The organism is Sphingomicrobium sp. XHP0239, from assembly GCF_039555325.1.
Lineage (GTDB): Bacteria > Pseudomonadota > Alphaproteobacteria > Sphingomonadales > Sphingomonadaceae > Sphingomicrobium > Sphingomicrobium maritimum.
In genome coordinates, this window is record NZ_CP154608.1 from 1,510,585 (window position 1) to 1,566,451 (window position 55,867).

55 protein-coding genes, 1 tRNA gene, 1 pseudogene and 1 other annotated feature (2 of these 58 running past the window's edge) are annotated in these 55,867 nt (G+C 62.2%); of the genes and pseudogenes, 22 read left to right on the forward strand and 35 right to left on the reverse strand.

Translation table 11 applies throughout. The annotated features are described in order from the left end of the window. The 7 genes from WJT74_RS07670 to WJT74_RS07700 form a co-directional block, all read right to left on the reverse strand. A protein-coding gene (locus tag WJT74_RS07670; RefSeq protein WP_343343374.1) for a hypothetical protein crosses the window boundary here: on the reverse strand, window positions 1-195 show its 5' portion. 3 nt of this gene lie to the left of the window's left edge; the window shows 195 of its 198 coding nt (coding positions 1-195); its start codon is at window positions 193-195; its stop codon lies off the left edge, out of view. A 4-nt stretch (window positions 196-199) separates the two neighbouring features. Further along, window positions 200-1,372 carry a phage portal protein gene (locus WJT74_RS07675; protein ID WP_343343375.1) on the reverse strand — a complete coding sequence of 391 codons (1,173 nt, stop codon included), beginning with the start codon at window positions 1,370-1,372 and terminating at the stop codon, window positions 200-202. Further along, window positions 1,369-1,911 carry an HK97 family phage prohead protease gene (locus WJT74_RS07680; protein WP_343343377.1) on the reverse strand — a complete coding sequence of 181 codons (543 nt, stop codon included), beginning with the start codon at window positions 1,909-1,911 and terminating at the stop codon, window positions 1,369-1,371. The genes WJT74_RS07675 and WJT74_RS07680 overlap by 4 nt, the downstream gene beginning before the upstream one ends. After that, entirely contained in the window at window positions 1,908-2,057 is a 150-nt protein-coding gene (locus tag WJT74_RS07685) for a hypothetical protein (RefSeq protein ID WP_343343379.1), read from the reverse strand. Before WJT74_RS07685 ends, WJT74_RS07680 begins: the two co-directional genes overlap by 4 nt. Then, a complete protein-coding gene (locus WJT74_RS07690; RefSeq protein WP_343343381.1) occupies window positions 2,057-3,268 on the reverse strand; it encodes a phage major capsid protein in 1,212 nt (403 codons plus the stop codon). Before WJT74_RS07690 ends, WJT74_RS07685 begins: the two co-directional genes overlap by 1 nt. Window positions 3,269-3,425: 157 nt before the next feature. Beyond that, entirely contained in the window at window positions 3,426-3,899 is a 474-nt protein-coding gene (locus WJT74_RS07695) for a MerR family transcriptional regulator (protein WP_343343383.1), read from the reverse strand. A 64-nt stretch (window positions 3,900-3,963) separates the two neighbouring features. Then, window positions 3,964-4,326 (reverse strand): hypothetical protein, encoded by a 363-nt coding sequence (locus WJT74_RS07700; protein ID WP_343343385.1) that lies wholly within the window; start codon window positions 4,324-4,326, stop codon window positions 3,964-3,966. Window positions 4,327-4,425: 99 nt separating this feature from the next. Between WJT74_RS07700 and WJT74_RS07705 the strand changes: the two genes are divergently transcribed. Continuing rightward, entirely contained in the window at window positions 4,426-4,890 is a 465-nt protein-coding gene (locus tag WJT74_RS07705) for a hypothetical protein (protein ID WP_343343387.1), read from the forward strand. Here WJT74_RS07705 and WJT74_RS07710 read toward each other — a convergent pair. Continuing rightward, window positions 4,887-6,386 carry a terminase large subunit gene (locus tag WJT74_RS07710; protein ID WP_343343389.1) on the reverse strand — a complete coding sequence of 500 codons (1,500 nt, stop codon included), beginning with the start codon at window positions 6,384-6,386 and terminating at the stop codon, window positions 4,887-4,889. The two genes, WJT74_RS07705 and WJT74_RS07710, sit on opposite strands and share 4 nt — an antisense overlap. A 229-nt stretch (window positions 6,387-6,615) precedes the next feature. Here WJT74_RS07710 and WJT74_RS07715 point away from each other — a divergent pair, with 229 nt between their 5' ends. Beyond that, window positions 6,616-7,017 (forward strand): surface-adhesin E family protein, encoded by a 402-nt coding sequence (locus tag WJT74_RS07715; RefSeq protein ID WP_343343391.1) that lies wholly within the window; start codon window positions 6,616-6,618, stop codon window positions 7,015-7,017. Here the strand turns inward: WJT74_RS07715 and WJT74_RS07720 are convergent. From WJT74_RS07720 to WJT74_RS07750, 7 genes are all read right to left on the reverse strand, one after another. Then, entirely contained in the window at window positions 7,008-7,328 is a 321-nt protein-coding gene (locus tag WJT74_RS07720; RefSeq protein WP_343343393.1) for an HNH endonuclease signature motif containing protein, read from the reverse strand. The genes WJT74_RS07715 and WJT74_RS07720 overlap by 10 nt on opposite strands. Then, window positions 7,321-7,533, reverse strand: coding sequence for a hypothetical protein (locus WJT74_RS07725; protein ID WP_343343395.1), 213 nt, complete (start codon window positions 7,531-7,533; stop codon window positions 7,321-7,323). Before WJT74_RS07725 ends, WJT74_RS07720 begins: the two co-directional genes overlap by 8 nt. Next, window positions 7,526-8,866: an AAA family ATPase gene (locus tag WJT74_RS07730; protein WP_343343396.1), complete on the reverse strand. Its 1,341-nt coding sequence runs from the start codon at window positions 8,864-8,866 to the stop codon at window positions 7,526-7,528. Before WJT74_RS07730 ends, WJT74_RS07725 begins: the two co-directional genes overlap by 8 nt. Continuing rightward, a complete protein-coding gene (locus tag WJT74_RS07735; protein ID WP_343343397.1) occupies window positions 8,863-9,174 on the reverse strand; it encodes a hypothetical protein in 312 nt (103 codons plus the stop codon). Before WJT74_RS07735 ends, WJT74_RS07730 begins: the two co-directional genes overlap by 4 nt. A 303-nt stretch (window positions 9,175-9,477) precedes the next feature. Further along, window positions 9,478-11,601: a TonB-dependent receptor gene (locus WJT74_RS07740; protein ID WP_343343398.1), complete on the reverse strand. Its 2,124-nt coding sequence runs from the start codon at window positions 11,599-11,601 to the stop codon at window positions 9,478-9,480. Between the two features lie 32 nt (window positions 11,602-11,633). After that, on the reverse strand, window positions 11,634-11,834 hold the full coding sequence (locus WJT74_RS07745; protein WP_343343400.1) for a hypothetical protein: 201 nt from the start codon (window positions 11,832-11,834) through the stop codon (window positions 11,634-11,636). Further along, window positions 11,831-13,006, reverse strand: a complete 1,176-nt coding sequence (locus WJT74_RS07750; protein ID WP_343343401.1) for a PepSY-associated TM helix domain-containing protein — start codon at window positions 13,004-13,006, stop codon at window positions 11,831-11,833. The genes WJT74_RS07745 and WJT74_RS07750 overlap by 4 nt, the downstream gene beginning before the upstream one ends. Before the next feature lie 153 nt (window positions 13,007-13,159). On the opposite strand from WJT74_RS07750, the gene WJT74_RS07755 reads away from it, so the two are divergent. From WJT74_RS07755 to WJT74_RS07780, 6 genes are all read left to right on the forward strand, one after another. After that, on the forward strand, window positions 13,160-13,975 hold the full coding sequence (locus tag WJT74_RS07755; protein ID WP_343343403.1) for an N-formylglutamate amidohydrolase: 816 nt from the start codon (window positions 13,160-13,162) through the stop codon (window positions 13,973-13,975). Then, window positions 13,954-15,162 (forward strand): tyrosine/phenylalanine carboxypeptidase domain-containing protein, encoded by a 1,209-nt coding sequence (locus tag WJT74_RS07760; RefSeq protein WP_343343405.1) that lies wholly within the window; start codon window positions 13,954-13,956, stop codon window positions 15,160-15,162. Before WJT74_RS07755 ends, WJT74_RS07760 begins: the two co-directional genes overlap by 22 nt. Next, window positions 15,159-16,199: a glutathione synthase gene (locus WJT74_RS07765; RefSeq protein ID WP_343343407.1), complete on the forward strand. Its 1,041-nt coding sequence runs from the start codon at window positions 15,159-15,161 to the stop codon at window positions 16,197-16,199. Before WJT74_RS07760 ends, WJT74_RS07765 begins: the two co-directional genes overlap by 4 nt. Window positions 16,200-16,336: 137 nt before the next feature. Continuing rightward, a complete protein-coding gene (locus WJT74_RS07770) occupies window positions 16,337-18,031 on the forward strand; it encodes a SulP family inorganic anion transporter (RefSeq protein WP_343343409.1) in 1,695 nt (564 codons plus the stop codon). Window positions 18,032-18,218: 187 nt separating this feature from the next. Further along, on the forward strand, window positions 18,219-19,001 hold the full coding sequence (locus tag WJT74_RS07775) for a TonB-dependent receptor plug domain-containing protein (RefSeq protein WP_343343411.1): 783 nt from the start codon (window positions 18,219-18,221) through the stop codon (window positions 18,999-19,001). 89 nt (window positions 19,002-19,090) lie between these two features. Further along, a complete protein-coding gene (locus tag WJT74_RS07780) occupies window positions 19,091-20,287 on the forward strand; it encodes a TonB-dependent receptor (protein ID WP_343348134.1) in 1,197 nt (398 codons plus the stop codon). Window positions 20,288-20,361: 74 nt separating this feature from the next. Here the strand turns inward: WJT74_RS07780 and WJT74_RS07785 are convergent, their stop codons facing one another. The 6 genes from WJT74_RS07785 to WJT74_RS07810 form a co-directional block, all read right to left on the reverse strand. After that, window positions 20,362-20,940, reverse strand: coding sequence for a cell wall hydrolase (locus tag WJT74_RS07785; RefSeq protein WP_343343413.1), 579 nt, complete (start codon window positions 20,938-20,940; stop codon window positions 20,362-20,364). Window positions 20,941-21,310: 370 nt separating this feature from the next. Continuing rightward, the gene (gene typA, locus WJT74_RS07790; protein ID WP_343343415.1) at window positions 21,311-23,125 is read right to left on the reverse strand and encodes a translational GTPase TypA; all 1,815 of its coding nucleotides are present in this window, start codon (window positions 23,123-23,125) and stop codon (window positions 21,311-21,313) included. 122 nt (window positions 23,126-23,247) lie between these two features. Continuing rightward, a complete protein-coding gene (locus WJT74_RS07795; RefSeq protein WP_343343417.1) occupies window positions 23,248-25,314 on the reverse strand; it encodes a 3-hydroxyacyl-CoA dehydrogenase NAD-binding domain-containing protein in 2,067 nt (688 codons plus the stop codon). 24 nt (window positions 25,315-25,338) lie between these two features. Beyond that, window positions 25,339-26,094, reverse strand: coding sequence for an SDR family NAD(P)-dependent oxidoreductase (locus WJT74_RS07800; RefSeq protein ID WP_343343419.1), 756 nt, complete (start codon window positions 26,092-26,094; stop codon window positions 25,339-25,341). After that, entirely contained in the window at window positions 26,091-26,867 is a 777-nt protein-coding gene (locus WJT74_RS07805; RefSeq protein WP_343343420.1) for an SDR family NAD(P)-dependent oxidoreductase, read from the reverse strand. The genes WJT74_RS07800 and WJT74_RS07805 overlap by 4 nt, the downstream gene beginning before the upstream one ends. Beyond that, window positions 26,864-28,111, reverse strand: coding sequence for an acyl-CoA dehydrogenase family protein (locus WJT74_RS07810; RefSeq protein ID WP_343343422.1), 1,248 nt, complete (start codon window positions 28,109-28,111; stop codon window positions 26,864-26,866). The genes WJT74_RS07805 and WJT74_RS07810 overlap by 4 nt, the downstream gene beginning before the upstream one ends. 91 nt (window positions 28,112-28,202) lie before the next feature. Here WJT74_RS07810 and WJT74_RS07815 point away from each other — a divergent pair, with 91 nt between their 5' ends. Together WJT74_RS07815 and WJT74_RS07820 are read left to right on the forward strand one after the other, a co-directional pair. Next, window positions 28,203-29,357 carry an acyl-CoA dehydrogenase family protein gene (locus WJT74_RS07815; RefSeq protein ID WP_343343424.1) on the forward strand — a complete coding sequence of 385 codons (1,155 nt, stop codon included), beginning with the start codon at window positions 28,203-28,205 and terminating at the stop codon, window positions 29,355-29,357. Between the two features lies 1 nt (window position 29,358). Next, window positions 29,359-30,480, forward strand: a complete 1,122-nt coding sequence (locus WJT74_RS07820; protein WP_343343426.1) for an acyl-CoA dehydrogenase family protein — start codon at window positions 29,359-29,361, stop codon at window positions 30,478-30,480. On the opposite strand, the gene WJT74_RS07825 is transcribed toward WJT74_RS07820, so the two are convergent. After that, on the reverse strand, window positions 30,477-30,854 hold the full coding sequence (locus WJT74_RS07825) for a PaaI family thioesterase (protein WP_343343428.1): 378 nt from the start codon (window positions 30,852-30,854) through the stop codon (window positions 30,477-30,479). The genes WJT74_RS07820 and WJT74_RS07825 overlap by 4 nt on opposite strands. Before the next feature lie 147 nt (window positions 30,855-31,001). Here WJT74_RS07825 and purS point away from each other — a divergent pair, with 147 nt between their 5' ends. From purS to WJT74_RS07840, 3 genes are all read left to right on the forward strand, one after another. Further along, the gene (purS, locus tag WJT74_RS07830) at window positions 31,002-31,232 is read left to right on the forward strand and encodes a phosphoribosylformylglycinamidine synthase subunit PurS (protein ID WP_343343431.1); all 231 of its coding nucleotides are present in this window, start codon (window positions 31,002-31,004) and stop codon (window positions 31,230-31,232) included. Next, the gene (gene purQ / locus WJT74_RS07835; RefSeq protein ID WP_343343433.1) at window positions 31,229-31,894 is read left to right on the forward strand and encodes a phosphoribosylformylglycinamidine synthase subunit PurQ; all 666 of its coding nucleotides are present in this window, start codon (window positions 31,229-31,231) and stop codon (window positions 31,892-31,894) included. The genes purS and purQ overlap by 4 nt, the downstream gene beginning before the upstream one ends. A 43-nt stretch (window positions 31,895-31,937) precedes the next feature. Continuing rightward, window positions 31,938-32,014: transfer RNA gene (locus WJT74_RS07840), tRNA-Arg, on the forward strand. Here WJT74_RS07840 and WJT74_RS12235 read toward each other — a convergent pair. Further along, complete coding sequence (locus WJT74_RS12235; protein ID WP_432215238.1) at window positions 31,973-33,049, reverse strand: recombinase family protein; 1,077 nt, start codon at window positions 33,047-33,049, stop codon at window positions 31,973-31,975. The genes WJT74_RS07840 and WJT74_RS12235 overlap by 42 nt on opposite strands. Here WJT74_RS12235 and WJT74_RS07850 point away from each other — a divergent pair. Continuing rightward, the gene (locus tag WJT74_RS07850) at window positions 32,930-33,214 is read left to right on the forward strand and encodes a hypothetical protein (protein ID WP_343343436.1); all 285 of its coding nucleotides are present in this window, start codon (window positions 32,930-32,932) and stop codon (window positions 33,212-33,214) included. The genes WJT74_RS12235 and WJT74_RS07850 overlap by 120 nt on opposite strands. 9 nt (window positions 33,215-33,223) lie before the next feature. On the opposite strand, the pseudogene WJT74_RS12240 reads toward WJT74_RS07850, so the two are convergent. The 4 genes and pseudogenes from WJT74_RS12240 to WJT74_RS07865 all read right to left on the reverse strand — a co-directional run. Continuing rightward, window positions 33,224-33,625 (reverse strand): annotated as a pseudogene (locus tag WJT74_RS12240) (recombinase family protein); the annotation flags it as partial. 273 nt (window positions 33,626-33,898) lie between these two features. Then, the gene (locus tag WJT74_RS07855) at window positions 33,899-34,507 is read right to left on the reverse strand and encodes a hypothetical protein (RefSeq protein WP_343343438.1); all 609 of its coding nucleotides are present in this window, start codon (window positions 34,505-34,507) and stop codon (window positions 33,899-33,901) included. After that, the gene (locus tag WJT74_RS07860; RefSeq protein WP_343343440.1) at window positions 34,507-34,869 is read right to left on the reverse strand and encodes a hypothetical protein; all 363 of its coding nucleotides are present in this window, start codon (window positions 34,867-34,869) and stop codon (window positions 34,507-34,509) included. The genes WJT74_RS07855 and WJT74_RS07860 overlap by 1 nt, the downstream gene beginning before the upstream one ends. 245 nt (window positions 34,870-35,114) lie before the next feature. After that, entirely contained in the window at window positions 35,115-37,343 is a 2,229-nt protein-coding gene (locus WJT74_RS07865) for a hypothetical protein (protein WP_343343442.1), read from the reverse strand. Between the two features lie 225 nt (window positions 37,344-37,568). Between WJT74_RS07865 and WJT74_RS07870 the strand changes: the two genes are divergently transcribed. The 4 genes from WJT74_RS07870 (at window position 37,569) to WJT74_RS07885 (ending at window position 41,748) form a co-directional block, all read left to right on the forward strand. Next, entirely contained in the window at window positions 37,569-38,225 is a 657-nt protein-coding gene (locus WJT74_RS07870) for a hypothetical protein (RefSeq protein WP_343343444.1), read from the forward strand. Next, entirely contained in the window at window positions 38,222-38,434 is a 213-nt protein-coding gene (locus WJT74_RS07875; protein ID WP_343343446.1) for a hypothetical protein, read from the forward strand. Before WJT74_RS07870 ends, WJT74_RS07875 begins: the two co-directional genes overlap by 4 nt. Further along, a complete protein-coding gene (locus tag WJT74_RS07880) occupies window positions 38,431-39,939 on the forward strand; it encodes a hypothetical protein (protein WP_343343448.1) in 1,509 nt (502 codons plus the stop codon). Before WJT74_RS07875 ends, WJT74_RS07880 begins: the two co-directional genes overlap by 4 nt. Window positions 39,940-40,269: 330 nt before the next feature. Beyond that, window positions 40,270-41,748 carry an Eco57I restriction-modification methylase domain-containing protein gene (locus tag WJT74_RS07885; RefSeq protein ID WP_343343450.1) on the forward strand — a complete coding sequence of 493 codons (1,479 nt, stop codon included), beginning with the start codon at window positions 40,270-40,272 and terminating at the stop codon, window positions 41,746-41,748. Here WJT74_RS07885 and WJT74_RS07890 read toward each other — a convergent pair. The 6 genes from WJT74_RS07890 to WJT74_RS07915 all read right to left on the reverse strand — a co-directional run bounded on the left by WJT74_RS07890 (window position 41,745) and on the right by WJT74_RS07915 (window position 49,767). Next, entirely contained in the window at window positions 41,745-42,698 is a 954-nt protein-coding gene (locus tag WJT74_RS07890) for a BsuBI/PstI family type II restriction endonuclease (protein WP_343343451.1), read from the reverse strand. The two genes, WJT74_RS07885 and WJT74_RS07890, sit on opposite strands and share 4 nt — an antisense overlap. Before the next feature lie 94 nt (window positions 42,699-42,792). After that, window positions 42,793-43,293 (reverse strand): hypothetical protein, encoded by a 501-nt coding sequence (locus WJT74_RS07895; RefSeq protein ID WP_343343453.1) that lies wholly within the window; start codon window positions 43,291-43,293, stop codon window positions 42,793-42,795. Window positions 43,294-43,298: 5 nt separating this feature from the next. Further along, window positions 43,299-45,221 carry an ATP-dependent helicase gene (locus tag WJT74_RS07900; RefSeq protein ID WP_343343455.1) on the reverse strand — a complete coding sequence of 641 codons (1,923 nt, stop codon included), beginning with the start codon at window positions 45,219-45,221 and terminating at the stop codon, window positions 43,299-43,301. A 387-nt stretch (window positions 45,222-45,608) separates the two neighbouring features. Beyond that, window positions 45,609-47,054: an efflux transporter outer membrane subunit gene (locus WJT74_RS07905; RefSeq protein WP_432215217.1), complete on the reverse strand. Its 1,446-nt coding sequence runs from the start codon at window positions 47,052-47,054 to the stop codon at window positions 45,609-45,611. 7 nt (window positions 47,055-47,061) lie between these two features. Then, the gene (locus WJT74_RS07910) at window positions 47,062-48,615 is read right to left on the reverse strand and encodes a DHA2 family efflux MFS transporter permease subunit (protein WP_343343457.1); all 1,554 of its coding nucleotides are present in this window, start codon (window positions 48,613-48,615) and stop codon (window positions 47,062-47,064) included. A 3-nt stretch (window positions 48,616-48,618) separates the two neighbouring features. After that, window positions 48,619-49,767 carry an HlyD family secretion protein gene (locus WJT74_RS07915; protein WP_432215218.1) on the reverse strand — a complete coding sequence of 383 codons (1,149 nt, stop codon included), beginning with the start codon at window positions 49,765-49,767 and terminating at the stop codon, window positions 48,619-48,621. A gap of 89 nt (window positions 49,768-49,856) precedes the next feature. On the opposite strand from WJT74_RS07915, the gene WJT74_RS07920 reads away from it, so the two are divergent. The 4 genes from WJT74_RS07920 (at window position 49,857) to WJT74_RS07935 (ending at window position 54,586) form a co-directional block, all read left to right on the forward strand. Beyond that, window positions 49,857-50,327 carry a MarR family winged helix-turn-helix transcriptional regulator gene (locus tag WJT74_RS07920; protein WP_343343461.1) on the forward strand — a complete coding sequence of 157 codons (471 nt, stop codon included), beginning with the start codon at window positions 49,857-49,859 and terminating at the stop codon, window positions 50,325-50,327. Further along, entirely contained in the window at window positions 50,327-51,922 is a 1,596-nt protein-coding gene (locus tag WJT74_RS07925; protein ID WP_343343463.1) for an ABC1 kinase family protein, read from the forward strand. The genes WJT74_RS07920 and WJT74_RS07925 overlap by 1 nt, the downstream gene beginning before the upstream one ends. Next, the gene (locus WJT74_RS07930) at window positions 51,919-52,299 is read left to right on the forward strand and encodes an alpha/beta fold hydrolase (protein WP_343343465.1); all 381 of its coding nucleotides are present in this window, start codon (window positions 51,919-51,921) and stop codon (window positions 52,297-52,299) included. Before WJT74_RS07925 ends, WJT74_RS07930 begins: the two co-directional genes overlap by 4 nt. Before the next feature lie 509 nt (window positions 52,300-52,808). Next, window positions 52,809-52,862 (reverse strand) — a sequence feature (sul1 is cis-regulatory element that is thought to sense ions involved in sulfur or methionine metabolism; They are found in Alphaproteobacteria). Between the two features lie 341 nt (window positions 52,863-53,203). Next, on the forward strand, window positions 53,204-54,586 hold the full coding sequence (locus WJT74_RS07935) for an NAD-dependent succinate-semialdehyde dehydrogenase (protein WP_343343467.1): 1,383 nt from the start codon (window positions 53,204-53,206) through the stop codon (window positions 54,584-54,586). 17 nt (window positions 54,587-54,603) lie between these two features. On the opposite strand, the gene WJT74_RS07940 is transcribed toward WJT74_RS07935, so the two are convergent. Both WJT74_RS07940 and WJT74_RS07945 read right to left on the reverse strand, forming a co-directional pair. After that, window positions 54,604-55,425 carry a Brp/Blh family beta-carotene 15,15'-dioxygenase gene (locus WJT74_RS07940; protein WP_343343469.1) on the reverse strand — a complete coding sequence of 274 codons (822 nt, stop codon included), beginning with the start codon at window positions 55,423-55,425 and terminating at the stop codon, window positions 54,604-54,606. 10 nt (window positions 55,426-55,435) lie between these two features. Further along, on the reverse strand, window positions 55,436-55,867 hold the 3' portion of the coding sequence (locus tag WJT74_RS07945; protein ID WP_343343471.1) for a bacteriorhodopsin. It continues 411 nt past the right edge of the window; 432 of the gene's 843 nt are visible here — the last part of the coding sequence; its start codon lies off the right edge, out of view — the gene reads right to left on this strand; the stop codon is at window positions 55,436-55,438.

Below are 55,867 nucleotides of genomic sequence, written 5' to 3' on the forward strand. Positions count from 1 at the left end.
CGACGCGGCCCAATCATCTAGGCGATCGTCTAGGTCGTCATTGCAGGAAGCCACCCCTTCCGCTGGCCGGGTCATAGTGAAATCGAAATTGCCCAGTGCATCGACGCGACCCTTCAAGACGACGCCATGCGCGGCAACTGTCGTCGCCATGCGCTCGAGGTCGTCTTTCGAGATAAGAGCTTTGCGTCCTGCCATGAGCCTATTCTACCGATTCGCTGTTCGGGGTTGTAGGTTCGCTCGCTCCACGCGGGTTCCAGCCTTCCACCTGGCGCACTTCGTCCGGGTCGAGCACGCCCGTCTCCAGCGCAATCTTGTGCGCGTTCCAGCGGGTTTCGGGATCTCCGCGCAAGAAGCCGGAAAGGTCCAGCTCCAGCTCGTAAGGGCCATTGGTCGGGAACAGGGACCGGGCAAACTCCGCCTCGATCTTGCGCGCCCAGGGGGCAAGGCAGAAGGTCGCGAACCAAAGGCCTGCCTGTGCGGCATTCGTGAACGTATTGTTTTCGTAGGACTGCACGATCGGCGGGGGCACTTGGAACAGTCGGCAGATTTCGACGACGCCGAACTTGCGCGTCTCCAGCAACTCCGAATCCTCCGGGCTGATACTGATGGCTTTCCAGTCAAGCCCGCCTTCCAGCACGATCGGGCGGCCCGCATTCTTCGCGCCCATGAACCGATCGGCCAGCTTTTCACGAATGTAGTTTGCTTGCTCGGCATTCAATTGATGATCGCTTTTCAGCGCGCCCGTAGGAGCCGCGCCGTTCGCAAGAAAGCTCCGCGCCCATTCGTCTGCGGCATGGACGCCGGAAACCGTCTCAGCGGCCCTTGAAAGCCGCGACACACCGATCTTACCGTCGTTCGTCCGATCGCGAAGGTGCAGCACCTCACCTTCCAGCAGCCGCGTCGAGCGGCCCTTGCCGTCCGATACGTCATAGGCCAGCCGCCCGGTGGAAAGCTCCTGCACCGTCACCATGCTCCACGGATGATAGCGTAAGCCCGAAACCTGCCCGTTTCCGCCGCGCTCGATCTCGAGCAGGCCGTTTCCGGTCAGCAGCGCCGACGCAATCCAATGCTCGATGCCGTCGCACCATGTCATCGCAGGGTTCATCCCGCCGCGCACAAGGCGGCTCAGCGGGTGCGCGAGATGCTCCAGCCGATTGTCGCCCTCGATGCGATAAACTCGCGCCGGGACGTAGGCGAGCGCGGTGGCGATCGCCGTCGTGCAGGCCAGCACCGTCGAAAGGTTCTCGGCTGCTCGGGCGCTGAGCGCCGCGTGATAGCCCGTCATCGGCGCGAGCGCCTGCCAGCTCGGGTCGAGCGGAGACGTGTCTGAGCGGCGTTCATAGCCCAATAGGCCCGCCATTCGATCGATCATGCCCATTGCCGCGCCTCCGCCAGCCGTAGGGCGCGAGTGCGATGCAGCGTCTTGTCGCCGGCCTGTCGAGCACGAAGCGCAATCTCGGTGCCCTCATAGGCAGGCCATGCCGACACAACGCTGATTTCCTTGAGGCCAATCAGGCTCAGCGTTCGCACGTCGCCGTTCCAGCTTTCGCCGCCCTCGGGCACCGTGAAACCAAAGCTCATGCCGCCAAGGTCGCCGCGCTCCGCAAGCGCCAGCACGTCGCGGCCCGGTTGCGTGTCGGGAAGCTGGAGCGTGAAGGCGAGGCCCTTGTCATCCTCGCGTAGCTCCAGCGTGCCCGTGCGGGTGCGGCCCAGCACCTTGCCGCTGTCATGGTCGAGCAGCGCCAGAATATCGCCAGACAAAGCGGCCCTGAAAGCACCGGGCACAATTCGCTCCCGAAACCGTCCAAGGTCCGCCTCGCTGGAAAAGGTGGCGGCATAACCCTCCAACTTGCGGCCTGAGGTCCGCAAGTCGGTGGCAAAACGCCGTTCGAGGGTTGCCGCCGCGTTCATTCGGGCACCACCTCGAACTCCGCCGAAACCTTGAAGGTCACGGCATCGCCAGCCTTATTCGGTTCGGCCTTGTCCACCGTAAAGCCTGCCCGCTGGAGGTTCTTCACGGCCCGCTCGATCTGGCGGGTGTCGATCGCCCGCGCCATTATGCGTTCACTCCGGTAGCGGAGACGAAGCTGGCAGGACGGCGCACGCCGAAGTCCACCGTCGCCATCGCCCGGATCAAAATGTTGCCTTTGGCGTAGCTCGTTTCGGCAAACGGATTGACCAAAATGTCGAGCTGGCTCCAGATGCCAATCAGCAAGTCGCGGAAGTCGCCATAGACCAGCCCGTTGTCGTCGCCGTCGCCGCGATCGGTCGGCACCTGATTGGTGAAATAGGCAGGCTCGTCATGGAAGGTTTCGGAAACGGGGATAGCCCGCCCGTCCGCCGTGCGAAGTTTCATCGCCAGAGCGCGAACGCCATTGGTCGAGACGAAAGCACGGCTGTCGCCAATGTTCGCCACGTCCGCCGCCGCGATCATATCGGCAGTGATTGTGAATAGATCGGTCGAGAATGGCACGGTCGGCACGTTAGGGTCGTTCAGGATGCCAAGCGGCTCCGCTCCCGTCCCGCTGCCCGCGATCGCCGCACGGTCGATCTCCAGCGCAATGTCGCGACTCATCATCTGGCGCACCAGTCCTTCGACCTGGGGCGAGGATTGCTGGAGCAGCTGGCGTGAAAGCTCGGTGATGACGCCCACGTGATGCGGGGTCAGGGTCAAGCTGTCGAAGGTCGCGTTGCCAGTCGGCAGCGCCTCGTCCTCATTTATCCAGCCGACGTTAGGGCTGCCCGTCTCGCGGGGAATAACCACGTCGCCAGTCAGTCCGGTCAGCGTCGTCGCGCCAAGGCGCGAGACGATCGCCGTGTTGGTCAGCGCCGATGTGAAGAGGTCAGGCCTGAAGCTCTCCGGGGCAACCGCCGCTGCCGTTGCTGTGGTCGAAGCTGCCCGCTGCTCAAAAACCTCGGTGGCGACGTAAACGCCCCTGGCAGGCCCGCCCGCACGTTCGGCAAGCATGGCTTGTTCGCGTTCGACCTTCGCCTTGTCGCGCACGGCCATGCCCGCGCCGTAGCGTAGCGTTTCGACGACGTTTTGATTGCGAAGCTCGGCAAATTCGCCGTTATCGTCGCCAGCAATGACCCGCCCCTGTTCGGTGCGCTCCGCTGCCTCGATCTTCTTGGCCCGATCCAGCTTCGCGTCGAGCGTTCGCAGCTCCGTTTCCGCCGTCTCGAATGCGGTGTTGTCATCATTTGTGTGAGCGGTCGTCATGCGGTCCATGATCGCCGCCCGCTGTTCCACCAGGTCCGCAGTTTTCACGTTGTCATTCCTTCTAACTGGCGGGGGCGCTGAGGCCCCCGCGCTGAGCCAGCCGACAGCCTCACGGCGTTGGCATTCGGTTCGACCCGGAGCAGCGTCGTGCGTGCTCCTGTGTCAGCGTCGTGCATGACGCGCCCGGTCGAGAGGCGGGTTCGGTTCACTCGATTTCGTCCGAAGGGTCGCGGAACGTCGAGGTTTCTTCGTCGATGTAATGCGCCACCATGTCACGCTCTTTGCCGATGCGGAAAGTAGTGACCTTGCGAATGTCCGTGCCGCTGAGCAGCACGTCGTCCCATTCGTCCGCAGCCGGAACGTCATGCGAGAGCATCGCGTGCCCGCTGCCGATGTAGCTTTCCACGTAGCTAATGGCCCGTGCATCTGGGTGAACTTTCGCGAGGTTCCCGATAGCGCAGGCAATGCGACCAGCACCCTCCACGGTGTAGCCGTCTCCCATAAGACGCTTGAACAGCATCAACGTCAGAAGGTCGTCCGGGTCGAACAGTCGTGCTCGACCGGGAACGGTCGCTGGAGCGCACGCATACTGACCAGCCGCAATATATTCGTTCAAGCGATCGCGGTTTAGACCGACGATGCGGCACGCAATCGCAGTGGAGACTCGGGGTGTGGCCATTCTTCAATCCTCTTGTTTCTTCCCAAGAGGTAGCACGGCTCTTGGATTTGTCCAAGAACTTTTTTCACGTAGCCCATGGGTCTAGTGGTCCTTTGGTCTGATCGTCGCCATATCGCGGAATAACGGTGTGATTGTAGAGGCCTCCCGTATCGGCAGCGCCGCTGTCAGAAAGTGGGCAGCCGGGGCCGGACGGCATGCGATGCATCATGGGGTCGCTTGTGTTGATGCCGTCCTCGTCATGGACGCCGGAGGGATCGTCCTCTTCCAAGTCGGGATCGAAGTTTTCGGCGTCGGGGTCGCCGTCGATCGCGTCGAGCACGGCAATCAGCACCTCGACCGCGCTGGCGATCGTGTCGCGGTCGAAATCGACAAAAGGATTCGGGGTGTTGTGATGGGCGGATTCCGCCCTAAGGATGGCCTCAGCCATGACGCAGCTCCTTGATAGCTCGTTGGGGTTAGAGGCGGCTCGGCGCGCCAACGCCGGGTCGTCTCGCTTTCAATAACGCACGAATGCAGGGGAAGGTCAATGATCGACGCAAAGCAGCTTAAATCGCTTAAGATACAGGATTGCAACCCGGGCGACCTCGTTCTGGCCAACCAGCATACGTCTGGTGCGACGCCTGGATTAGTGGCGAAAGACGGAGACGGACTGGGCGTGTTATGGTTTGGCAGAAACGAGGGAGACAATTATTCCTTTCGGCCCATGCAATCTGGGCAAACGGCCTTCCTAGTAGTTTCAGATTGGCGAATTAAGGTAGAGATCGACTCGTACACGTCACCCTTTAAAGGCGATTATGAGCCTGGGAGTGTGGCGATCGACGACGGCAAAATCTGCCTTATCGGCACTCGTGGTCATTCGACCTGTCTCTATTCGATCGACGGTCAACGAATGGATGATGTGAAAGCGGACTTCATGTTCTCTGAGTGGAGCGTTGTCATCGGCGAAGGGCCAGAAACTGTTCAGCTCTGGCCTTTGAAAGCCGAAGACTAGAGCACACGCACCGAGTCCAGCGTCAGATAGTTGGTCGGCTCCTCGATTGCCGCCGCGCCAACGGCCATGATGCTCGCCACGATCCCGTCGATGCGGTCGAGGCTCTTAGCCTTCGTCGGCTTCCGGTTGCCTGCCGGGTCCGTTTCGACAATGACGTTGCCCGCCTGCCAGCGCAGCAGCGGATTGTTATTGTGCTGGAGCTTGCGGGTCAGCAACGCCGTCTCGAAGGCATCCACCGCCGCCGCATAGCTCCTGAAACCGGGCACAAAGTCCACTAGCGGCAGGTCAATGCCTTCGTCGCTCAGCAGCTTCTTGAGCCGTGCCATCTGCCAACGGTCAAAGGCGATGGCCTCAACCTGATAGCGGGTGCGAATGTCGGCAAGCTGGAGCGCAATGGCGAGGTCGTCGCGAGCGTTGCCTACGGTCGTCTCGGCCCAGCCGTCCGCCGCCCATCGGTCGTAGGGCACCCGGTCCGTCTCGACGCGCTTGGAAATCGTGTCGCGCGGGAACCAATGCCACGCGAGCAGCTTGCCCTGGTCGGGAAAATAGAGCGCCAGCGCGGTCAGATCCTTCGTGCTCGACAGGTCCAGACCGCCAAAGCACCGCTCCCCTTCCAGCTCGGCAATGTCGAACGGCTCCCCATTCGCATCCCAGTCCGCCTGCTCGATAAAGCGGCCCTCGGCTGCCACGCGCTGATTGAGCTGGAGCAGGCGAAAGCTCGGCTCGAATGAAGGCGAGCGCATCGCCCGCGCCGCCGCGTCGGCAAACTGCTCCTCATTCAGAAACTCGCCAAGCGCCGGGTTCGCCGCCGCCCACGCCTCGCGATCGTCCAACGCGCAGTCCTCGAGGGCCGCGTGCAGTTGCGTGTAGATCGTCGGCACTGGTTCCGCGTCGAGCATTTCACTAAAAAAGTGGAGGTCTTCGGCGGCTTGCGTCGAAATCGTCACGCCCAACGCGGATCGCCGCTTGCCCATGCCAGTGCTCAAATTGTCCCACAGTTCGCGGCTCCGCCACTGCGCCACCTCGTCGGCAATCCAGAATGACGGCGCGAGACCATGCGCCTTCCGTGCGTCCGACGTGAGCGCACGCCAACGGGAATTGCTTTCCTCGTCGGTGATTTCCTTGTGCCAGTCTCGGATGTTTACCCGCGCCGCCATCCATGGCGTGGCCTCGATGTAGGCCCTCGTTTGATGATACAGGACACCCGCCTGCTCGCGATCGAGCGCGGCTGCATAGCACTCACCATACGGCTCCTGGCATGGCCCTAGCAGGTGCGCGAGGCTCAGGCCCGATAGCAATGCGCTCTTACCGTTGCCCCTCGCCACGCTCAGTGCCGCCAAGCGCACCCGTCGCTCCCCGTCATCGGTGCGGGGGCCATAGACGCCCCGCACGAACTGGCGCTGAAACTCCAGCAGCTCCAGCCGCTCGCCAGCCTTCAAGCCGGAGACGATCGGCAGCGTTTCGAGGAACGCCATTACCCGCTCGGCCTCGGGCATCCCATCCTTGTCCCAAGAATGCGAAACGCTCGCCGCGTCATATGCCTGAGCCGCCGCACGCAGCTTCCCCGCACCGGGGCCGCGCTTACCCATGACGGTCGCTCGGTAAAACTAATTGACGAAGCGGGACGAGGGGCGGTCCTAGTCGCGCAGCCCTGAGCGATATTTTTTCTAGCGTCGGACGTGACTGACTGTCACACGTCGTCAGTTCAAAATGCGGAGTATAGCGATGAGCGTAAGATTTGCGCTGGGCGCAACGATCGCGTCGATAGTGCTCGCGGCACCAGTATGGGCTGCTGAGTGGGAATACGTCGGACGAATTAACACGTCCGAGGGCTGGGAATTTTATAGCGTCGATAAAACGTCGGTAAGGCTGATCGGAAACCAACGAACCTTTTGGACGAAGGTCGAGCTGATCACGCCTGATCGTGATGAAAGCTATACTGCTCGCAAATCGTTCTGGCGCCTCGATTGCAGGCAATGGACGATGGCCGCCGTCTCCGAGGTGCGTTATGACGCCGCCGGAAATGTAGTCGCCAGCGTCACCGATGAAATTTCGCTGCGTCCGATAGTCCCCGAAACGATCGGAGAAGCTGTCGCAGAATATGCGTGCAAAGCGCCTCATCGTTGACCACCCCACGGGTGCCGCTCGTCAAGCGGGTTGCCGTCCGCATCGCATCCACGCCGGGGCTTGTCTGAGCGCACCGCACCAGCTTCTGCTCCCCGTGCCGTCTTTGCCGAATGACAGGACGGACATAAACAGCGCAGGCCATCGAGCGCCGGGAAGGCTGGCCCGCCGTCGCTGATGGCATGGACATGATCGACGTGCTTGGCAGGCCGCATTATCGAGATTGCCTTGCAGTCCTCGCATAGCGGCTGCTGAGACAGCTTCAGCTTGCGGAGCCGCTGCCATTGCGCGGTGTTGTAGGGCCAATCAGCCATGCTCCGGCCCCGCCACGGCGATGATGTGAAGGCCCTTGAGCGTGCCCGCCAGCTTTACGGCTCGCGGACGCGGAACGCCCTTGGCCCTCAGCAGCCTCTCGATCTCGCGGACCTGTAGCGGACGGCTGATTGCATCGAGCACGCGCAACGCCGCGGCCTTCTCGGCAGGCGTCATCGCCGCCACCATTGTATGAAGATCAATCATGGCCTGGCCCGCTTTCATCGAGAGTGGCGGGGGCACTCAAGGCCCCGCCCTCTATATCTTTAGATATAGGGGTGTGTGTGAGCGCACTCGGCGCAAGAGGCTCAGCGCGGTCAGCGCAGGGTGTCAGCGCGGGGTCAGCGCAAAGGTCAGCGCACTTTATCAGCAAGCCCTCGCGGTCCTTTCTGCCGACGTTGCAAACCACTCCCCGCTCGATCGCGCCGATGCGGAAGAGGCGGTCCATCGCTGCTGCCAGTCGCTTCTTTCCGATGCCTTTCGCCTCGGGCATTTCGGCAAATACGGCCGGAGCAAAAGTGCGGCTGTATTCGCTGTCTGAGACAGGCCGCTGCTGGCGATTGCGAAGCTCAAGGCAACGAATGAATGCCGCATTATCCGCGCTCGCCTTCACCGTCTCGGCAAGCTGCTCCTGAAAGCTTTCCGGCAGGTCAACGTCGAGCACGTAGGCCCATTCATGCCAGCGGAAGCGGGCGGCTTCTCCGCCCTTCCCATAATTCAACTTGGGATTGCTGAGCACGCGAGCGTCCCGATCGAGCACCACGCCGTTCTCATCATGCACCAGCTCCAGGGTCGCTTGCGAGCGCACTGCATTGAGCCAAGCCGTCGAGCCAGAATAGCTATCGCCGCTCTTGTTCGGGTGCCCGATCAGGACGATCGCCGCGCCCGTCTCGCCTGCCAACCGATTGAGCAGGTTCACGAACTGCGTCACGTCGCCACGGTCGTTCTCGTTGCCGTCGAACAGGTGTGCGACGTTATCGAGGAAAACCAGCTTGGCGTCGGTTGCCCGCATCGTCCGGGCAAGGTCGTTGTAGAGCGCGGTCGTCACCCGACGCTCGCCAATGTCGTGAGCGGCAGGCTCGACACGCACGCCGATGACATTATCCAGCTCGCCTCGACGGCTCACAAGATGCAGCCGATCGGCAAGGCTCGCCATATCCACGCCCAGCGCCTCGCAGATGTGCTGCTGGCGCCAGTGAAGCTGCTCGGCGTCGTCTTCGCAGGTGACGTAGAGGGAAGCAGTCGGCTGAACGCCCAATCCAAGACAGGGGATGCCCGCCGCCGCGCAGGTCGCGAGCTGTTGCGCGAGCAGGCTCTTGCCCGACGCACCCGCTCCCGTGAACAATGTCACTTCGCCAGCCGGAACTACGCCCTCGACCGCAAAAGCCTTGGGCACGGCCCGCACCGCGCTCAGGGCGCGTAGGTCGAGCGTTGCTAGTGAGCCTTGTGCAGCTTTGCGCGGGGTGCCGTTTGGATTGTCGTTGTCGATCGCGAGACGGGCAATCGCGGCCCGTTCTTCGGAAGTGGGGCCAAGGTTCATTGCCATGCTCCTTCCGCGTCCGTTTGTTCGGCTTGCACCGCCGTCAGCATGAGGCGGTTGCAGAGCTTCACGATGTTATCGAGCACGGCTAGCGTGGTCGGCGCGTAGATGGTCCCGGTGGCATAATCTGAGGCCATCCAGGCGAGCGTCCGCGCTTGATCGCTTTTCGTGCTGGCGATCATCGAGGCCGCGCAATTCTTGAACGTGCGGAGCTTCGCCCGGAGCGCATATTCCTCGGGGCCAACCTCGGCAGACATGAAGTGCCGAATGTCGTCGAGGGGCTTGGCGATCGGGGTGTGAGCGGTCATTGCACGCCCTCCCCGTTCCATGTAAGATGCACCTGCTTTTCCGCCGTCATGGAATTGCGCGCCCTCGCCTCGGTGCCAGCCGACGCGGGGGCTTTTCGTTGGTCGGGTGGGTCGAAAAGGTTAGACACTCGAAAACTGACGCCCTTGGCAAATCTGGGCGACAGCGTTCCGGTTAGCCTTTTCAAGTGCTTAGTATCATTTGGTTTGTTCATGCCCACGTGGGGCATCCAGCGTTTTTCCTCATTCAGCCAGCCCTGCCGCTTCACGATGAGCTTGCGGAAGCGACAGGGGCGGACAGCATCCTCAGAAGTCGATCGAGAGCGATGCCTTCGCGGTCCGCGGCGCGCCCTGAAGGAGTGCCGGATTGAAGGCGTCGAAGGCGCTTGCCCAATAGGCCTCGTCGGTGACGTTATCGATGGTCGCCCGCAGCGTCAGCGGCGCATCGCCGACCGCAAAGACGTATCGCGCGCCGATGTCGAGGACGGTCCAGTCGTCGAGTTGCAGCGTGTTGGCGATGTTGGCCTGCTGTTCGCCCGTGTGCGTGACGCGTCCCGTGAGCGTCAGCCCGGGAAGCATGCTCACGTCCCACTCGACATTGGCATTGGCGGCGAACTGCGGCACTCCGGGCGCCTCCGATCCGTTGTCGAAGGTGGCGTCGGCGACAGCGAACCCGGTGATGATCCGCAGACCCGGCAGGGGCTCTCCGTTGAGCGTGAACTCTATTCCCTCGTTGCGCTGCTCGCCGATGTAGGCGAAGCGCGTACCGCCCGCTCCGTCATCCTCGAAACCTTCGCCCGGACGTTCGATCCGGTAGAGCGAAAGCGTCGCGAACAGGGCCGGATCGAAAAAGAATTTGCCCCCGATCTCGTATTGGGTCGACATGCGCGGCGCCAGTACGGCGCCGGGGTTGGAAATCTCCGCATCGATCGGCGCGACCGCGCCTTCCTGCAACGCCTCGATGTAGTTGGCATAGACCGACAGGCCCTCGACCGGCTTCACGACAACGCCCGCCACCGGCGTGACGGCGCTTTCCGAATATTCGGTGTCGAGCGCACCGCCGAAATAGCTGAAGCGTTCGATGTCGATATGCTGGTAGCGCCCGCCCGCCGTCAGCAGGACCTTCCCGTCCAGCAGGTCGATCGTGTCGGACGCGAACAGGCTCTTCAGCCTCCGCTCGGTAATCGGAAAAGGATCGTCGAGATCGCCGCCGGCAAAGGCAATCGGTTGCAGGACGACCTGTTGCGGGTCGTACAGATTGGTGTCGAACGGCGAATAGAATTCGTAGGCGGTGCGGTCCTGCTGCCAGATCATACTCCCCCCGACGTTCAGCGTATGCGCGACGCTGCCGGTATCGAAACCGGCGCGCAGCCCGATCTCGACCGCCTTGCTGTCCTGTTCGTACGGAATGAAGGAATGGAAGCCGCTCGACGCTTCCCCGGTGGTCGCATCGGCGACCTGGATCCCGCCATAGATGCCTTCCTCGTCGCCGCGCCGTGCACCCGCCTTGGCGTAGAACAGCGTTTCGGGCGCCAGATCGACTTCCAGATCGAGCGTGCCGAACACGTCGGCCAGTTCGGTATAGGTATAATCCTGCGCGTAATTGTCGCTTGCGTCCGGGACGTCGGGAATCGCGTCCGCCAGCAATGTGACCTTGGGCCGAAGGCTCTCGACCCGCACGTTCTGGTAGGCAAGGTCGAGCGCGACCCGGAACCTGCCACCGTCATAGTCGACTGCACCGCCGATCACGCGCGCGGCGCGGTCCTCGCGGTCGATCGCCACCTCGCCGTCGCGATAGGCGCCGTTGATCCGCACGCCCAGTTCGTCGCCCGATCCGAAGCGCCGCGCCACGTCGAAGCTGCCACCGATATGGCCGTCGCCCACGAACGTCGCGGTCGCGCGCGTTCGATCCTCGACCGCGCGCTTCAGGAGCAGGTTGACGCTACCGCCGACGCCCGATCCACCGGGTGCCGCACCGTTGAGGAAGGCCGACGATCCGTTGAGAACCTGAACCTGTTCGAACAGTTCGGGGGCGATCAACTGGCGCGGTGCGATACCGTACAGTCCATTGACCCCGACATCGTCGCCGAACAGCGAGAACCCCCGTATGACGAACTGCTCGGCCGCATTTCCGAATCCGTAGGTGGTGCGGACCGTGGGATCGTTCTCCAGGACCTCGCCGATCGTCAGCGGCTGCTGGTTGTAGATCAGCGTTTCATCGAAAGCCCGGATGTTGAAGGGCAGATTCTCGGCCGGCTGGTCGCCGAGCGCACCGGCGTCACCGCCGTTGACGACTTCGGTCGCATTGTCGCGCTGCGCGGTGATGATGATCGTCTCGCTGGATGGATCGTCGGCCTCCTGCGCGGCAGCAGGCGACGCAAGAACGGTGGCCAAGGCGACAAGGGAACAGGCGGAAAGACGCATCTTCATTCGAAAATATCCTGTGGTGTTGGAAAAGGGATTCAGCCGCGCCGGGCCCATGCCCGGGCGAGCGCGAACAGCGGGATGCCGAGCAGGATCCACGCCATCGTGTCGCGGATACCGCCGCCGGTTAGACCGACCACGAGACCCACGACCGTCGCCAGAAAGAGCGCGACCGGAATGGCGAGGATGCGCGCGAACGATGCGCGCGGCTGACGGCGCTGACGGGCGGGCGGGATCATGCGACGACCTTTTCGCGCTTCGATCGGACGCGCCTAGCACCCGCCACGATCTCGTCGACACGGCGATCGACATGGCCGGGGCGGCGCCGCAACCACAGCCGGAGCCCGGTCCAGAGCACCCAGATCGTCAGAAGCGTCATCGTCGCCCAGATCAACTTGAGGACAAGGCCACCGTAGTCGCCGAAGTGAAGAGGCTTGGAGAGCATGAGCGCCTGGTTGAGCGCTGGCATCGCGCGAGCGTCGGTAAGTTCGCCCGTTCGCGCATCGACCAGCGCGGGGGTCAGGAGGTTCTGCGTCAGCGGTCGGTCGCCCTGAAAGAAGATCGCGTAATGCTGCGGCGTGCTCCAGGCCCCTCCGGGGAAGCCGATGAATTGCGGCGATCGACCCTGGAGGGCAGCCTGGGCGCTGCTCATCGCGGTATCCAGCGACCCGTACAGCGACGGGTCGAGCGCAGGCTGGTCGGCATATCGTGCGGTCATGGCCGCCAGCTCGCCATTCTGCCACCGTTCGGTCAGCGGATCGGCAAGAGCGTTGATGATCCCGGTGATGCCGACCACCAGCATCCAGCCGAGCGCGACGATCCCGACAAGGTTGTGGCGATCGAGCGTCCGCACCCGCGGGCTCCGTCGTTCGCGCAGCGTGCCGAACGGCAATCGCCGCATGAAGGGAGCATACAGCACGACACCGGACACGAGCGCCAGCACGAACAACACGCCCATCGCGCCGAGGAACAACATGCCCGGCAGGCCGAGAAAGAGATCGGTATGCAGAGTCAGAACGAAGTTCATGAACCCGCCGGTCGGCGCCGGACCGAGCGCCTCGCCCGTCGCGCGGTCGAAAAACAGAAGCGTCATTTCCGAACCCGCTGCATCGGGTGACGGCCCGGTGGTCACGGTAAGCAGCGGACTGTCCTGACTGAACGCCATGAACAGCGGCACCTCGCCCGGCCGCTCCGACAAGGCGGTCGCCAGCATCATGTCCAGCGATCGGCCATCCGCCGCCGAAGCGGGACCGACGAGCGACGTTTCGTAATCCTCGCCCAGTAACCCATCGATCTCGTCGTGAAAGATGAGCGGAAGCCCCGTGACGCACAGCATCAACAGGAATGCGGTCGAGACGAGGCTCGTCCATTTGTGGATCAGGAACCAGGATTTGATGGTGCGCCGTTTCACCGGTCGACCGACTAGAGAGACGATCCGCAACCGTCAATGATAATCATTCTCAATAGCAACTACCTCGAAAAGCCCACCCGACGGTATCGCCGAGCCATCCACCATCTGCCTCGACGCAACTTTGGGCGGCTCCGGACCATTAGTGTCGCGCTTATGAAATCATCCTTTCTTTCCGATCCCGACAACGGCCCCGCCTGGGACATGATCGCCGCCGACGGCCCCGTGATGGCGACCGCCATCCACGCGGGCCATCACGTCCGCCTCGAGCTTCAGCCGTGGCTTTGTATCGACGTGCCCGAACGCCTGCGCGAGGAAGACCCGATGACGGACTATTTCGTCACCGTCGGCGATACCGTCGTGCGCGCCAATCGGTCGCGCTTCGAATGCGATCTCAACCGCCCGCGCGAGGGGTGCATCTCCAACGACCCCGAGGACACGTGGGGCCTCACCATCTGGCGCGACGACCTTCCCGAAGAACAGATGGAGCGCTCGCGCCGGCTGCACGACGATTTCTATGCGGCCGCCACCCGCCGCATCGACGCCATGATCGCGCAGCATGGTCGCATCCTGCTGCTGGATCTTCACAGCTACAATTATCGCCGTGACGGGGCGGAGGGCGAGCCCGCCCCGCTCCCGAACAACCCCGACATCGACCTTGGCGTCACCACGCTCGACCGCCCCGTCTACGGAGACCTCGTCGACCGCTTCGCGCGCAAGCTGCGCAGCGTTCCGATCGACGGACGCACCCCCGACGTGCGTGAAAACAAGCGGTTCGAGGATGGTGGCAACTTCCCCGAATGGCTCCATGCCCGTTACGGCGAAGACGCGTGCATCATGACGCTGGAATACAAGAAGATCTTCATGGACGAATGGGGACGCAGCGCCGACATTCTCGCGCTCCAGTCGCTGCGCCACGGCCTCTCCCTGGCGGTCGCCGACGCGCGGGCGTGGCTCGCGGAGACGCGCTGATGGTAGTGGGGGCGCGATACGAACTGTCGCCGGCCGCGCGCGAGGTCGATCGGACGTTGAGCCGGATCGACGCGACGCTCAACTGGCTTCACTATTTCATGCCGACCAACATCGCCGAGGTGCACAAGGGCTTCTTCGCCAGCGGATGCCAGTCCCTGCCTGCGGTCGAGTATCCGCCCATCGACATCGATCTCGACGAACAGCGCGCCACGCTACTCGGCCTGCCCGTCCACGACATCGACGACCCGCTGATCGAAGTCTTGCTGATCGAGAAGCAGCGCGAGCTCGACCGCCAGATCCAGCTCATCCGCATGCGCGGAAAGGACGGCATCGCGCAGGCCTCGATCGACCTGTTCGGATCAGTCGGCGACCGGATGCGCGAACGCGCCGAACAGATCCTAGCCCATGTTCCCGACGCGCGAGAGCCCGATCTCGACTGCGATTGCGACCAGTTCCGCGATCGGGCGTGCGAGGAATTCGCGGCCCTTGCCGCACGCGGAACCGACTTCAACCAGACCGCCATCGTCAACGAGAACGAGGGCACCGGCCTCTTCACGGAGGATGGCAATCTCAACATTCCCCGCGACTTTCGCGTCGCCTGCGACCGGATGGTGCCGTTGATCCAGCACGAGGTCGGCACGCACAGCGTCACCCGTCACAACGGCGCGCGCCAACCGCTCAAGACCCTTGCCCTCGGCCTCGCCGACTATGACGTGCTGCAGGAAGGGCTGGCGGTCATGGCCGAATATCTTTGCGGCTTCCTCCCGCCGCGTCGCCTGCGCATGCTCGCCGCGCGCGTCATCGCCGCCGACCTTGCCGTCCGCGGCTTCTCGCCCGCCGACATTTACACCTCGATGCGCGAACAGTGCGGCATCGGCGAGGAAGACGCTTTCGACACCATGCTGCGATCCCTGCGTGGCGGCTGTTTCACCAAGGACGCGCTTTACCTCAAGGGCCTCGTCGAACTGGTCGCCTATCTCCATCACGGCGGCAATTACGAGATCCTCTTTCTCGGCAAATTCTCGCTCAAGCAGCTGCCCACGCTTGAGAAGCTGGTCGATCGCGGGCTGCTCGAGAAGCCCGACCTCCTCCCCACCTATTTCGACGACGAGGTAGCCATGGCGCGGCTCGAGACCGTTCGCCGCGCCGACATCGTCGACCTCTATCAAGAAAGACCCGCCCCATGAAAATCGCCATCGTCGTCAATCGCGTCGCGACCGAACAGGAAGATTATTCCTCCTCCCGCCTCGCGCGCATCGCCCTCGCGCGCGGACACGACGTCGCGCTCGTCGAGCTGGGGCGTTTCATCTACGACGCGACCGGAAGCATCTGCGCGCACGCCGTCGTCGCCCCGCAGAAGAAGTTCAAGTCCGACGCCGACTATATCGAGGCTATCCAGGACATCGAGCAGGAACGCATCAACCTCGACGACTATGACGTGATGCTGCTCCGCTCCGATCCCGCCGACGAGCTCAGCGAGCGTCCCTGGGCCCCCGCCGCCGCGCTCCTGTTCGGTCAGCTCGCCGCCAAGCAGGGCCCGATCGTCCTCAACGATCCGAGCTATCTCACCGACGCCGTCAACAAGACCTATTTCCAGCATTTCCCGGAGGCAGTGCGGCCCAAAACGGTCATCACCCGCTCCGAGGACGAAGTCCGTGCCTTCCTCGACGATGAAGGCGGCAAGGCGGTCATCAAGCCGCTCCAAGGGTCGGGCGGTCAGGGCGTCTTCGTCCTCGACGAGGACAATCGCCAGAACCTCAGCCAGACAGTCGAGGCGGTCACCCGCGACGGCTACGCCATTGTCCAGGAATATCTTGCCGGTGCCGCCGACGGCGACGTGCGCATGATCACGCTGAACGGTAGGCCGCTGGTGGTCGACGGCACCTACGCTTGCCTGCGCCGCTACAACGAGAGCGACGATGCGCGCTCGAACATCTCAGCCGGCGGCAGCAGCGAGATGATCGAACCGACCGACGAGATGCTCGCCGTGGCCGAACTGGTCGCGCCCAAGCTGATCGCCGACGGCATGTATCTCGCCGGTCTCGACATCGTCGGCGACAAGATGATGGAAGTGAACGTCGATACCCCGGGTGCGATCAGCTACATGGACGATGCCTCGGGCAAGGATTTCACCGGCGCCATCCTCGACGACCTCGAACGCAAGGTGCGCCTGCGCAAGGAATATGGCGGCCGCCTTTCGAACCGTCAGCTCGCCATGATCTGATGTCGATCCAGCGTCGAACGCGGCGCTCGCGACTGATCGATATCAGCCCGAACGTCCCTTCGTTGCGGGAACGTTGCCGACCCGATTGGGGTTGAGGCCACGAAGGCAGTCGGAGGGCGTTCATGGTCGGAGCAGCGATGAAGCCGGCCGTGGCGTGGCTCAAGACCTACTCCGGCAGCGCCTTCGTGAAGGACTTGATCGCCGGGCTAGTCCTTTCGATCCTGCTGGTGCCGCAGGCGATGGCCTATGCCCAGCTCGCAGGCCTCCCGCCCGAGACCGGCCTTTTCGCGGCACTCTTCCCGCCGATCCTTTATGCTATTTTCGGATCGAGCCTCTACGTTTCGCTCGGCCCCGTCGCGCTGGTCTCGCTGATCGTCGCCGATGCGACCGCAGGCAGCGATCCCGCGGGCGTCACCATCATCGCTCTACAGGCAGGCGCGATCCTGTGCACCATCGGCGCGCTCGGCCTCGGCCGGCTCGTCAACTTCATCAGCGAACCCGCACTTCTCGGCTTCACTGCCGCCGCCGCCGTGCTGATCGCGTTCAGCCAGCTTCCCACCCTCCTCGGCATCACGACCGATCGCGCGGGCGACCTTCCGACCGCTCTGTCCGGGCTCCTCAACTCGATCGGAGAGCTTGAAGGAACGACCGCCATCATCGGCATCGTCGCCACCGTTCTCCTGCTCATTCTCGGAAAATTCGCCGCCCCTGCCCTCTGGAAGATCGGGCTTCATCCCCCGTGGCGACAAGCGGTCGCCAAGTCGCTTCCCCTGCTGGTCATCATCGGTGCGGCGTTGCTCGCGGCGCGGCTCAACGATGTCGCCACGGTCGAACCGATCAGCGGCGGTCTGCCGACCATCCCCTGGCCGCTGGGCGACCTCGACCTGTGGGTCGCGCTCCTCCCCAGCAGTCTTGCCGTGGCCGTCATCATTTTCGTCACCGCGACCGCCGTGTCCAAGTCTCTGGCGGGCAGCGATCGCCGCGCCCTCGATTCAAGCCGCGAGGCGTTCGCGGTCGGCGCGGGGAACATCGTCGCCGCCATGACCGGTGGCTATGCCGTCGGCGCCAGCCTGTCGCGCTCCGCGCTCGTCGAGGAGTCGGGAGCAGTCTCGCCGATCGCTTCGGTGGTTGCCTCGGGCGTCGTCCTGCTGACCCTGCTGCTGCTCGCGCCGTTGCTCGCCTACCTGCCCACCACCGCGCTCGCCGCGCTGGTGATCAGCGCGGTCTTCGGCCTCATCAAGGTCCGCGCGATCCGGTCGGTGTGGCGGCACGACCGGCTCGAAGGCTGGATCATTATCGTCTGCTTCCTCGCCACCCTCGCCTTTGGCGTGCGTATGGGCCTTTTGATCGGCGCCAGCGTCAGCCTGATCCATCACCTGTGGTTCTCCTCGGTGCCGCGCGTCACGCGTGTGGGCACCGACGACGGGGGAGTCTCGTTCCGATCCATCGACCGCGACGACGTCATGCTCGAAACGCTCCCCGTCCTCGTGCTGCGCATCGATCGTTCGATCTTCTTCGGCAATGCCGAATTCGTGGAGGACGAGATCAACAAGCTGATGGGCCGCCACGAAGAGGTCACGTGCCTTGTTCTCGACATGCGGGCGGTCAACGACATCGACGCCAGCGGCGCCGCTATGCTCGACCGCCTCGCCCAGCGGCTGCGGCTCAAGCATGTCACGCTTCATTTCGCGGCTGTCCATCAACCGGTCTATCACCGGCTCTCCTCGCTCGCCGATACCGGGTTCAAGTGCCATCGGACTGTCGGCAAGGCCGTCGCCGACTGCGGCGTCGAGCTCGATCACTACGTCGAGCCGGCCGAGACCGAAGAATGAATCGGCCACATACTTCACCTCCAAGCAGCAACCTTCGTTCAAATTATTTGTCATCACAATGACTTAACTTTTCGCGGACAGTGACTTGTCCGGGCTCCGAAACAATGTATCGTTGGATTTCACGCTTTTCAATTAACGGAAAGTAAACCCTCGCCGCCCTTCCGCTAGTTCAGAAAGCCGTTTTCCAATGACCAGCCCCCATTCTGGACACGCGCGACTATGCGCGACCGTCGCAAGTTCGCTTGTCCTGCTGTCGGCGACGCCCGCCTGGTCCCAGGCGTTGCCCCCCGTTTCCGAAAGCGAAGAAGCCGACGACAACGACGATCGCCCAATCATCATCTACGGCCGTGCTATCGACCGGATCGGCGTGGCCCAGTCGGGAAGCCAGGGCACCGTCGGTTTCGCCGATTTCGAGAATATCCCGATCTCCCGCACCGGCGAGTTGGTCGAGAACGTTCCCGGGGTCATCGCAACCCAACATTCGGGCAACGGCAAGGCCAATCAATATTTCCTGCGTGGCTTCAATCTCGATCACGGCACCGATTTCGCGGGCTTCGTGGACGGCGTGCCGATCAACATGCGCAGCCACGGGCATGGCCAAGGCTATCTCGACTTCAATTTCATCATTCCCGAAACGATCGAACGGATCGACTATCGCAAGGGCCCCTATTTCGCCGATATCGGCGATTTCAGTGCGGCCGGAACCGTCGCGTTCCGCACCCGCGACCGCATCAATCCGTTCATCAAGGGCGAGATCGGGGCTTTCAATTTCCGCCGCGCGGTCGCGGGAAGCAGCATCGACGCGGGCCCGGGCGATTTGCTCGTCACCGGAGAAGCGCAATTTTACGACGGCCCCTGGGTTCTGGACGAAGATCTCGAACGCTTCACCGGCCTCGCGAAATATAGCGTGACCGACGACGACAAGAGCCTGTCCTTTCAGCTGAACGCCTACGACGCCCGCTGGACCTGACCGATCAGATCCCCGAACGCGCCGTCGAAAGCGGGCGGGTCGATCGTTTCGGATTTATCGACGATGATCTGGGCGGCAACACCACGCGGCTGGGCGCGGTCGCCAATGCCTCGTTCGGCGCGACCAACCTGTCCGCCTACGCGCACAGTTACGATTTCCGCCTCGTCTCCAACTTCACCTACTTTCTCGAAGACCCGATCGACGGCGACGAATTTGTGCAGATCGACGAGCGCGTCGTGCTTGGCGGGGCCGCCAGCCATCGCTTCGACTTCGATCCCGTCCGGCTGACCGTCGGAGCCGACCTCCGCCACGACGCCATCGAGCGCGTCGGTCTGTTCGAAAGCGTCGACGGGATGGCGGTGTCGCCCATCCGCACCGACAGCATCGACCAGACCGGCATCGGTCTCTATGCCAGCGCCGAAGTCGCGCTGACAGACCGCGTCCGCGCCATCGGCGGGCTACGCTACGACCGTCTGTCTTATTCGGTCGACGCCGATCTCGCCGCCAATTCGGGCGACGGCAGCGACGATCTGTTCGCACCCAAGGCATCGCTCGCGTGGCGCGTCCTCGACGAGCTGGAACTCTATGCCAACTACGGCCAGAGCTTCCACTCCAACGATGCGCGCGGCGCGGCCATCGCCATCGATCCGACCAGCGGCGATCCCGCCGACCCCGTCCCGCTGCTCGCCCGCGCCGAGGGCGCCGAACTAGGCGCGCGCGTCGAACGCGGAACCTTGAGCGCCTCGTTGGTCGGCTATTGGCTGGAGTTGGACAGCGAACTGGTGTTCGTCGGCGATGGCGGAGCGACAGAGCCCAACGACGGATCGCGCCGCTACGGGATCGAGGCGGACCTGTTCTGGCAGGCGACCGACGAGATCGTCCTCGATGCCGCCTACAGCACCACCGACGCCCGCTTCATCGGCCCGCCCGATGGCGAGGACGACATTCCAGGCGCCGTCCCGACCGTCGTCTCGGCAGGCATCCGATATCAGCCGATCCAGCCGCTGTCCTTCACCGCGCGTCTCCGCCACTTCTCGAGCGCGCCGCTGATCGAGGACGGGTCGGTCACGTCGGACCCCACCACGCTCGTAAACCTTGGTGCCTATTATGAACTAGGTGCGATCACGCTGGGTGCCGAATTGTTCAACGCCTTCGACAGCGAAGACGCGGACATCACCTATTTCTACGAATCGCGCCTCGCCGACGAGCCGGTCGGGGTCGAGGACCGCCACTTCCACCCCGTCGAGCCGCGCCAGTTGCGCTTCAGCATCGAAGCCCGTTTCTGACGCCAAAAGGGGGCCGGTGCCGTGAAGCACCGACCCCCTTCCCTCTCTTGTAACGAGAGAGAGGCTCTCAGGCGTTACGCCTGGTAGAAGATGTGGACGCCGACCTTGTTCACTTCCTTGAACGCCAGCCGCCACGACGGGGCGACATAGTCGGCATGATACCAGAGCACGTCGCCGCGCACGATGTCGTGCGCATCGTCGATCGCGACCTTGGCCACCGCCTTGGCGGTTTCCCAGGCCTGGCGCTCATGAATCTTGGGGAACTGGCGGTCCACGACGAAGCTGAACTGCTTGTACTGCTTGACGACGTCGCACCAATTGTCGGGATAGCGGCTGCTCTCGGTGCGGTTGATCACCACGTCGGCGACCGCCAGCTGACCTTCGAGGCTTTCGCCGCGCGCCTCGAAATAGACCGCGTTGGCGAGGCACCATTCTTGCTCGTCGAGCGCGACGTCGGCGATGCCGCGACGGTCTTCGACCAGTTCGGGAAGCGGCTTGGCGACATCGGCGGCCCGGTCGAGGAACGCCTCGCGGGTCTGATCGGAAAGCATGTCCGGCCCGCTCATCTGAGCATGAACCTGGGCACCCCCCGCGGTTGCAAGCAAAACGGCACCGATCACCGGCGCAGCGCCGGAGCTGAAAAGCGTCTTCATATTGTTATCATCTGTCGTGCGGCACGTGGAAATCCGCCCGCGGTCACGCTATATGCATGACCTCGCTCGCGGTCGGTTCCTGTCCGTCTTGCCCTCGCTCGACACCAACCCTCCACGGTGGTGCGAGCCCTCGCTCTCTCTCGTTACAGAGCCTATTTAGTTCCGACGATTTGAAAAAAAACCGCCTAAGCGACGAACCGTTGGAACCAACGGACGAAAACTGCAACACACTGAAATAGTTGAACAATTTTAGCTTTGAGTCCCGATTTTGCTGTCTGTTCGATGAATAGGACAGTCAGAAATGCAGTTCGGCGACGGCCCTGAACGGCTCGTCGCCTACTCCCACAATCTGAATCGCTCTCAGAACGGCCTAGTCGGCCTTCTTCGCCGCTTTCTTCCGCTCGTGTGGGTCGAGATGGCGCTTGCGAATCCGAACGACGTCGGGCGTGACCTCGACCAGTTCGTCGTCCTGGATATAGGCGATCGACTGTTCGAGGGTCATCTTCCGGGGCGGTGTCAGGCGGATGCCCTCATCCTTGCCGGTCGAGCGGAAGTTGGTGAGCTGCTTCGACTTCTGCGCATTCACTTCGAGATCCTGCGGCTTCGCATTTTCCCCGATCACCATGCCCTGATAGAGCTTCTCGCCCGGGCTGACGAACAGGATGCCGCGATCTTCCAGCGCATTGAGCGCGTAGGCGATCGCCTCGCCCTTATCCATCGAGATGAGGACGCCATTCTGACGCCCCTCGATCTTACCCTTGTGGGGGCCGTACTTCTCGAACACGCGGTTCATGATCCCGGTGCCGCGCGTGTCGGACAGAAATTCGCCGTGATAGCCGATCAGGCCACGGCTCGGTGCGCTGAACGTCAGACGCGTCTTGCCACCGCCGCTCGGGCGCATGTCGGTCATCTCGGCCTTCCGCAGCGCCATCTTCTCGACGACCGTGCCCGAAAAATCATCGTCGACGTCGACGACGACCGTCTCGTACGGCTCCTCGCGGCCCTCGGGCCCGTCGCGGAACAGAACGCGCGGGCGGCTGATCGACAGTTCGAACCCTTCGCGGCGCATGTTCTCGATCAACACGCCGAGCTGCAGTTCGCCACGCCCCGCCACTTCGAACGCGTCCTTGTCGGCGCTCTCGGTGACCCGGATCGCGACGTTGGTCTCGGCTTCGCGCTCCAGTCGGTCGCGGATGACGCGGCTCTGCACCTTGTCGCCGTCCTGGCCCGCGTAGGGGCTGTCGTTCACGGCGAACGTCATCGACAGCGTCGGCGGATCGATCTCGCGCGCTTCCAGCGGCTCGGTCATGTTCGGGGTACCGATGGTATTCGACACGGTCGCATCGACGAGGCCGGCGATCGCGATGATGTCGCCCGCCTTGGCGCTGTCGACCGGGACGCGCTCCAGACCGTCGAAGCTGAACAGCTTGGTGCAGCGACCGCTTTCGACCTTCTTGCCGTTGACGTCCATCGCGAGGATGGGGTCGCCCACGGTAAGCGTGCCCTGTTCGACCCGCCCCGTCAGGATGCGGCCGAGAAAATTGTCGCGATCGAGCAGCGTCGCGAGCATCTTGAACTCGGCATCGACATCGAGGCCCGGTGCGGGGACATGCTCGACGATCCGCTCGAACAGCGGCGTCAGATCGCCTTCGCGTACGTCGTCGGTGAGCCCGGCATAACCCGACCGGCCACTGGCGTAGAGAACGGGGAAGTCCAGCTGCTCGTCGGTGGCGTCGAGATTGAGGAACAGTTCGAAGACTTCGTCGAGCACTTCCGCGGCGCGCGCGTCGGGACGGTCGATCTTGTTGACCACCACGATCGGACGCAGGCCAAGGCCGAGCGCCTTGCCGGTCACGAACTTGGTCTGCGGCATCGGCCCTTCGGCCGCGTCGACCAGCAGGATCACCCCGTCGACCATCGACAGAATGCGTTCCACCTCGGCGCCGAAGTCGGCGTGGCCGGGCGTATCGACGATGTTGATGCGCGTGTCTCGCCACTCGACCGACGTGCATTTGGCGAGAATGGTGATCCCGCGCTCTTTCTCGAGTTCGTTCGAATCCATCGCGCGTTCTTCCACGCGCTGATTTTCGCGGAACGTGCCCGACTGGCGGAAAAGCTGGTCGACCAGCGTGGTCTTGCCATGATCGACGTGCGCGATGATCGCCACGTTGCGTAGCTGCTGCATAATTTCAAAGTCCGGTTAGGGGGTTTGGGCGCCCACTAGCCGATTGTGCAGCGCAATAATAGTCCTTGCGTGACGATGGTGGTGGTCGCGAGGAGCCACGAGCTCCTCGCGACGAGACCCGATCAGCCCTTGGCGGTGAACTTCTCGCCCTTTTCCGCCTTGTCGAGCAGCAGCTGAGAGAAGCTGAATTCCTTGCCCATGCGGTCCTGCTGCTTCTTGAGGCCGTCCACGATCGTCTGCGGCCCTTCCTGATCGGCCCAGTACATCGGCCCGCCCTTGTAGACCGGCCAGCCGTAACCGTAGATCCACACGACATCGATGTCGCTCGCGCGCTGCGCCTTGCCTTCCTCGAGAATCTTCGCGCCCTCGTTGATCATCGGATAGATGGTCCGCTGGACGATTTCCTCGTCGGAAATCTCGCGCGTTTCGGTGATGCCTTCCTGGTCGCGGAAGTCCTGGATGATCGCGGCGGTCACGTCCGACGGGCTGGGGCGGCGCTTGTCGTCATAGTCGTAGAAGCCCGCCTGCTTCTTCTGGCCCCAGCGCTCCTTGGCGCACAAGGCGTCACGGATGCTTTCGATGCGTTCGGGATCGCGGTGCCAGCCGATATCGACGCCGGCGAGGTCGGCCATCTGGAACGGACCCATCGGCATCCCGAAGTCCACGTGTACCTTGTCCACCTGGCTCGGCGTGGCTCCTTCGAGCAACAGCTTCTCCGCCTCCAGCTGGCGCGGAATGAGCATGCGGTTGCCGATGAAGCCGTAGCAGACCCCCGCGATGACGGCGACTTTCTTGATCTTCTTGGCAAGCTGCATCGCCGTCACGAGCACGTCGTCCGCCGTCTTGTCGCCTCGCACGACTTCCAGCAATTTCATGATGTTGGCAGGCGAGAAGAAATGCAGCCCGACGACGTCCTGCGGACGGCCCGTCGCAGCCGCTATCTCGTTGATGTCGAGATAGGAGGTGTTGGAGGCGAGGATCGCGCCTTCCTTGGCGATGCCGTCGAGCCGACCGAAGATTTCCTTCTTCACGTCCATATTCTCGTAGACCGCCTCGATGATCAGGTCGCACTTCGACAGTTCCTCGAAATCGAGCGTGGGGTGCAGTGCTCTCATCGCCTGTTCGACCTGCTCGGCGCTCATCTTGCCCTTGGCGGCGGTTGCTTCGTAATTCTTGCGCATCACGCCGGTGCCGCGGTCGAGCGCTTCCTGGTTCATTTCGACGATGGTCACGGGGATTCCCGCGGACAGGAAGTTCATCGAAATCCCGCCGCCCATCGTGCCCGCGCCGATCACGCCGACGCGCTCGATCTTGCGGGGTTCGACGCTGTCGTCGACGCCTTCGATCTTGGCGGCCTTGCGTTCGGCGAAGAAGAAATATTGCCGCGCACGCGCCTGCGGTCCGCTCATCAGCTCCATGAACTTCTGGCGCTCGAAGCTGATGCCTTCTGCGAACGGCTTCTCGGTCGCGGCCTTGACGGTTTCGAGGTTCGCCTGAGGAGCCACATCACCACGGAACAGCTTGGCGTTGTTCTTCTTGAATTCTTCGAAGACGGACGGATCGACGTTCTCGACACGGTCCTGCCGCTCGCTCGAGCGGGGCAGCGGACGGGTGTCGGCAACGTCATGCGCGTAGGCCACCGCCTGCTCGATCAGGTCACCCTCGATGATCTTGTCAACAAGGCCCGCGTCGGCGGCCTGGTGCGCACTGATGGGCTTGCCCGTCACCGCCATCTGCAGCGCCAGTTCGGGCCCCGCGACGCGCGGTGCACGCTGCGTGCCCCCTGCGCCGGGAAGCAAACCGAGATTCACTTCGGGAAAGCCCAACTTCGCGCTCGGCAGCGCGACACGATAGTGACAGCCCAGCGCGATCTCGCACCCGCCCCCCAGCGCGGTGCCGTGGATCGCCGCGACGACGGGCTTCTCGCTCGCCTCGATCTTGTCGACCACGTCGGGCAGCCACGGCATGACCGGCGGCTTGCCGAACTCGCTGATGTCCGCGCCGGCGAAGAAGGTCCGGCCCTTGCAGGCGATCACGATGGCCTTCACGCCATCGTCGGCATTGGCTTCCTCGATCTCGCGGACGAGGCCCTGCCGCACGGGCGCGCTGATCGCGTTCACCGGCGGGTTGTCGGACCAGATGATGCGAACGTCGCTATGGTCTTCGCGGGTGATGGGATCGTCGCTCATAAGGGTGGTTCTCCTGGATTGGAATCAGCTGGCGGTGCGGCCGTAGGCCTGCCGGGTGAAGGGGTGCGAGCTCGAAAGCCCGCCGTCGACCACCAACGCATGGCCGTTGACGTAGGATGCCTCGTCGGAGGCGAGGAACAGCGCGGCGGCGGCAATCTCTTCCGGTTCGCCCCCGCGCTGAAGGGGATTGAGCTGGCCGATATGCTTCTCGACGCCCTTGTCGCGGACATAGTCGTAGATCGGCTTGGTCATCCCCGTTTCGATCAGGCCCGGGCAGATCGCATTGACCCGCACCCCCGAGCCGGTGAGCTGCTGCGCGCCGATCTTGACGAGGTTGATGACTCCCGCCTTCGACGCCGTATAGGCCGGTCCGCCCGCGCCCGATCGAAGCCCGGCGACGCTGGCGGTCGCGATGATCGACCCGCCGCCGCCGGCCTTCATCGCGGGCGCCGCATATTTGATCGCCATCGCCGGGCCGATCAGATTGACGCGCAGGATCTCCGCCCAGATCTTCTCGTCCTGGTCGAAGATTCCGTCAAAACCGCCCGATACGCCCGCATTGGCGAACATCACGTCGAGCCGCCCGTGCCGCTCGACCGTTTCCTGGACGAGCTGTTTGATACCGTCTTCCGACCCCGCGTCGACCTCGACATCGGCATTCCTGAGGTCGGCGCCGACGACCGTGGCGCCTTCGCCCCGGAACAATTCGACCGTCGCGCGCCCGATACCCGATCCGGCCCCCGTGACGATCGCGACCTTGCCCTCGAGGCGCTGGCTCAAAGCCCCGCCCCCACGGTCGATCCGCCATCGACCACGATGCTCTGCCCGGTCATGTAACTCGACGCGGGCGAAGCGAGGAACACCGCGGCGCCCGCAATCTCCTCGGGCTCGCCGATGCGCTGCAATGGCATGTGACGGGTAATCTTCTTGAGCAGGTCGGGATTTTCCCACAGCGCCTTGGCGAAATCGGTACGGATGAGACCCGGGGCGATGCAGTTCACGCGAACCTTCTTCGGCCCGAATTCCGCCGCGAGGTTGCGTGCCAGCTGGAAGTCCGCCGCCTTCGACACGTTATAGGCACCGATCGTGGTGCTGGCCGTCATGCCGCCGATCGAGGAGACGATGACGATCGAGCCGTCCTCGCGCTCCAGCATGCCCGGCGCGACCATCTGGATCAGCCAATGGTTGCTGATGACATTGTTCTGCAGAATCTTCTCGAACTGCTCGTCGCTGATCCCGCCCATCGGCCCGAAATAGGGGTTGGACGCGGCATTGCAGACGAGGATGTCGATCTGTCCGAATGCGCCCTTGGCCTGGTCGACAAGCGACTGGAGCGCCGCCTTGTCGGAGATGTTCGCCGCGACCGCGATGGCGTTGCCGCCGGGCGCGTCGTTGATCCCCGCGGCGACTTCCTCGCAGGTTTCCTGCGTCCGGCTCGAGATGACGACATTGGCGCCGCGCTGCGCGAGGCTCTCCGCGATCGCCTTGCCGATGCCGCGGCTGGACCCGGTGACGATGGCGGTCTTGCCCGAAAGGTCGAAGGGATCGGTCATCGGCTGATCTCCGCATGCTTGGCATATTCCATTCGGGCGATGCTGCGCGCGTGAACCTCGTCCGGACCGTCTGCGAGACGCAGCGTGCGGATGCCCGCCCACATCCCTGCGAGCGGCGTGTCCTGGCTGACGCCCGCTCCGCCGAACGCCTGAACGGCATCGTCGATGACCTTCAACGCCATCGTCGGTGCCTTTACCTTGATCATCGCGATCTCGGCCTTGGCCTCCTTGTTGCCGACGCGGTCCATCATGTCCGCGGCCTTGAGGCATAACAGGCGCGTGCAGTCGATCTCGATCCGCGCATCGGCGACGCGCTGTTCCCAGACGCTATGTTCCGCGATCCGCTTGCCGAACGCCTCGCGGCTGTTGAGCCGCTTGACCATCAGTTCCAGCGCCTCTTCCGCCGCGCCGATGGTGCGCATGCAATGGTGGATGCGTCCCGGCCCGAGCCGACCCTGCGCGATCTCGAACCCGCGGCCTTCGCCCAGCAACAGATTCTCCGCCGGTACGCGCACCTTGTTCAACACGATGTCCATGTGCCCGTGCGGCGCATCGTCATAACCATAGACGCTGAGCGGTCGCTTGATCTCCACGCCCTCGGCGTCGAGCGGCATCAGGATCATCGACTGCTGCTTGTAGCGATGCTCGTCGGGATTGGTCTTGCCCATCACGATCGCCAGCTTGGCGCGCGGATCGCCCGCCCCCGACGACCACCACTTGCGTCCGTCGATGACATAGTCGTCGCCATCACGGGTGATCGAACATTCGATATTGGTCGCGTCGGACGAGGCGACACCCGGCTCGGTCATCAGGAAGGCCGATCGAATCTTACCCTTCATCAGCGGATCGAGCCAGCGATCCTTGTGCGCGCGGGTGCCGTAGCGGTGCAGCACTTCCATGTTGCCCGTGTCGGGCGCGGAGCAGTTGAACACCTCGCTCGACCAGCTGATCCGCCCCATCTCCTCGGCGCACAGGGCATATTCGAGGTTGGTGAGCTGCTCGCCTTCGAATTCGAAGCTCTCGTCGACATGCGACAACGCACCGCCCGGCGGCATGAACAGGTTCCACAGCCCCGCTTCGCGAGCCTTGGGCTTCAGATCCTCGATCACCTGCACCGGCTGCCAGCGGTCGCCGTCCGCGATCTGTGCGTGATAATCGGCGACTCGCGGGCGAACATGCTCGTTGATGAATTCGCGCACGCGACCACGAAAATGCGCCTGCTTTTCCGTAAGGTCGAAATCCATTTTGCTGCTCTCCCGCCGCTCTTCCGGTTGCGCAATCATCGGTTGCGCTTCAAAACGGGAGCTAATTGACGCTTTGGTAAAGGACAAGGGCATGGCCGACCTGGAGAGTTTTGCGCGCGACGTACGGAATTGGCTCGACGAACATGTGCCCGATTCCATGCGCACCCCCGCGACCAGCGAAAAGGACCTCGTCTGGGGCGGGCGCAAGCAGCAATTGTCGGATGACCAGCGCTCCTGGCTGGACGCAGCGGCCGGTCGCGGCTGGACCGTCCCCGACTGGCCCAGCGAATATGGCGGCGGCGGCCTGTCTCCTGAGGAAGCGAAGATCCTCAAGCGCGAGATGAGGAAGATGGGCGTGCGCACCCCGCTTTCCAGCTTCGGCATCTCGATGCTCGGCCCGGCACTCCTGAAATTCGGGACCGAAGAACAGAAGAAACGCTTCCTGCCCGAAATCGCGCGGGGCGAGATCCGCTGGTGCCAGGGCTATTCCGAACCCGGCGCCGGAAGCGACCTCGCGGGCCTGCGCACCAGCGCGGAGGACAAGGGCGACCATTATCTCGTCAACGGCCAGAAGGTCTGGACGAGCTACGCCGATCAGTCCGACTGGATCTTCTGCCTCGTTCGTACGTCGAAGGAATCGAAGCACGGCGGCATCAGCTTCCTGCTCTTCGACATGGAATCGGAGGGCGTGTCGACCAAGCCCATCCGTCTGATCAGCGGCTATTCTCCCTTCTGCGAAACTTTCTTCGACGACGTGAAGGTCCCCAAGGACCAACTCGTTCACAACGAGAACGAAGGCTGGACCGTCGCCAAATATCTCCTCGGCCACGAGCGCGAGATGATCTCGGGCATGGGGCTGGGCGGCGGTGCCGGCAGCTCGATGCTGTCCGAGGCCATCTCCGATCCTGACCCGATCCTCGCCGCCGATCTCGTGCGCTTCGACGTCGACGCGCTCGCCTTCCAGGCGATGAGCGAAGCCTTCATCGACAAGCTCAAAGCGGGCGAGGCGCATCCCGCCGAACCCAGCATGATGAAATATGCCGGGACCGAGCTGAACAAGCGCCGCCATGAATTGGTCATGCAGGGCGGCGGGTCGGACGCCCTCGAATGGTCGTCGGAACGCAGCCGGGAGGGTAAGAAGCCACGCGAGTGGCTGCGAACCAAGGCCAACTCGATCGAAGGCGGCACCAGCGAAATTCAGCTCGGTATCGTTGCCAAGCACATCCTTGGCCTTCCGGGAGCCTGACATGCTGAAGTTGAACGACGACCAGATCATGCTCCAGGACACGGTCCGCCCCTTCATGGCGGACGACGGGGCGATCGGAAAACAGCTTCGCCACTGGCGCGATAAGGATTGCAAGGACGGCTTCGGGCATGTCCTTTGGAAACAGTTCGCCGAACTCGGACTGACCGGTATCCTCATTCCCGAAGATCAGGGCGGTAGCGGCCTCGGCCAGGTCGAGGCCAATGTCGTGCTCGAGGAAGTAGGGCGAAATCTCACCCCCTCCCCCTTCCTCACGACCGCCGTAGCGGCGGTCCGCGCGCTGGAAGGCACCGCCCACGCCGACGCGCATTTCCCCGGCATCCTGTCCGGCGACACCGTCGCCGCGCTCGCCATCGACGAAGGCGTACATCATGACCCGGCGGCCATCGCCCTCGAAGCGAAGCGTTCGGGCAACGGCTTCAGCCTGTCGGGCGCCAAGCAGTTCGTGGTGCATGGCGCCAGCGCCGACCTCATCCTCATCGCCGCCCGCACCGCCGGCAGCGTGGGGGAGGAAGACGGCATCACGCTCTTCGCCGTCGCCCCCGACGCCAAGGGCCTCGATATCGAAAACCTCGAAATGACCGATCATAGCAAGGCCGCCCGGCTCACTCTCGACGGGGTCGAAGTCGATGCCGATGCGGTGGTGGGCGAGGTCGACGGCGGTTTTTCCGTCCTCGAACGCGCTCTCTCGGCCGGGCGCGCAGGTGCCGCTTCCGAACTGACGGGCGTGGCCGCGGGTGCCTTCGCCATGACCAACGACTATCTGAAACAGCGCAAGCAGTTCGGACAGGAAATCGGTCGCTTCCAGGCGCTCCAGCATCGCGCCGCGCACCTGTGGGGCGAGGTCGAGATCGCCCGCGCCGTCACGCTCAAGGCCGCGCAGCTGATGGACGAGGAATCGGATCGCGCTTCGCTGTTCGTGTCGGTCGCCAAGGCCAAGGCGGGCAGCGTCTCGCGCCTCGCGGTGCAGGAAGCCATCCAGATGCACGGCGGCATCGGCATGACCGACGAACATGACATCGGATTCTACATGAAGCGGCAGGCGGTCGTCGACGAACTGTTCGGAAGCCCCAACTTCCATGCCCTTCGCGTGGCGGGCCGCTAGCGCTCCAGAAGGAACGTCATCCGCGCGCTCGCGATCGGCTCCTCGCGCCGGTCCTGCCATGCGAAAGCATCGACATTGGCAATCCGCCTTCCGAGCCGTTCGATCACCGCGTCGGCGACCGTGTCCCGCGCCCGCCCGCCGCGCATGAAATCGGTCGTCACCGTTACCGGCTTGATGCGCACCGCCTCGTCTTCCAGCCGCTGCCGCAACGTCCCGAAAGCGGCGAACTCCAGCAGCGCGGCGATGGTCCCGCCGTGGAGATAGCCGGGTCGACCCGTCACATCCTCGTGGAACGGCATGGTGAACACCAACCGCCCGTCCTCGATTCTCGCCGACAGGCGCAGCAATTCGGCATAGGGCGGCAGGTCCAGCATCGCGCCCGCCTAGCGCATGGTGCGCCGCGCTGTCAGCCCTTTCCGCCAGCCCCGCGCACCGCGCGGAGAAGATGCGGCAGGAAACTTGCTCCGCGCACGGGCTTCGTATAGCGGACGGCGCATCAATTCCGATCCGAAGGCAGCGCCATGAAAGCACGCGTCACCATCACCCTGAAACCCGGCGTTCTCGACCCGCAGGGCAAGGCGGTGCATCATGCGCTCGGCGGTCTGGGGTTCGAGGGCGTCGAAGACGTTCGCGTCGGCAAGGTCATCATGCTCGACCTCGCCGACGGCACGGACGAGGATCGCATCGCGGCGATGTGCGAACAGCTGCTCGCCAATACGGTCATCGAGAATTACGCGATTGAGATCCTATGAAATCGGCGCTGATCGTCTTTCCCGGTTCCAACTGCGATCGCGATCTCGAGGTCGCCTTCGCACAGGCGACGGGCACGCCGCCGACGCGAGTGTGGCACCGCGAGACCTCGCTTCCCGACGGCGTCGATCTGATCGGGCTTCCGGGCGGCTTTTCCTACGGCGACTATCTTCGCTCGGGCGCGATGGCGGCGCGTAGCCCCATCATGCGCGCGGTCGCCGAAGCGGCGGATCGCGGCGTCCCGACCATCGGCATCTGCAACGGCTTCCAACTTCTCACCGAAGCCCAGCTCCTTCCGGGCGCGCTGATGCGCAACGCCGGGCTTCACTTCATCTGCCGGACCGCCGAACTGACCGTCGAGAACGTCGCGACTCCCTTCACGCGCGGTTATGCCGAGGGTGAACGGATCCGCATCCCGGTCGCGCACCACGACGGCAACTATCAGGCCGACGAAGCGACGCTCGACCGCATCGAAGGCGATGGTCGCGTCGCCTTTCGCTACGCCGACAATGTCAATGGCTCGGCGCGCAGCATCGCGGGGATCGTCAACGCCAACGGCAACGTGCTCGGCATGATGCCCCACCCCGAACGCGCCTTCGAAGCCGCGCACGGAAACACCGACGGCAGACGCCTGTTCGAAGGGCTGCTCGAAACCGTCGGCTAATCCTCGCCACCACGGACCAATTCGGTTATCGGCAACTCCCAACGCGTCCGTAGCTCAGTTGGATAGAGCGCGGGACTTCTAATCCTGAGGTCGAAGGTTCGAATCCTTCCGGGCGCGCCATTTACGTTCGAAGGTGGGCACTGTGCCTTTTTGCATGGTGCCCACCCGACCGACGCCACGGGCGATATCGTTCGTGCCTCCTTTAATCCTTATAATGTTCGAGCCCACTTCGACGCGTTCGACGATCATTCGTGCATAGGCTTGTCGCATGGCAGGGTCGTCACCCCGCAGCTTGTCCCGAAGCAGCTCGGCGAATTGCTCAATCCGTTCACGAGTGACTCTTCGGTCCGAACTGGCCAGTTGCCGTTCCAGCAGCACGATGTCTGTCTTCACTTGAGCGAGTTGGGACGAGAGATCGCCATGCTTTTTCGCAAAGATGGCGTCGCTCGATGAAAAATGACCGTCGGCCACAAGATCGAGCAACCGCTCGAGGCCAGCTTCAAGGTGGGTTTTGCGAGCGCGCAGCGACTTCAAGGTTTCGCGCCGGTCGGAGATGGCTTTATCGGAGTGGTCGAGCCATCCCGCAAGAAGAGCCCTCAAGCGGTCGGGCTGGAGAAGCCGAGCCTCGATTGCGTCGAGAACCGCTTCATCCAATTTAGGCATCGAAATGCGGTTGCCCTTGCATGCCGTTCCGCCAGCACGGGCCCTGTTTGAACAAGCGTAATATCGATATCGACCGCCTTTGCCGGTCGATAAGGTCATGCCGCCGCCGCAGCCGTCGCCCTCACACCCGCACTTCGCCAGTCCGATGAGAAGATTGCTGGTCGTTGTGACTCGCGCCGGGGTCATTGCGGGTCGTTGTTGGAAAAGGCGCGCCTGAACCGTTTGAAAGTCCTCTTCCGATACGATCGGTGGAACCGGGATTGGGATCCACTCCTCCTTGGGTCGTGTCACACCCAGCTTGGAATCGCGCTTATTGTAGAAGGCGACTCCAACGTAGGCCGTATTCCGCAGTATCTTCTGTACGTTCGACAAATGAAATTTCTTACCGCGATGCTTGTAGCCGTTGTCGTTAAGCCAGGCTGCGAGACGTGTGATGCCCAGCGGCAGTTCGCCGGGCGGACCGTTGAGATAGAGGCAGAAGATCTTCCGCACGATGAATGCTTCGTCTTCAAATACTTCGAGCTTCTTCTTGATCTTGCTGCCGCGCTTTTCCGCCTCGTATGTTCGATATCCAAGCGGCGGGGTCTGTCCGTTCCAGAAGCCCAGCTCGGCGTTCTTCAGCATCGCTCGTTGCGTATGCTTCGCCGTTTCGAGTGACTGGTATTCGTCAAACAGGGCGAGCATTCCCATCGCGAGGTCCGACGCTTCGTCGTCACCGAATTCCTGCGTGATCGAGACGATTCGCACCTGTGCGCGGCGAAGCTCCGCTCGATACTGCATAAAGTGAACCGCGTTGCGAAACATCCGCGATAGCGAATATGCGACAATGATATCGTAGGGCTTCTCGTCGGAAGTCGCCGCCACGATCATCCGCTGGAATTCGGGACGATTGTCATCGGTCGCCGACGCACCCGCATCGATCCTCGTTGCCACGAGTTCAGCGTTGTTCGCCTCGCACCACTTTTCCACACGTGCGATCTGATCCGGGATGGACAGGTCGTTATCTGCCTGCCGTCCCGTCGATACGCGTGCGTAGGCGCAAACCTTCGGGCGGGTATCACCACTCATTCTCGTTTCCTCTCGAACAGTTCATGCAATTCTCTTCCCAGAAGTCTGTCGACGAGCTCTAATTCAGCGGCTCCACAGGCAAAGCTTTCGGGAAGCAGGTCGACCACGCGCCGACCGCCACAATCTCCTTTCGTTTCTCCATCCCGATTGCTCATGCGGAGCTTGTCGCACGATTCGGGGAGTCCAGTTTCCAACCTATCCCCTGGAGGGTTCAACCTCTTGGAATGGTGAGAATTTCGTGCGTCACGCCAAGGCTTGGACGCGACAGTTTGGTCAAGTCGATTGGCTCAGGTGTTCCGACCAATGGCTATCGACCAAGTCCCTACCCTCGTCGGCAAGGAGCGGTCGAAGGAACTTCCCGAAGCCTGACGGCAGGAGTTGCCGTGCGAGCAACATGAGGTGAACATGAGGTACGCCCGGGCGCGAGGCCCGAGCCGGCACGTGCATGACAGCAATCGCCGGTGCGCCATATGTTCTCACGAGTGTCATCCCGAATGCGCGTCCTGTCTCCCATGCGCTATGAAGTTGGATGGGATCGCCTGGCTCGTCGACTTCCGGGAACCGCAAGGTCACGATGATGACGAGATCCTTGACCTCCCCGAAGCTCTGGTCGTCGTAGGCTTCGACGAGGCGCCGCGCCGTATCAAAATCGTCACTCGCCCCAACCGGCAGCAGGACGTCGTGCCGATAGCATGAAGGCAAGGGCCACGGTGCTGCCCAGTCTTTCGGTGCCGACACCGGGAAGAGGCGCTTCGCGACGAACCGCGTGGCGTTGAGGCCATTCGTGCCTTCGGCTCTTGCGACTCCGAACGACAGATTGGGGTGCGCGCCCATTACAGGATCGTAGTCTAGGCCCGGCGGCGCCTTGATCATACGAGCCATCAGGCGACCTTTCGCCCGAAGGTCAGATTGGCGATCAGCTTCGCTGCACGGCAAAGGCCATCGCTCCGCTCGTCGTCCGACGCAAACGGCGGGATGTCCGAGAGTTGCAACCCTGTGCGGTTCAGAAGAAAATGACGGCCCGGATGGCGACCGACAAGCCAGGTGCGGTGCTTTCGATCGATGAAGAGCCGGTGACGCGTTGTCGCGTCGTTGTCTGTCGAGTAGACGCTGAAGATGACGTCATCGAGCACCTCGGGGAAGAAGCCGTGATGCGCGAGAAGGACGTCGATGCCGCCTTTCGACCCAACAAATTGCATGGCTCGATCGAAGGCCGGCGGAAGACACGGCGTCGTCGCAATCACCAAGTGAATGTCGGGAAGATAGAGGGCGCCGGCGGGAAGGCCGCGCCCGATCGTGTAGCCTCGAGCCTGCTCGATCAGGCAAAGCATCAAAGAGCTCATGCGCTCGCTGACGATTGAGGGTTTGAAGAGAGGGTTATTGTTCATCGGGAAGCTCCGTGTTCGTTGATCGCTTCCCTCTGTTTTTCATTCCGAAGGAAGCTTGCTCCCTCCTTTCCATTCCATTTACGCGCCAGTGGCGCGCACCTTCACCTTCCTCTTTGCTGGTTCATCATCTCCTGTAGCCGGCGCAGCCTCTCGAAATCCTCGTCAGCCGACGATGAAGGCTCGCTCGAAGGTGGAATCGGGGGCGTTCCCTTGGTCTCCTTCGATACCTCGGTCTGACGACGTTCGGGTTCTCTCGCGAATTCTTGGCCGGCATCAGCCTCGCTATTCGCCGGCCCGGCATTTTTTAGCTCAGCATCGGCCCGCCGTGGCGTTGACAGCGATTCTTTAGGCTGCTCTTCCGATTGCGGAGCCGAACTTTCTACCTGCTTGGTGGCTGACGCGGGACGGTCATTCTCTCCCATGGGATTTGATCGCACGTCGACGCTGCCCATCGGTCTCGGACGTGCCCTCATCATTTGAGTCTTGCCGGGTGCCGTCGATGTGGTCGCGTCAGGATCCGACGAACCAGCGGACCTGACTCGCAAATGCGCGCGAAGGCGCTGTTGTCGATCTCTCATGTCGAGGTCGACAGGCTGAGCGGCTCCGACCGGTTCTATCGTCGGAGCGGGCCTTGGCGAGGCAAAATTCTCCGACAGCGCCGATGGAGGGTTTTGGACCTCGTCGAGCATCTTGGCGGTAACCGTCGATCGGACCGGCCTCCGGCGGCTTGCTGCGACTGAAGAGGAATAGAGGTCTAGAACTTCCCGACTGCGCGATTGGGCAACCTCCAGCCGTCCAAGGGCCTCTGCTATCGAGGATCTTACTCGTTCCTTGATAGCATTCAGACGCACCTTCAGCATGGAATTAGCGGTGTCTACGGGGTTACCCTGATCTCCGCTGCGCGGAGATGTCGCCGATGCACCAGCTCGCATTCGATCTTCGAATGACGTCAATCTCGCCGAGAGGTGTTGGAGGAGGGCTTCGACCCTGACCCGGCGTGTCGTCAGGCGACCTTCAGGACCGAAGGGGCGCGCATTCTCCGATCGGACCTCGTCCTTCATTTTTAAGAGGCTGGAGAGTGTCCTAGCCGACGCTACACTTAGACGTCGTCTGAGCTCCGATGAACGGATCGATCGCTCCATTCCCGCCAGTTTGTTCGAAAGATGCTCTTGGCACGAGTTCAATCGGGCATGTGAAGCGCTGGTTGCTCGGTCTTCGGTCGTGGCTACGAGCGTCAAGCGATCATGTAATGTTCGCGATATTGCTTCGATGCGCGGGTGAAGCCTCTGCAGGCTATCTCGCATGTCCGCCACAAGTGATCGGAACCGATTCAAAAGCGCTAATCGGGTTTCATTGGCTTTGAGGCGCCGCATCGCCCAGGTTTTGATTTGACCATTCTTTGGCGGCGGGGACGGCATCCCTCGGGCGCGGTTGCTGAGCGGCGTGTAGGTCTTGGCAATCCGAGCGCGACGCAGATGCTCGTTGATCGTCGCCACCACCGCCCCGCGTCGACTGCGAATGCCGTCGGGGCAATTGATGTCGGCTTCCTTGGCCAGTCCGAACGACCATTCGAACGGTTCGAGGCGCTTCGCTGGTCGCAATGAGTAGATGAGGTGGCAATGATAGTTCCGCTGATCGCCTCCACGATCGGGCGTATGTAGCGCGGCAACCAATGGAAGCCCGCGCTCGCGAAAGAAGCCGCAGATCGCATCGACCGTTTCGCGCCGCTGCTGCGCGGTCATCTCGTAGGGAAGCGAGATGATTTCCGTACAGTAGACATTGGCATTCTTGCGATCGTGGCGTTCGACGTCTTCCAGTAAGCGGAAAAAAGCGACCAACTCGCTGCGGTCGTCGGCGATGTTCGACCACCAGCCGCGCTCTTCTTCTTCCAATGCGTCTTCGCGTGTGATGTAGCGGGCTGCGCGGACGGCCTCTCCCGAACGCCAAATCCGTTTGCCGCGCGCGCCAAGGCCCCTGGCGACGAAACTGAAATGCAGCGAGAACTTTCCATCGGGACCGCGAGCGACGCTGGTTCCGACTGATCCTTCGAGGATCCCTTTGATGCGATGGTAGAGCTTCTTTGCTGTTTGCCGGCCGAGCCGTGGCCGATGGTTTTCGGGAACCCTAATCCGAATGCCATGTCGGCGAAGCCGTTGCAGCTCCCGCTCGTCCTGACGGATGCGGCGTCGATGTAGCCGATCCCGTGTAGCGTCGTCCCGGGCGGCAGCCCGACTCGCCATCGTATCGCGATAGCGAGCCGAGCGGACGGCCTGGAGAGCGTCTGCCAAAGCCGCATTTCGTGATTTCAATGATTGGGACTCAAGCTGCATTCTTCGACCTGTTCTGCTTCTCGGGGGGGGGGTGGGTTGGTGGTGCTCGGGTCGCTTCGCGAACGAGAAACACTTTATTGCGCACCACCCCCCTCTCACTTCCGACCTATCCCTACCCGCCCCTCGAACTTGCGACTTCCAACCTATCCCCTGAACCGAGGGGGATTCGTGGCGTGGGGGATAGGTTGGAATAGGGACCGGGGAAGATGGATTATCCATTCCCTCATGACGAACGAATCGAACGAGCTGAACCCGGTCGCCGACGTGCTGAAGCGACTTGGTGAATCGCAAAGACTGATGGAAGGAGACATCGAGATAGTACGCGAGGGCATCTCCGAGCTACGCCGGCTATCGCAAGCCGCGTCCCATCGCCGAGGCGGAGCAGGATCGCGCGATGCGAAGAAATACGAGCTTGGTTCGGTGCTCTGGTTGCACGGTCTCGGCGACCTCGACGCGCAGACCCTGACCGGCTTGCTCGCGCATCCCGCACTGCTGTTGAGATGGCTCGGTCAGGAACTGATACGCGACGAGAGCGCTCCGGTCGTCGTGCTGGTGGCACGGCTTCTGTCGCAGCCCGGCAGGGCCGCATTCCTCAAGCAGTGGGGCCGGATCCTCGAGTGGCGGTACCGAAAGCCGCTCTACGACGCGACCGTGTCCTCTTTCTTGGAAAGCGGCCGAACCGGTCCGGATGAGGCATGGCGAAGCCGCGACATTAAGATCGAACAACAGGCCCTTATGGATACGCTAGCAGATTTACTCGAGATCGACGACCCTCAACTCAAGACGAGAGGCGAAGCTTTCGACTGGATCTATAAGTACGGCGGCAATCCGACTTATTGGCGCGAGCCACCCATTCCCGATGTTGGGGGGGGCGAGCAATGACCCAGGGACCCACGATAGATGATACTTTTGTGCGCTTCGAAAAAGTCGAACGGCAGTTGGAGAAGAAATTACAGGAGGCAGAGAAAGAGCAGGCTGAAGGTCGAACCGGTCTGCAGGCCATCATGGACGCTCAGGCGCTTTCACGCGAACTTAACTCGATCGGGATGACATTAACGCTCATGATCGATGAAGCGAGGAAAGCGTTGTGAAGGGAAAGGCGGTGTACGGGAACAAGAAGGAGAAGAAGAAGCAAAAGCGTACCCTTCGCGACCAAGAGACCAGAAAACTCCATAAAGAGGCTAATAAGAAAAGAGGATTCCGCGACGCAAGTTTTGAGTCTCTGATCGACCCATTGGTGTCCGGTCTTGAGAGGAATGGTCGGAACTTCGACGCGGCAGCTTTTTACCAATGGAAGCTTCATCAAATCCTATACGCGGACACGCCACCGGGTGAGTATGCGATGCGACTGTTCGACCCTTCGATCAAGAGCGTTCATGTTCTTGCTTTTGGATTGCTGACTCATCGGCTCGACACGATCCCGGACGAGCTTATTCCGCAGCAAGGAGATCTCGAAACGGACCTCCGGATTTTATGCGAACGAATGATCACGCGCAATCGAGACGAGGGCCTGATCGAAAGGACTATCGAGGGCTGGGGCGGAAAATTATGGACTGAAACTGAGATGGAGAACCATGTCGATCAATTGATCGACATTTTGCGTGTAGATCGACGACTGTATTTGTCGATCGTTTCCGGGCGGCATTGGGAGGTCGTGGAGGCCTTGGCGCACGACGAAATCCCCAAGGCATTATCTCCAGAAGCAATCAAGCGTATCTTGTTCCGCCAAGGTCACCTCTGGTGCGCGCACGATGTCCAGCTGGTGGTTGCTCGGAACCGCTTCTACGAGAAATTCCTAGTGGAAGGTGTGGTCCAACACGACAAAGAGGTTTTGCGTGTGAAGACCTATGTTGACGCCTTCAAAGAGGCTTTTTCGCAGCTCGAAAGGTTCTGCGCCATTCAGAATTTTGAGGGTTCAGAAAGAAAGGCCGCGGAAGAAAAGTTCCTCGACAGTTTGGGAAAGTCCAAGCTCAAAGAACTCAAATCTTCGCTGGAGACGAGCGTTGCATCGACGTCGTTAGCCGATGACGCCGCGGTTTTTGTCAGGCTCGAAGAGATTGAACGCGAAATCGCTTCCCGCGTCGACAATCCGACATCGGAGCTTATGAAGATTCTGAGCGGCCAGACTGATCCCAATTCATTAACTACGACCTTTCACAAAAAGTTTTTCGGTTTCACGAACCTGAAAGCAACCGCGCTATGCGTGATGCGACTTCTGCAATTCGAGGTCGAAGGTGCGGGCATGATCGATTCGGCAGTTGAAGCAGCTCGAAAGGAAGGTACGCCTGTATTTGCGCCGATGGGGCGATTTTCAGACGGTGAGCAATTCTCTCAGAAAGGAAATCGCGCTGGGTCATCTCTGAAAGATCGTTTTACGGCACTCTTATGGGAAGTGCGACGGGTTCTGCTTGAAGATATCAACGAAAGTGGGGATGAGCCCATCAAGAAATCGTACGAGGAATTTAAGGCAGCGATCGAAAATATTCGCGCATGCGAAAAAAAAGATGCGAAGGCCACCAAGTTTTATCGGGACGAGATACTCATGATCGACGTTCTTCCTGACCGAAGGTTCAAAAGACTCGAGCATTTGTTGTGATTTTGCCAAGTGTCTCAAGGGGCGCGCCCTCATCATAAGCTGCGCGCATGGTGCTGCGTAGAAACAGATTTTCCGCTTTCCACCCGTCATAGGCCAAAACTCAGCAACGAAAAACGCGCTGATGCCCAAAGGTCTGAACTTAGCTCTCGATACCAAAGCCAGCCACCCTAGCCTAGCGCCCGTTTCCGGCGCCGCTCTCTTTCTATGCTTCGGCTAAAGCCCCCATCCGCATGGCTGAAGTCGGAAGCAACCAAGCCCTCAGGCGAATGGTTCCTCTTTAGCTTTGTGACGCTCTAGGCTAGTCATTCGAGCTGCGCGAAGGGGAAAGCCATGCCGCGAGCCGCCATCATGTCGACCACCCATTCCATCACATCCCGAGCGGACAAGGTCCGGCGCGAGATTTCCCCGAGGCTGGACAGCAAACGCCGATCCGAGCTCGGACAATTTCTGACCCCGGAGCCTGTGGCGGTCGATATGGCGGCGATGTTCGGGGATTTGCCTGAGGAAGTCCGCCTCCTCGACGCTGGCGCTGGCGTGGGCTCCCTGACTGCCGCATTCGTTACCGAAGCCTTGTCCCGGGAGGGGCAGGCCCGGTCGATTTCGGTGACGGCTTTCGAGGTCGATCCGGCCCTGACCGAGCTGCTAGCGCAGACCCTCGAGGACTGTCGGGCGGCTTGCGAGAAAGCGGGGGTCCGATTCGCATCTCGCATTGTGGAGGGCGATTACATCCTGCACTCTGCTGAGCCGCTCCTTGAGGCGTTCGAAAACTTCAACTGCGCAATTTTGAATCCGCCCTATGCCAAGATCAACAGTGCCTCTCGCTGGCGTCTCGCCTTGCGGTCGCAGGGCATCGAGACCGTGAACCTCTACTCCGCTTTCGTCGCGCTCGCCCTGAACCAGCTCAGGCCTGGCGGAGAGCTCGTCGCCATTACCCCCCGCTCGTTCTGCAATGGGCCGTACTACCGACCCTTCCGGGAGCACCTGCTTGGGCTATCAAGTCTCGAGCGGTTGTATGTGTTTGAGTCGCGCAAGAAGGCCTTCAAGGACGATGCCGTCCTGCAAGAGAACTTGATTCTCCATCTGCGCCGCGGCGTGCCGCAGTCCTCGACCGTCCGGCTCGAGACTGATGGAGGAGACGCGCGGGAGGTTCCCATCGAGCAGGTCGTGCGACCCGGCGATAAGCACCGCTTTATCCGGCTGACGCTCTCGAGCGAGGACGCGGCGCTGGCGGAGCGGGTGCAGGCGTTGCCCTGTACGCTGGCCGACCTCGACTTGCAGGTCTCGACCGGCCGCGTTGTCGATTTCCGAAGGCGTGAGGAGCTGCGCAAGGACGCGGGCGAGGGCACCGCCCCGCTGATCTATTCGTCGCATCTCCGGCACGGGGTTGTCCGCTGGCCTATCCCCGATTTTAAGAAGAGCAACGCCATTGCCATAACGCAGCGCGTGGAGCGGGAGCTCGTCCCGCCCGGCCGGTATATTCTCGCCAAGCGCTTCTCCTCGAAGGAGGAGAAACGGCGGCTCGTCGTCTCGGTCTACGATGCGGAAGTCCCGGCGGCCTTCGACAACAAGCTGAATTTCTTCCATCGGAACGGGTCCGGGTTGCCGGACGAGATCGCCTTGGGCCTAGCCGCATTCCTGAATTCGACTGCCGTTGACGATTACTTCCGGCTGTTTTCAGGCCACACGCAGGTGAATGCAACGGACCTCCGCAATCTGCATTTCCCCTCGCTCGAGGACCTCGAGCGCCTCGGCCGCGCTGCCCCCGTTGGGCAGGAGGCCATAGATGCGGCAGTCGAGGCCATCCTCTAGGCCTTGAGCAAGAGCTGCTTTGAGGGGTCCTCACGTATCCAGATGTAGGTCTCGACCGCGATGTTGCGCTGCTTCCCCTGCCGAGCGGCCGTCTCCCGCCACGTCCGATAGGCGGTGGTGAAGCCTACTCCGGCCTTGCCGCAGCGCTGCGCGAATGCCTGCATCCCCCTTACCTTGTGAGCATCGACCTCCCCATCGCTAGTGACGGCTTCGATTACCCAAAGCCAATCGGTCTCCGGATGCCAAAGGAGAATGTCCGGCATCGGGTCCGCCAACGTGAGCTCGGCTCCGGCGGCCTGCATCTTGGCGCGCTCCTCGTCGCTTATCCGGTCCCCGTCGCTGTCGTCCACGTAAAGGACCTCGTACCCTTCGAGGAAGCGCGGGGCGTAGTGTTCGACACAGTCGTTAATGAGCGCCGCGTGTCCGGTGTCCGAGGCCTTCTTCGCTGCCTCGGCCATCTTGGCCTGAAAGGCGAGGCGCTCGCGGGCCGCGTCCTGCGCAGACCAAGCCTCGAGTTTCTCTTGCCACTCCCCGTGCGGTGCCGTGAGGATTTCCTGGAAGGCCTCCTCGAGGCGGTAGGACGAGTTGGGGCTCTTCGCCTTGGTGTGACCGGGGACAAATTCGCCGTCCTTGAGCGTGACGGCTTCGATACCCCCGAGATCGCGTAGCGGCTTGATCCAGTAGTCGCGGCCCTCCCGGTCGAGCTTTAGCGCGCCGCGTTGGAGGATGCCGATATGGCAGGCGAGATGCGCGGTCGATGCGCCGTCCGCGATGGTCGAACCCTTTGGTGCCTTCGAGAACCAGCTCGAGGTCTCGTTATCGAGGAGGGCGAACACCGCATCGACAAGGTCGTTGTTGCCGTGGAGGTCTATCTGGGCGAGGACTTGCCGTATCTTGTCCTTCGATACGCCTTGATGCTCGTCCGGCACTCCCCGGCCGTCCGCTTGCATCCTATATTCCCTGAGTTTCCGAACGTCCCCCTCGAGCGCCATCCCATTCCTCGCATTGCGTTTTTCGACGCAATGGGAATGGCACACGGAGAGTTCAGTTGCCAGCGCTGGGGCGCTTGCTATCCGCGCCGTGGCGTAGCACCGTTGTGATAGTCGTGGTCAGCTTGCCCGCGGCTCGCCATGCCTCGAAGCACTCGCCGTGGAGACGTTCGAGGTCCGCGATCATCACCTTGCGGCCGTCCTCAGTCTGAATCTTGAAATTGTGCCTCTCGAAGAAGCCGTGCATTAGCTGATTTCTTGCCCTTAGTGCGGAAGCGAAACCCTCCTCCAAGTCGCCTTCGATAGTGATGTACCGCTTGAGATCGTTTAACAGCCGCCCGAGCGTGCTCCGGTCAATATTGTCGAGAACCTCTCGAGCAGCGACTCCGTCTGGCCAGACGTGCCAATCGTTCTCCAATCCTGAGAGGCCCAGAAGCAAGGTGCCCAATTCGGTCTCGAAGAGTTGAGCCGCCTCCGCTGCGATGCCGTATTTTGCGTACAGCTCATGCCGGTTCGCCATGCCTTCGTATTCAACTTCGAGCTGCGAACCGCTCATCGCCGCTATCCCTTGACCGGCGAGGGCGCCGCAGCACCAAGCTCGCCAATGAATCGACTTGGCAGTAGGTTCGCCAGCGCTCCTGATTGCGTTTTGAAGGCCACATTCGCGCCGTAAGCGTCCTTCGCCGGCATCTGTTGGGCGTATGTGATGAACAAGCTTCCCGGCCGGTCATTGTCGGGGTCTGCCTTCACCCGGGTGACGCCAACATAAAATAGACGCCGGGCCTCCTCGAGCGCCGCATCTTTCGCTTCCTTTGAGGGAGCGTCATCAAAGGAAGGTGGGAGGATTCCCTCCACGCAACCTGCAATGAACACGTATGGCGAGCTGAGCCCCTTGCTCTTGTGAAGGCTCATGAGCCGGACCTCTTCGACCGTGGGCGGAATGTCCGGCTGGGTAATCTCCCTCATCATGGCGGAGAGAAGGTCCTCGGGCGTCTCGGCCGTTTCCATCTGCGCCAGCGCGAGTTGGCGCAGTTCCGATACGTCAGGGTCCGCGTCCGGGAACAGGGCGTCAGTGAACGCTGTGAGATCGTCCTTCACCGCCTCGAGCTCGTTGAGGCCTTCCTTGATGAGCTTGAACTGCGCGATCAGCGGCTTGGTGTAGGGGATGGCGAGCGCCTCGTCCGCGAGCTTGTCCATCGCAACCCAAGGACTATCTCCGCTGGCCTCGCAATGTTGCCGCACCCGTGCGTATGGCTTGCATCGGAAATCGTCCCGGTCCCAACCAAGAAGGTAGCGCAGCGCAACCCGGTCCTCGTTGTCGAGGAATAGCTTGAACAGCGCAAAACGCATTTGCGCCGTCTGAGAATCGAGCTGGCTCTCCTCATAGTAGGACTTTGCCGGGATGCCCTCGCCTCTCAGCGCGTTCAATATCGGTTTTGTCGCCACCGCGCGTTGGACGAGGATGATTATCTCGCTCGGGTGAACCTCGTTCTGGAGAAGCTCATTCACCTTGGCTGTGATCCATGTGGCCTCGCTGTGGAGGTACGGGACTTGCACGATGGCTACCTCGCCCTCTCCCTTGTCAGGAAGAGGTGTTAGCTCGCGCGGCACGCGATTGGTGTTCACGCTGATGAGGGCATTCGCCATCTCGACCACTGTGGTTGGGCAACGGTAGCAATCTGCCATCTCGAGATCGGCGCAAGCGGGGTGGATGTCCTTCCATTCCCTGATTCCATCAGGGTGGGCACACTTGAAGCTGTAGATCGACTGGTCATCGTCGCCCACGATGCAGATTTCCGCGTCATCGCCGAGGTAGGCAATCGCTGTCTGTTCGGCCTTGTTGAGGTCCTGATACTCGTCGACAAGCAAGTGCTTGAACTCGGACCGCTCAGCCGCCGCTGGATTGCTCTTAAGGTAACGGACGAGGTACGGAATCAGCTCGCCAATCAGCATCCCGTGGTGAAACTCGAGCCACGCGAGAAGAGCGGCCTGAAACTCCTTTTCCCCGTCAGTCTTTGCGAAGCCCGGCTCGTCGCCTTGGCTCTGCGCCCAAGCAGCAGTGTAACCCTGAATCATCTTGTTTGCAGCGCGCTTGCCACCGCTCGCGTCCGCAATGTCGCTGACAAGGGCCTTCACCTCGAAGGAATTGAGCGAGCGCGGCGTCCGCCCCACGGCTTCGAGGACGTGCTTGCGCGATAGGATGCGCATGGCGAGGCTGTGAAGGGTTTGGCCTTCGAGCTCCTCGCACCCAGGAACACCGAGCTTTTGCAATTCGCGGTGTAGGTCCTCCGCCGCAACGCGGGTGAAGGTCACAGCCAGAAGCTCCTTTGGGGAAACACCTTCCTCTAGAAGCCGCGCCACCCGACGCTTCATCGCGAACGACTTGCCCGTGCCGGGACCGGCTATGACGCGCACACGTTGCTCCGGTGCTGATGCGATGCCGTATGCTACGCTTCCAGTGTCCAGTCCTTCGTCCCAAGCCATTCGAATCCCCCGGTTAAGTCGCCCACGCCTAGCAAAAGAGGAGCGGCTTTGCACCGGGTATCGCGTTACCTTGCCGGTTGCCTAGGGCCGGCCGCCCGAGGGCGGAAATACGGGAAAGTCTTGGAAATAATGGAGCGGGCGAGGCGATCCGAACGCCCGACCCCAACCTTGGCCAGTTCGGGCCGAATAGCTGCTTTTTTTGCTACATACAATTTGAAATGCAGCGGCTGCCTTTGAGCGCGTAGCAGACGGAAAGCCGAACGACCGTGATTGGGCCGAGTGCGGAAGGCCCGCTTTAAGGCGATTCCCCTCTCTATAGGGCATCGAAATGTACTCCCTCATCGTACTAAGGTGATCCCCTTCGATCCCAAGCCTAGGGCCTACCGTTCAGGGCTCCCTCCATCCCAATCCCAAGGACTTCTGGATCGCGATCCAGCCATTTGTCATGGCGGCGATCGCCCGATCGAGATTTGCTCTGGCCTGTTCGCGCTGGCGGATCGAAGTGTTGAGTTCGCCTTGCGAGATTACCCCCGCGGCGCGGCGTTGCTCGTTAAGCTCCGCAGCCGTGTCGGCCTGTCGACTGATCTGCGCCAGCGCGGCTACGTTGGCTCTTTGTTGCCCGAACCGGGCAAGCGATTGTTCGGCGTCGCGCAGTGCGCCAAGGACCACTTCAACATAACGCGCTTCGGCCTCGTCGCGCGCACTCTCGGCCTGATCGATCGATGCTGCCGTGCGGCCGAAGTCAAGCAGGTTCCACTGCAGCCGCGGCAAAGCGATTGCCGATAAGTTGCCCGGGTCCAGGATGTCGTCCGGCTCTGATCCGCCCAAACCGAGAATCCCCATGAAGGAAAGCTTAGGGAAACGAGCAGCCTCTGCCACGCCAATGCGCGCATTCGCCGCGGCCAGCATGCGTTCGGCGGCTCGAACATCCGGCCGCCGCGCTATCAGCGCTGCGGGATCGCCCACCGCGACCCGTTCGGGGGGAAGCGGAATTTCGGCCTGAGCCGCCAGGAGCTCGTCGAGTGCGCCGGGCGCTTCGCCCGTCAGCACCGCGAGCGTGTCCTTGAACACATCGATGTCCGCTTGAGCTTCCGCGATCTGCGACTTGAGCAGTTCGAGCTCGGCGTTCGCGTCACCGACCGGAAACAGTGGGAGAGTGCCCTGTGTATAGCGCTGATAGGTCAGTTCGAGAATCTGCTGCTGCAATTCCCGTTCTCGCTCGACAAGCTCGAGCCGCCCCTGCGCTTCTCGCAGGCTCACATACGCCCGCGCGACTTCGGCGGCGAGCTGGACTTTCGCATCCTCGGCGTTCGCCACCGAGGCCGCAGCCTGAGCGTTAATGGCCTCGACACGCCGTGCCTGCCCCCCGGCGAAATCGATCTCCCAGTTTGCGTTGAGCCCGACGTTGTAGACGCTGAGGCTGTCCTGCTCTTCGTCGTCAGCAGGAGGGCCGGGCGATCCCGGTGGCGGGCCGCTGCCGATATCTAGCCCTGGGATATTCGCCTGGACCGCAGTCGCCTGCGCAGCCACGGCGGGTAGCCGGTTGGCGCGCCCCTGGCGGACAGCAGCCCTTGCCTGTTCGATGCGAGCGCGCGCCGCGGCGACGCCCGGATTGCCGGCCAGCGCGCGCGCCTCCAGTTCATTGAGAACCGGATCGCCGAGCAACGTCCACCAGTCGCCGGCAATCGGCGCTAACGGATCGATTTCGGGGCCGGCCCGTACGAACGCATTGCCTGCGGCGGTCGCAAGTTGCGGGGGACCGGCATAGTCGGGACCGGACATGCAACCCGCGAGGAGCGCCATGGGAGCGAGGAGGGTTAGGGTCTTGCGCATAGAGTTCTCAGTGCATCGAAAGGGATACGTTCTTCGGGAGAGGCTTGAGGAACAGTACCAGCGGCACCGTGACCAGGGTAATCGCGCCCATGGCGAAAAAGACATCGTTGTACGTCATCACGAACGCATCGCGCTGAATGATGCCGGAAAGCATCTCCAGCGCGGCCTGTGGGCTGCCCAGCGACGCCGTCATGCCATCCAGATATTCCTGTAGTCGGGGGCTGTTAGCGTTGAGGGTTTCTTCCATGCGCCGACTATGATGCCACAGGCGCTGATCCTGGAACGAGGCGAGCCCCGCGAGCGCGAACGAGCCCCCGAGGTTTCGCGCCGCGTTGAAGATCCCGGAAGCATCGCCGGCATCCTCCTTGGCAACCGAAGCTACCGTCGCCTGGTTGAGGAACATCATCGTGAGGATCATGCCGATGCCACGCAGGAACTGGCTTTCGGTGAACACTCCACCTCCCGATTCCGCTGTCAGATTTATGCTGACGAAACAGCTTAGCGCCATGATGAACATGCCCGCGCCCACAGCAATCCGGATGTGAATCCTTCGTATCATGAAGGGCAACACAGGCATCAGTAAGAAGGCCGGAACACCCATCCAGAAGATTACGAACCCAGTCTGCAAGGCGTTGTAATCGGAGATTATCGCAAGAAATTGCGGGATCACGTAGGTCGAGCCATACATGACCATGCCGAGCGCCAGTGCCATCACCACGACGCTGGCAAACTGCCTGCTGAGCATCAGGCGCAATTTGAGCACCGGTTTGCGCGCGTAAAGCTGTCCGTAGGTCAGAAGTGCAAATCCCACGACCGTCATCAGTGTGAGCTGGACGATCAGCGTGGAATCGAACCACTCCTCACGGTGGCCTTCTTCAAGCACGATGGTCAGCCCACCCAACCCAAGGATCATACCAGCTATTCCCGCCCAATCAGCCTCGCGCAGGTAAACCCAGTCGGGCTTTTCATGGGGTAGCCCGATGAATAGTAAAGCAAGGAGCAACGCGCAGACGGGCACGTTGACGAAGAAGGCGTAGTGCCAGCTCAGGTTCTCGGTAAGCCAGCCCCCCACCAACGGGCCCATTACCGGCCCAAGAACCACGGTCATTCCGAAGAGCGCCATGCCGATCGGCTGTTGCGATGGAGGCAGTCGCTTTGCGACGATGGTCATGGCGGTTGGAATAAGCGCGCCGCCCATGAACCCTTGACCGGTGCGACCGATGATCATCGTCGTCAGATCGGTGGCAATGCCGCACAACACCGAAAAGGCCGTGAAGGCAGAAACCGCGACGATGAGCAGCGTGCGAAGGCCGAGCAGTCTTTCCAGCCACGCGCTCAGAGGGATGACAATGATCTCGGCAACAAGGAAGGCTGTCGCGATCCAGGTGCCCTCGGTTCCGGTCGCGCCGATTTCCCCCTGGATCGTCGGCAGCGCCGAATTGACGATCGAGATGTCAAGCGTTGCTAGCATCGCCCCCAGCGCACCGGCGGCTACGGCGATCCAGGCCGTAGCATCGGCCTTTTCGACCGGGGGCGAAACCGCTCCAGCGGCGCCTGCCATCGGTCAGTCTCCGGCCGCGTTGCGGATCGAATCGAGTTCGTCTCTGGCGGCGCGCGTATCGACACTCGCGACAACAGACATGCCCGGCACCAGCAGACGCAGGATCTCGGGCGAAGCCTCGATGGATATGCGGACCGGCACGCGCTGAACGATCTTGGTGAAATTACCCGTCGCGTTTTGCGGAGGTAGGATCGAGAATTCTGCGCCGGTTCCGGGGGCGATACTTTCCACTCTTCCCGATAACTCGAGGTCGGGCAGCGCGTCGATTTCCAAGGTGACGGGTTGCCCGGGGCGAACGAGACCGAGTTGCGTTTCCTTGAAATTCGCCGTCACATAGAGGCGGTCGGTGGGAACTACGCTCATCAACCGCTGGCCGGGCTGGACAAATTGTCCGGGCCGGACCGTGAGGTCACCCACCCGTCCGGAAATGCTGGCCCGGAGCGTGGTCGATGACAGGTTCAGGCGGGCGGCCTCAAGCTGCGCACGAGCTGCGTTGGCCTGCGAATTGGCCTGGTCTATCTGCTCGTCAAGCGTGCCTTGCCGCCGCTGTGCAGCCGTGAGCGCGGCGCGCGCCGCTGCGACCTGGGCCTGCGCTTCTCTGGCCTGGGCCTGCAGCTGGTCGAGCCTCTCGCGCGGCTCCGCTCCCGAAGCAGCAAGGGGGCGATAACGGGCAACCTGCTCCGCAGCCAGACCGACCTGCGCAGATGCCGCAGCCAGTTGGGCGCGGGCCTGCGCGATAGCCGCGTCCTGCTCTCGCTGCTGGGCGCGAACCGTATCCGCTCCGGCGAGCGATGCGGCAATCTGGGCTTCGACCTGGTTTGTCTGGGCACGATAATCCCGCACGTCCAGCTGGACAAGTGCATCGCCCGACGCAACCGTTTGATTCTCCGTAACCAGTACGCGCTCGACGTAGCCAGCAATTTTGGGAGAGATGATGACGCTGTCGGCGGCGATATAAGCGTTATCGGTAGACTGCTGGAATCTGCCGTACGTCTGATGATTGTAATACCAGTAGCCCCCGACGAGCAGGACGAGAATGCCGGCAATCAGCAGGCCCAGCCGGACCCGCGGACTCGACAACGCCTTCGGACGCGCGCCGTCATCGATATCGCCTGCTGTCTCGTCCGCCATGGTAATCTCGCTCCTCGCCATCGTTCGAGCCGTTGCGCGAGCGATATAGCGGTCCCAACGAAATACGAAAGTACTTTACTATTTTTTTTCCCGCCGGATAGGTCATCGGCATGACTGAAGACGAGGACTCTCTCTCACGCGACAATGTCATCAGCGACGATGATCGAGCGATTTTCATGATGGACGAGATCAGCCGCGCCGCGCGGAAGGCATTCGATGGCCGAGCGCAGCCGCTGGGCCTCAATCGCACGCAGTGGCGTGTGCTGGCGCAGCTCATCAAAGATCCTGCCCTGAACCAGACCGACATCGCCGGGCGTCTCGAACTCGAATCCGCCACCATTGGCCTTGCGGTCACCGCCTTGACCCAGAAAGGCTTTATCGAGCGCCGCCGTGACCCAGCAGACGGGCGGTCGTGGAGCCTGTGCCTGACCAGACGGGTTGAGGAAATACTTCCTGACCTCAGACTGGCCGCAGACGCGATTCACCTGAGGATATGGAGCGGAATGACGCCGCAACAGAAGAGCACCTTGCATTCGCTTCTGGAGATGGTCAGCGAAAACGTACGGCGGGATGTTCTCTGATGGCAGACATGACGCCTCCGCGCATGAGTGACCGGAAGCGACTTGCGCAGGTCATAGCGATACTCGGCCGCCACGGGCTGGGCGGCATCGTGTCCGCGTTGGTATCAGGCCGATCTCAAACCAATACACATCCGACGCGCCCGGAAGCCCTGGTCGAGGCACTGCGCGAATTGGGACCGGTTGCGACCAAGCTTGGCCAGATCCTCGCGATGCGAAGCGATCTCTTGGGGCCCGATTGGACGGCGGCGCTATCGCAGCTGCACGATCGCGTTCCGGGCGTACCGTTCGAATGTATCGAGGCTCCGCTCGCCCAAGCGCTCGGGGAAGACGCCGGCGAGTACTTCCGCGAGTTGGATCGGGAGCCGATCGCGGCCGGCTCTATAGCGCAGGTGCACGCAGGAATACGGAGCGACGGCGTTGCGGTCATCGTCAAGATCCGACGGCCGGAGATCGAAAGCATCGTGGATGCCGACATGCGTTTACTGCGGCGCATTGCGCGATTGGCACAGCGCGCAAGTCCCCTTGTCGAAAGGCAGAGACCCGACGAACTGCTGCGGTTTTTTGCCGAAAGCCTCGATCGTGAGATGGATCTGGGTGCTGAAGCACGCGCGAGCGCGGAAATTGGCGGCTATATTGCACGGTTCGGGATCGAGACGGCCCAATTCGATGACGAGGTGAGCGGGCGCTGTCTGAATATCCAGGAGCGGGTCGATGCGATCCCGGCGACCGACCTAGTGACATTGAAGGATGCTGGCGTGGATCTTGCTTCCGTCGCGCGCAGCTATGCCCGTGCGGTGCTGAGCATGATAATCTTCAACGGTCGCTTTCACGCCGATCCGCATCCCGGTAATGTGCTGATCCGCCCCGACGGGACCCCGGTATTCATCGACTTTGGCGCGGTGGGAACTCTGCTGCCCGAGCGGCGCGACGAACTGGTGCGCCTTTCACTGGCGATCGCCGGAGACGATATCGACGATCTGGTCGACGTTGTTCTGCAGTGGGCAGGCCATCCGGCGGTCGATCGCGAGGCGCTCACGACATCGCTCAAGCAATTGGTCGGCAAGTTTCGTAACACGCTTCTCGACCAGATCGACCTGTCTGGCATCTTCGCCGATGTATTCGAGCTTCTGCGAACTTACCAACTGGCTCTACCCGGCGACCTCGCCTTGATGCTGCGTACGCTGCTTACCGCCGAAGGGTTCGTACGCCGGCTTGACCCGCGCTTCGACATTACGTCCGAACTTGCTCCGATCGGTAAGCAACTGCTGATGGAGCGTGCCAGCTTGGCAAACCTGCGCGGAAGTGCCCGGCGGACAGCGTCGACGCTGATGCGCGCGCTTCTCGGCACCCCCGAGATCGTAGAGAACCTGGCGTCCATCGCGCGCCGGGGACAGCTGCCGATCCGGATCGACCCCCAGGATCTTGCGCGACTGCAAAGGCCGCTAAGTGCGCCGCCCTTGCGTTCCAGCGACCTGATTGCGGCAGCGCTCATCGTATCGGCAGCCATTCTGGCAGACTTGTCGATATTTGCAGCCATTGGATGCGCCTTGGCGGCGCTGGTATTCTTTTTTCTCGCCCGCAGGCAGCGCTCGTGAACGAGGATCGCCTGTTGCTTCCTGGCGCCGACGGCCTGACGCTTGTCGCAAGCGCGTTCGGACCGACTGACGGATTGCCTTTGCTTCTGGCTCATGGAGGCGGACAGACGCGGCGCGCCTGGAGAAAGGTCGCCACTCGCCTGGGCCGGGCCGAATACCGGGCGATCGCCCTCGACCTCAGGGGGCACGGCGAAAGTCCATGGTCCCCGACCGGCGACTACGATGTGCACGATTTCGGCCGGGATCTCGTTGCAGTTGCGCAGAGTTTCGAGCGCATTCCCGCGCTCATCGGTGCGTCACTGGGTGGATTGGCGGGACTTGTGGCCGAGGGCATCATCGCGCCCGGCACGTTCGCCTCGCTAACACTGGTGACATAACGCCACAGATGGAAGCGAACGGGGTCGCGCGGGTCCTCGGCTTCATGGCGCAACATGCACGAGAAGGGTTCGGATCACCCGAACACGCATCCGCGTCAATCGCAGCATATCTGCCGCACCGCGAGAGACGGCAAAGTTCCTCGGGATTGAAGAGTTACCTTCGAAAAGGACCGGACGGTCGGTATTATTGGCACTGGGATCCGGCATTCGTTGAGAACATTACGCGCCGACGCACTATTTCCGACGACGTTACCGCGACATCGACGGAACTTCTTCAGGCAGCGTCGGCGCTGTCCCTTCCGGTCCCTCTAGTGCGTGGTGGATCTAGCGACCTTGTTTCTCCCGAAGGCGCCGCTGAATTCCGGAAATTGGTTCCCGATACGCAATTCAGCGACATCGCTGGTGCGTCGCATATGGTTGCGGGCGACGATAACGATGCGTTCGGCGACGCAGTCCAGCAGTGCCTGGTACACCGTGCGAAGTTGTGAGGCGACCGGCCTCCCCGGGGTGGTTGTCCCGGGGATAGGCACCGGGCCGAGCCACCCGGCGCGGCCGGGTCCGGTGGATGGCGGGCACTTAGTGTAAAGCCCAAACTGTTGCAAGTGCGAAGAAAGGGCGGGCATAGTCCGCCCGGTCGAAGGGCAGCTTTCGGGCAGGGATCGCAGATCGTCGAATGGCCGAAAGTAGGGCGCAAAGCCGACATCACGCTGGCCTTTCAACTGAAATTATCCAATGTTCTGAGTGCCCATCATTTTCACTTCGGGCGCACCACCTTTTCCATTCTTACGCGACGCCAGGCGCCCGTGACGCGCCGGTCCGGTTGTGGAACGCGCCGAGCCTTGCAACGCGGGTGCCGTTCGGTCGGTTGTCTTCATGAACTGATTTTTATGAAGGAGCGCGCCGCATGGCCGACACGATCACCACCATCAATCCCACTACCGAAGAAGAAATCGATACCTTCGAGCTGATCAGCGAAAAGGACGCCGCCGATGCGGTCCAGCGCTGTCACGATGCGTTCGTTCTCTGGTCGCAACGCCCCGCAGAGGAACGCGCCGAGATCATTGGCAAGATCGGCGACACGCTCGCCGCCAACAAGGAAAAGCTCGCGCAGAAGATGACCGAAGAAGTCGGCAAGCTCATCGGCGACAGCCGTGACGAGGTCGATCTGTGCGTCGCCATCTGCAAGTTCACTGCCGCCAACGGCCCGAAGGAGCTGGCCGACGAGGAACGCTCGCTGTTCGCGGGCGACGGCAAGGGCGTGGTCGCACATCGCCCGATCGGCGTCGTCTACGGCATCCAGCCGTGGAATTTCCCCGCCTATCAGGTCATTCGCTATTCGATCGCCAGTCTGATGGCCGGTAACGGCGTCCTTCTAAAGCATGCCTCCAACTGCACCGGTTCGGGCATCATGCTACGGCATCTCTACGAAGAAGCGGGCCTTCCCGAGGATCTCTTCACCGTTCTCGTCATCGACCATGATTTGTCCGACACCGTGATCGAGAACGATCTCGTCCGCGGCGTCACGCTCACGGGCAGCGATTCCAGCGGCAAGCATGTCGGCGAACTGGCCGGCCGCAAGCTGAAGAAGTCGGTGCTCGAGCTGGGATCGAACGACGCCTATCTCGTCCTCGACGACGCGGACGTGGACCAGGCCGTGAAGATTTCGGTCCAGGGCCGCCTCTACAATAACGCGCAGACCTGCATCAACGCCAAGCGGTTCATCGTGACCGAGAAGAATTACGACGAGTTCGTCGAGAAATTCGTGAAGGCGTTCGAGGATTGCACGGTAGGCGATCCGCTCGAGGACGACACCGACCTCGGCCCGATGGCGCGCGAGGACCTGCGCGAAACGCTGATCGAACAAATGAACGAGAGCATCGACAAGGGTGCGCGCCTCTTGACCGGCGGAAAGAAGATCGATCGCAAGGGCTGGTTCTTCCAGCCGACGATCCTCGACAATCTCGCTCCCGGAATGCCCGCCTACGACGATGAATTCTTCGGCCCGGTGGCCAGCGTCATCAAGGCGGTCGACGACGAAGACGCGATCCGCATCGCCAATTCGTCGCGCTACGGCCTCGGCGGCGGCATCTTCTCGAAGGACGAGGACAAGGCGCGCCGCATCGCGATCGACCACTTCGATACCGGCATGGTCTTCATCAACGGCTTCGGTCTTGCCGATCCCAACATGCCGTTCGGCGGCGTGAAGGACTCGGGCTACGGTCGCGAGCATGGCGGCTTCGGTATGAAGGAATTCACCAACGCCAAGGCTGTCTTCCTCAACAGCTAGAGCCTCGATCCCTCCCGCTACCGCTCGGCCGGGCCTTCTTCGCGGAGGGTCCGGTCGAGCAGCATGTGGGGGGTGGCGAGCGCGATGAGGATGGCAGCCAATAGTGCCGCGCTCCACCATCCCTGCGTCATGCCCGCAATCAGGAACGTCGCCCCGACCAGCGCGACCAGGCCCAGTGCCCCCAGGCGCCAGCCCTTTCGCCATCCCGCCTCGCCGAGCAATTCGACGACCCGGGGAAGAGCGTGAAACGCGAAGAAGGCCGCCGCGATGGCGACCAGCGGCGGCAGGACGGCGTAACCGACGAACGATGCCGCCAGCCCAGCGGCCAACGGGCTGCGCCGGACGATCGCCCATACCGTCAGCAGTACCGCCCCCACCCCCGCGGCGCCGAGCAGCGCGACCAATGCTTCGGATCCGCGCCCGGCGATCGTATCGACCAGAAGGAAGGTTTCGTTCGGGCGCAATAAGGCGCTGCCTCCCACCAGCGCCAGCGCTTCGGCCGCCCCCGCGATGCGGTCGCCGGTCCGCTGCCCCGTTTCGCGCGCCACGTGCCAGACCGACAGGGCGAAGAAGGCGACCAGCCCGGCGACGGGGTTGAAGATCATCACGCCCACCATCGCCAGCGCCACCGCGAGATAGGTCGCGCTATACCCCCATCCCGGCAACACCAGCCGTCCGTTCTCCCGGTCCAGCCCGCCATGGAAAAGCCCCAGCCCGAACAGGAAAGCGGCGAGCCAGTGCGCCCGAACGCCTGCCATCAGGAGAAGCACGCACCCCGCAAGGATCCCGGCATAACAAAAGAGCGACAGGACGATGCCGTCCCGCCGCTCCTTCGACATCCGGCGAATTCTAGTCGCGCGCACCCTTCACCGGGGTCGGCACCGCTCCCATCGCTTCGATCGCGGGCGCATAGCCCTCGAGCGCGCTGCGACGCAGCAGGAAACGCGACAGGATCACGCCATAGATCAGCTTGGTCGAGATATCCGCGATGCTGAAGAGCAGCTGACGAATGACCACCACGTCGCCGTTGATGCCCAACTGCGGCAGTGCGTAGGCGATCGGATAGAGGCCCCAGGTCGCGAGGAAATACCACCACAACTTGTCGGGGAAACCCTTCAGCTCCGCCGGTGCCTCGGCACGTCCGCGGCTCATCGTGGCGCGCACCTCGACCAGCAGCCAGACGAAGAACAGGGTGGAGATAATGCCCCACAGGTTGAGCTGCGCCATGTCGTCGGTCTCGCCGAACTGGCCGATCAGTCCCGTCCAGATCATCAGCACCGC

Bases quoted from the DNA above. Each gene is read 5' to 3' on its own strand.
- WJT74_RS07675 (WP_343343375.1), bottom strand. From the start codon at position 1,372: ATGATCGATCGAATGGCGGGCCTATTGGGCTATGAACGCCGCTCAGAC.
- WJT74_RS07680 (WP_343343377.1), bottom strand. From the start codon at position 1,911: ATGAACGCGGCGGCAACCCTCGAACGGCGTTTTGCCACCGACTTGCGG.
- WJT74_RS07685 (WP_343343379.1), bottom strand. From the start codon at position 2,057: ATGGCGCGGGCGATCGACACCCGCCAGATCGAGCGGGCCGTGAAGAAC.
- WJT74_RS07695 (WP_343343383.1), bottom strand. From the start codon at position 3,899: ATGGCCACACCCCGAGTCTCCACTGCGATTGCGTGCCGCATCGTCGGT.
- WJT74_RS07700 (WP_343343385.1), bottom strand. From the start codon at position 4,326: ATGGCTGAGGCCATCCTTAGGGCGGAATCCGCCCATCACAACACCCCG.
- WJT74_RS07705 (WP_343343387.1), top strand. From the start codon at position 4,426: ATGATCGACGCAAAGCAGCTTAAATCGCTTAAGATACAGGATTGCAAC.
- WJT74_RS07710 (WP_343343389.1), bottom strand. From the start codon at position 6,386: ATGCCCGAGGCCGAGCGGGTAATGGCGTTCCTCGAAACGCTGCCGATC.
- WJT74_RS07715 (WP_343343391.1), top strand. From the start codon at position 6,616: ATGAGCGTAAGATTTGCGCTGGGCGCAACGATCGCGTCGATAGTGCTC.
- WJT74_RS07720 (WP_343343393.1), bottom strand. From the start codon at position 7,328: ATGGCTGATTGGCCCTACAACACCGCGCAATGGCAGCGGCTCCGCAAG.
- WJT74_RS07725 (WP_343343395.1), bottom strand. From the start codon at position 7,533: ATGATTGATCTTCATACAATGGTGGCGGCGATGACGCCTGCCGAGAAG.
- WJT74_RS07730 (WP_343343396.1), bottom strand. From the start codon at position 8,866: ATGAACCTTGGCCCCACTTCCGAAGAACGGGCCGCGATTGCCCGTCTC.
- WJT74_RS07735 (WP_343343397.1), bottom strand. From the start codon at position 9,174: ATGACCGCTCACACCCCGATCGCCAAGCCCCTCGACGACATTCGGCAC.
- WJT74_RS07740 (WP_343343398.1), bottom strand. From the start codon at position 11,601: ATGAAGATGCGTCTTTCCGCCTGTTCCCTTGTCGCCTTGGCCACCGTT.
- WJT74_RS07745 (WP_343343400.1), bottom strand. From the start codon at position 11,834: ATGATCCCGCCCGCCCGTCAGCGCCGTCAGCCGCGCGCATCGTTCGCG.
- WJT74_RS07755 (WP_343343403.1), top strand. From the start codon at position 13,160: ATGAAATCATCCTTTCTTTCCGATCCCGACAACGGCCCCGCCTGGGAC.
- WJT74_RS07765 (WP_343343407.1), top strand. From the start codon at position 15,159: ATGAAAATCGCCATCGTCGTCAATCGCGTCGCGACCGAACAGGAAGAT.
- WJT74_RS07770 (WP_343343409.1), top strand. From the start codon at position 16,337: ATGAAGCCGGCCGTGGCGTGGCTCAAGACCTACTCCGGCAGCGCCTTC.
- WJT74_RS07775 (WP_343343411.1), top strand. From the start codon at position 18,219: ATGACCAGCCCCCATTCTGGACACGCGCGACTATGCGCGACCGTCGCA.
- WJT74_RS07785 (WP_343343413.1), bottom strand. From the start codon at position 20,940: ATGAAGACGCTTTTCAGCTCCGGCGCTGCGCCGGTGATCGGTGCCGTT.
- typA (WP_343343415.1), bottom strand. From the start codon at position 23,125: ATGCAGCAGCTACGCAACGTGGCGATCATCGCGCACGTCGATCATGGC.
- WJT74_RS07795 (WP_343343417.1), bottom strand. From the start codon at position 25,314: ATGAGCGACGATCCCATCACCCGCGAAGACCATAGCGACGTTCGCATC.
- WJT74_RS07805 (WP_343343420.1), bottom strand. From the start codon at position 26,867: ATGACCGATCCCTTCGACCTTTCGGGCAAGACCGCCATCGTCACCGGG.
- WJT74_RS07810 (WP_343343422.1), bottom strand. From the start codon at position 28,111: ATGGATTTCGACCTTACGGAAAAGCAGGCGCATTTTCGTGGTCGCGTG.
- WJT74_RS07815 (WP_343343424.1), top strand. From the start codon at position 28,203: ATGGCCGACCTGGAGAGTTTTGCGCGCGACGTACGGAATTGGCTCGAC.
- WJT74_RS07820 (WP_343343426.1), top strand. From the start codon at position 29,359: ATGCTGAAGTTGAACGACGACCAGATCATGCTCCAGGACACGGTCCGC.
- WJT74_RS07825 (WP_343343428.1), bottom strand. From the start codon at position 30,854: ATGCTGGACCTGCCGCCCTATGCCGAATTGCTGCGCCTGTCGGCGAGA.
- purS (WP_343343431.1), top strand. From the start codon at position 31,002: ATGAAAGCACGCGTCACCATCACCCTGAAACCCGGCGTTCTCGACCCG.
- purQ (WP_343343433.1), top strand. From the start codon at position 31,229: ATGAAATCGGCGCTGATCGTCTTTCCCGGTTCCAACTGCGATCGCGAT.
- WJT74_RS07850 (WP_343343436.1), top strand. From the start codon at position 32,930: ATGAAATTTCTTACCGCGATGCTTGTAGCCGTTGTCGTTAAGCCAGGC.
- WJT74_RS07855 (WP_343343438.1), bottom strand. From the start codon at position 34,507: ATGGCTCGTATGATCAAGGCGCCGCCGGGCCTAGACTACGATCCTGTA.
- WJT74_RS07865 (WP_343343442.1), bottom strand. From the start codon at position 37,343: ATGCAGCTTGAGTCCCAATCATTGAAATCACGAAATGCGGCTTTGGCA.
- WJT74_RS07870 (WP_343343444.1), top strand. From the start codon at position 37,569: ATGACGAACGAATCGAACGAGCTGAACCCGGTCGCCGACGTGCTGAAG.
- WJT74_RS07875 (WP_343343446.1), top strand. From the start codon at position 38,222: ATGACCCAGGGACCCACGATAGATGATACTTTTGTGCGCTTCGAAAAA.
- WJT74_RS07885 (WP_343343450.1), top strand. From the start codon at position 40,270: ATGCCGCGAGCCGCCATCATGTCGACCACCCATTCCATCACATCCCGA.
- WJT74_RS07890 (WP_343343451.1), bottom strand. From the start codon at position 42,698: ATGCAAGCGGACGGCCGGGGAGTGCCGGACGAGCATCAAGGCGTATCG.
- WJT74_RS07895 (WP_343343453.1), bottom strand. From the start codon at position 43,293: ATGAGCGGTTCGCAGCTCGAAGTTGAATACGAAGGCATGGCGAACCGG.
- WJT74_RS07900 (WP_343343455.1), bottom strand. From the start codon at position 45,221: ATGGCTTGGGACGAAGGACTGGACACTGGAAGCGTAGCATACGGCATC.
- WJT74_RS07905 (WP_432215217.1), bottom strand. From the start codon at position 47,054: ATGCGCAAGACCCTAACCCTCCTCGCTCCCATGGCGCTCCTCGCGGGT.
- WJT74_RS07910 (WP_343343457.1), bottom strand. From the start codon at position 48,615: ATGGCAGGCGCCGCTGGAGCGGTTTCGCCCCCGGTCGAAAAGGCCGAT.
- WJT74_RS07915 (WP_432215218.1), bottom strand. From the start codon at position 49,767: ATGGCGAGGAGCGAGATTACCATGGCGGACGAGACAGCAGGCGATATC.
- WJT74_RS07920 (WP_343343461.1), top strand. From the start codon at position 49,857: ATGACTGAAGACGAGGACTCTCTCTCACGCGACAATGTCATCAGCGAC.
- WJT74_RS07925 (WP_343343463.1), top strand. From the start codon at position 50,327: ATGGCAGACATGACGCCTCCGCGCATGAGTGACCGGAAGCGACTTGCG.
- WJT74_RS07935 (WP_343343467.1), top strand. From the start codon at position 53,204: ATGGCCGACACGATCACCACCATCAATCCCACTACCGAAGAAGAAATC.
- WJT74_RS07940 (WP_343343469.1), bottom strand. From the start codon at position 55,425: ATGTCGAAGGAGCGGCGGGACGGCATCGTCCTGTCGCTCTTTTGTTAT.